This is a genomic window from Flavobacterium maritimum (genome assembly GCF_040049085.1).
GTDB classification, from domain to species: domain Bacteria; phylum Bacteroidota; class Bacteroidia; order Flavobacteriales; family Flavobacteriaceae; genus Flavobacterium; species Flavobacterium maritimum.
Genome location: NZ_JBDLZY010000002.1, coordinates 634,387 through 692,057, shown reverse-complemented (window position 1 = coordinate 692,057; position 57,671 = coordinate 634,387). Strand labels below are relative to the sequence as shown.

46 protein-coding genes (2 of these 46 only partly in view) are annotated in these 57,671 nt (G+C 35.7%); 29 read left to right on the top strand and 17 right to left on the bottom strand.

Annotation, left to right across the window (positions count from 1 at the left end; all coding sequences use genetic code 11):
* The 4 genes from ABEB23_RS06955 to ABEB23_RS06940 form a co-directional block, all read left to right on the top strand.
* A protein-coding gene (locus ABEB23_RS06955; RefSeq protein WP_348811783.1) for a polysaccharide biosynthesis protein crosses the window boundary here: on the top strand, positions 1-946 show its final stretch. 1,055 nt of this gene lie to the left of the window's left edge; the window shows 946 of its 2,001 coding nt (coding positions 1,056-2,001); its start codon lies beyond the left edge, outside the window; the stop codon is at positions 944-946.
* 132 nt (positions 947-1,078) lie between these two features.
* Entirely contained in the window at positions 1,079-1,873 is a 795-nt protein-coding gene (locus ABEB23_RS06950) for a polysaccharide biosynthesis/export family protein (protein ID WP_348811782.1), read from the top strand.
* Between the two features lie 8 nt (positions 1,874-1,881).
* Positions 1,882-4,314, top strand: coding sequence for a GumC family protein (locus tag ABEB23_RS06945; protein WP_348811781.1), 2,433 nt, complete (start codon positions 1,882-1,884; stop codon positions 4,312-4,314).
* A 115-nt stretch (positions 4,315-4,429) separates the two neighbouring features.
* A complete protein-coding gene (locus tag ABEB23_RS06940; protein ID WP_348811780.1) occupies positions 4,430-5,620 on the top strand; it encodes a BamA/TamA family outer membrane protein in 1,191 nt (396 codons plus the stop codon).
* A gap of 18 nt (positions 5,621-5,638) precedes the next feature.
* Here the strand turns inward: ABEB23_RS06940 and ABEB23_RS06935 are convergent, their stop codons facing one another.
* Entirely contained in the window at positions 5,639-6,604 is a 966-nt protein-coding gene (locus ABEB23_RS06935; protein ID WP_348811779.1) for a T9SS C-terminal target domain-containing protein, read from the bottom strand.
* A gap of 89 nt (positions 6,605-6,693) precedes the next feature.
* Between ABEB23_RS06935 and ABEB23_RS06930 the strand changes: the two genes are divergently transcribed.
* The 10 genes from ABEB23_RS06930 (at position 6,694) to ftsY (ending at position 14,488) form a co-directional block, all read left to right on the top strand.
* Positions 6,694-7,869, top strand: coding sequence for a glycosyltransferase family 2 protein (locus ABEB23_RS06930; RefSeq protein WP_348811778.1), 1,176 nt, complete (start codon positions 6,694-6,696; stop codon positions 7,867-7,869).
* Positions 7,870-7,952: 83 nt separating this feature from the next.
* Positions 7,953-9,263: a dihydrolipoamide acetyltransferase family protein gene (locus ABEB23_RS06925; protein ID WP_348811777.1), complete on the top strand. Its 1,311-nt coding sequence runs from the start codon at positions 7,953-7,955 to the stop codon at positions 9,261-9,263.
* Between the two features lie 186 nt (positions 9,264-9,449).
* Positions 9,450-10,220 (top strand): exonuclease domain-containing protein, encoded by a 771-nt coding sequence (locus ABEB23_RS06920; protein ID WP_348811776.1) that lies wholly within the window; start codon positions 9,450-9,452, stop codon positions 10,218-10,220.
* A 90-nt stretch (positions 10,221-10,310) separates the two neighbouring features.
* Positions 10,311-10,922, top strand: a complete 612-nt coding sequence (locus ABEB23_RS06915) for a fumarylacetoacetate hydrolase family protein (RefSeq protein WP_348811775.1) — start codon at positions 10,311-10,313, stop codon at positions 10,920-10,922.
* The gene (locus ABEB23_RS06910; protein WP_348811774.1) at positions 10,922-11,266 is read left to right on the top strand and encodes an Hpt domain-containing protein; all 345 of its coding nucleotides are present in this window, start codon (positions 10,922-10,924) and stop codon (positions 11,264-11,266) included. The genes ABEB23_RS06915 and ABEB23_RS06910 overlap by 1 nt, the downstream gene beginning before the upstream one ends.
* 137 nt (positions 11,267-11,403) lie before the next feature.
* Positions 11,404-12,654, top strand: coding sequence for a CinA family nicotinamide mononucleotide deamidase-related protein (locus tag ABEB23_RS06905; RefSeq protein ID WP_348811773.1), 1,251 nt, complete (start codon positions 11,404-11,406; stop codon positions 12,652-12,654).
* A gap of 75 nt (positions 12,655-12,729) precedes the next feature.
* The gene (gene rpmB / locus ABEB23_RS06900; protein ID WP_024980263.1) at positions 12,730-12,966 is read left to right on the top strand and encodes a 50S ribosomal protein L28; all 237 of its coding nucleotides are present in this window, start codon (positions 12,730-12,732) and stop codon (positions 12,964-12,966) included.
* A 28-nt stretch (positions 12,967-12,994) separates the two neighbouring features.
* Positions 12,995-13,177, top strand: a complete 183-nt coding sequence (rpmG, locus tag ABEB23_RS06895) for a 50S ribosomal protein L33 (protein ID WP_017495179.1) — start codon at positions 12,995-12,997, stop codon at positions 13,175-13,177.
* 76 nt (positions 13,178-13,253) lie between these two features.
* Complete coding sequence (locus tag ABEB23_RS06890; RefSeq protein ID WP_066310049.1) at positions 13,254-13,406, top strand: DUF4295 domain-containing protein; 153 nt, start codon at positions 13,254-13,256, stop codon at positions 13,404-13,406.
* Positions 13,407-13,534: 128 nt separating this feature from the next.
* Positions 13,535-14,488: a signal recognition particle-docking protein FtsY gene (gene ftsY, locus ABEB23_RS06885; protein ID WP_348811771.1), complete on the top strand. Its 954-nt coding sequence runs from the start codon at positions 13,535-13,537 to the stop codon at positions 14,486-14,488.
* Positions 14,489-14,677: 189 nt separating this feature from the next.
* Here ftsY and ABEB23_RS06880 read toward each other — a convergent pair whose 3' ends face one another.
* Positions 14,678-15,754, bottom strand: a complete 1,077-nt coding sequence (locus tag ABEB23_RS06880) for a serine hydrolase domain-containing protein (protein ID WP_348811770.1) — start codon at positions 15,752-15,754, stop codon at positions 14,678-14,680.
* A gap of 250 nt (positions 15,755-16,004) precedes the next feature.
* On the opposite strand from ABEB23_RS06880, the gene ABEB23_RS06875 reads away from it, so the two are divergent.
* Positions 16,005-16,448 carry a hypothetical protein gene (locus tag ABEB23_RS06875; RefSeq protein WP_348811769.1) on the top strand — a complete coding sequence of 148 codons (444 nt, stop codon included), beginning with the start codon at positions 16,005-16,007 and terminating at the stop codon, positions 16,446-16,448.
* Entirely contained in the window at positions 16,429-16,725 is a 297-nt protein-coding gene (locus ABEB23_RS06870; RefSeq protein ID WP_348811768.1) for a DciA family protein, read from the top strand. Before ABEB23_RS06875 ends, ABEB23_RS06870 begins: the two co-directional genes overlap by 20 nt.
* Positions 16,726-16,885: 160 nt before the next feature.
* Here ABEB23_RS06870 and ABEB23_RS06865 read toward each other — a convergent pair whose 3' ends face one another.
* The 6 genes from ABEB23_RS06865 to ABEB23_RS06840 form a co-directional block, all read right to left on the bottom strand.
* On the bottom strand, positions 16,886-17,305 hold the full coding sequence (locus ABEB23_RS06865) for a nucleoside-diphosphate kinase (RefSeq protein ID WP_035640013.1): 420 nt from the start codon (positions 17,303-17,305) through the stop codon (positions 16,886-16,888).
* 111 nt (positions 17,306-17,416) lie between these two features.
* Entirely contained in the window at positions 17,417-18,688 is a 1,272-nt protein-coding gene (locus ABEB23_RS06860; RefSeq protein ID WP_348811767.1) for an acyltransferase family protein, read from the bottom strand.
* Positions 18,689-18,798: 110 nt separating this feature from the next.
* A complete protein-coding gene (gene bshC, locus ABEB23_RS06855) occupies positions 18,799-20,394 on the bottom strand; it encodes a bacillithiol biosynthesis cysteine-adding enzyme BshC (protein WP_348811765.1) in 1,596 nt (531 codons plus the stop codon).
* Positions 20,395-20,609: 215 nt separating this feature from the next.
* The gene (locus ABEB23_RS06850; protein WP_348811764.1) at positions 20,610-21,488 is read right to left on the bottom strand and encodes a hypothetical protein; all 879 of its coding nucleotides are present in this window, start codon (positions 21,486-21,488) and stop codon (positions 20,610-20,612) included.
* Positions 21,488-22,921, bottom strand: coding sequence for an MBOAT family O-acyltransferase (locus ABEB23_RS06845; RefSeq protein ID WP_348811763.1), 1,434 nt, complete (start codon positions 22,919-22,921; stop codon positions 21,488-21,490). The genes ABEB23_RS06850 and ABEB23_RS06845 overlap by 1 nt, the downstream gene beginning before the upstream one ends.
* Before the next feature lie 129 nt (positions 22,922-23,050).
* Positions 23,051-27,109 (bottom strand): DUF7948 domain-containing protein, encoded by a 4,059-nt coding sequence (locus ABEB23_RS06840; RefSeq protein WP_348811762.1) that lies wholly within the window; start codon positions 27,107-27,109, stop codon positions 23,051-23,053.
* 160 nt (positions 27,110-27,269) lie between these two features.
* Here ABEB23_RS06840 and ABEB23_RS06835 point away from each other — a divergent pair, with 160 nt between their 5' ends.
* Positions 27,270-29,486, top strand: a complete 2,217-nt coding sequence (locus tag ABEB23_RS06835) for a B12-binding domain-containing radical SAM protein (RefSeq protein ID WP_348811761.1) — start codon at positions 27,270-27,272, stop codon at positions 29,484-29,486.
* Between the two features lie 107 nt (positions 29,487-29,593).
* Here the strand turns inward: ABEB23_RS06835 and ABEB23_RS06830 are convergent, their stop codons facing one another.
* The gene (locus ABEB23_RS06830) at positions 29,594-29,980 is read right to left on the bottom strand and encodes an ankyrin repeat domain-containing protein (RefSeq protein WP_348811760.1); all 387 of its coding nucleotides are present in this window, start codon (positions 29,978-29,980) and stop codon (positions 29,594-29,596) included.
* A gap of 479 nt (positions 29,981-30,459) precedes the next feature.
* Here ABEB23_RS06830 and ABEB23_RS06825 point away from each other — a divergent pair, with 479 nt between their 5' ends.
* The 4 genes from ABEB23_RS06825 (at position 30,460) to ABEB23_RS06810 (ending at position 34,746) form a co-directional block, all read left to right on the top strand.
* Positions 30,460-30,945, top strand: a complete 486-nt coding sequence (locus tag ABEB23_RS06825; RefSeq protein ID WP_348811759.1) for an acyl-CoA carboxylase biotin carboxyl carrier protein subunit — start codon at positions 30,460-30,462, stop codon at positions 30,943-30,945.
* Positions 30,946-31,038: 93 nt separating this feature from the next.
* The gene (gene accC / locus ABEB23_RS06820; RefSeq protein WP_348811757.1) at positions 31,039-32,481 is read left to right on the top strand and encodes an acetyl-CoA carboxylase biotin carboxylase subunit; all 1,443 of its coding nucleotides are present in this window, start codon (positions 31,039-31,041) and stop codon (positions 32,479-32,481) included.
* A 3-nt stretch (positions 32,482-32,484) separates the two neighbouring features.
* Positions 32,485-34,026: an acyl-CoA carboxylase subunit beta gene (locus ABEB23_RS06815; RefSeq protein ID WP_348811756.1), complete on the top strand. Its 1,542-nt coding sequence runs from the start codon at positions 32,485-32,487 to the stop codon at positions 34,024-34,026.
* A gap of 348 nt (positions 34,027-34,374) precedes the next feature.
* Positions 34,375-34,746 (top strand): c-type cytochrome, encoded by a 372-nt coding sequence (locus ABEB23_RS06810; RefSeq protein WP_348811755.1) that lies wholly within the window; start codon positions 34,375-34,377, stop codon positions 34,744-34,746.
* A 144-nt stretch (positions 34,747-34,890) separates the two neighbouring features.
* Here ABEB23_RS06810 and ABEB23_RS06805 read toward each other — a convergent pair whose 3' ends face one another.
* Entirely contained in the window at positions 34,891-35,577 is a 687-nt protein-coding gene (locus ABEB23_RS06805; protein WP_348811754.1) for a response regulator transcription factor, read from the bottom strand.
* Complete coding sequence (locus ABEB23_RS06800) at positions 35,577-36,836, bottom strand: sensor histidine kinase (protein WP_348811753.1); 1,260 nt, start codon at positions 36,834-36,836, stop codon at positions 35,577-35,579. Before ABEB23_RS06800 ends, ABEB23_RS06805 begins: the two co-directional genes overlap by 1 nt.
* A gap of 170 nt (positions 36,837-37,006) precedes the next feature.
* Here ABEB23_RS06800 and ABEB23_RS06795 point away from each other — a divergent pair, with 170 nt between their 5' ends.
* From ABEB23_RS06795 to ABEB23_RS06775, 5 genes are all read left to right on the top strand, one after another.
* Positions 37,007-37,414: a DUF1573 domain-containing protein gene (locus ABEB23_RS06795; protein ID WP_348811752.1), complete on the top strand. Its 408-nt coding sequence runs from the start codon at positions 37,007-37,009 to the stop codon at positions 37,412-37,414.
* Positions 37,415-37,739: 325 nt separating this feature from the next.
* Positions 37,740-38,843 (top strand): SGNH/GDSL hydrolase family protein, encoded by a 1,104-nt coding sequence (locus tag ABEB23_RS06790; RefSeq protein WP_348811751.1) that lies wholly within the window; start codon positions 37,740-37,742, stop codon positions 38,841-38,843.
* Positions 38,833-40,215 (top strand): sialate O-acetylesterase, encoded by a 1,383-nt coding sequence (locus ABEB23_RS06785; RefSeq protein WP_348811750.1) that lies wholly within the window; start codon positions 38,833-38,835, stop codon positions 40,213-40,215. Before ABEB23_RS06790 ends, ABEB23_RS06785 begins: the two co-directional genes overlap by 11 nt.
* Before the next feature lie 322 nt (positions 40,216-40,537).
* Positions 40,538-42,850 carry a beta-glucosidase BglX gene (bglX, locus tag ABEB23_RS06780; RefSeq protein ID WP_348811749.1) on the top strand — a complete coding sequence of 771 codons (2,313 nt, stop codon included), beginning with the start codon at positions 40,538-40,540 and terminating at the stop codon, positions 42,848-42,850.
* 174 nt (positions 42,851-43,024) lie between these two features.
* Positions 43,025-43,981: an aldo/keto reductase gene (locus ABEB23_RS06775; protein WP_348811747.1), complete on the top strand. Its 957-nt coding sequence runs from the start codon at positions 43,025-43,027 to the stop codon at positions 43,979-43,981.
* Positions 43,982-44,039: 58 nt separating this feature from the next.
* Here ABEB23_RS06775 and ABEB23_RS06770 read toward each other — a convergent pair whose 3' ends face one another.
* From ABEB23_RS06770 to ABEB23_RS06745, 6 genes are all read right to left on the bottom strand, one after another.
* Positions 44,040-45,332: a glycoside hydrolase 5 family protein gene (locus ABEB23_RS06770; RefSeq protein ID WP_348811746.1), complete on the bottom strand. Its 1,293-nt coding sequence runs from the start codon at positions 45,330-45,332 to the stop codon at positions 44,040-44,042.
* A gap of 252 nt (positions 45,333-45,584) precedes the next feature.
* Entirely contained in the window at positions 45,585-46,817 is a 1,233-nt protein-coding gene (locus tag ABEB23_RS06765) for a glycoside hydrolase family 26 protein (protein WP_348811745.1), read from the bottom strand.
* Positions 46,810-48,012, bottom strand: a complete 1,203-nt coding sequence (locus ABEB23_RS06760) for an AGE family epimerase/isomerase (protein WP_348811744.1) — start codon at positions 48,010-48,012, stop codon at positions 46,810-46,812. The genes ABEB23_RS06765 and ABEB23_RS06760 overlap by 8 nt, the downstream gene beginning before the upstream one ends.
* 2 nt (positions 48,013-48,014) lie before the next feature.
* Positions 48,015-49,208 carry a glycoside hydrolase family 130 protein gene (locus ABEB23_RS06755; protein WP_348811742.1) on the bottom strand — a complete coding sequence of 398 codons (1,194 nt, stop codon included), beginning with the start codon at positions 49,206-49,208 and terminating at the stop codon, positions 48,015-48,017.
* Between the two features lie 24 nt (positions 49,209-49,232).
* Positions 49,233-50,624: an MFS transporter gene (locus ABEB23_RS06750; protein WP_348811741.1), complete on the bottom strand. Its 1,392-nt coding sequence runs from the start codon at positions 50,622-50,624 to the stop codon at positions 49,233-49,235.
* A 32-nt stretch (positions 50,625-50,656) separates the two neighbouring features.
* Positions 50,657-51,802: a glycoside hydrolase family 26 protein gene (locus ABEB23_RS06745; RefSeq protein ID WP_348811740.1), complete on the bottom strand. Its 1,146-nt coding sequence runs from the start codon at positions 51,800-51,802 to the stop codon at positions 50,657-50,659.
* Positions 51,803-52,081: 279 nt separating this feature from the next.
* On the opposite strand from ABEB23_RS06745, the gene ABEB23_RS06740 reads away from it, so the two are divergent.
* The 3 genes from ABEB23_RS06740 to ABEB23_RS06730 form a co-directional block, all read left to right on the top strand.
* On the top strand, positions 52,082-52,960 hold the full coding sequence (locus ABEB23_RS06740; protein ID WP_348811739.1) for a helix-turn-helix domain-containing protein: 879 nt from the start codon (positions 52,082-52,084) through the stop codon (positions 52,958-52,960).
* Positions 52,961-53,282: 322 nt separating this feature from the next.
* Positions 53,283-56,474: a SusC/RagA family TonB-linked outer membrane protein gene (locus ABEB23_RS06735; RefSeq protein WP_348811738.1), complete on the top strand. Its 3,192-nt coding sequence runs from the start codon at positions 53,283-53,285 to the stop codon at positions 56,472-56,474.
* Positions 56,475-56,492: 18 nt separating this feature from the next.
* Positions 56,493-57,671: the 5' portion of a RagB/SusD family nutrient uptake outer membrane protein gene (locus tag ABEB23_RS06730; RefSeq protein WP_348811737.1), read on the top strand. 417 nt of this gene lie beyond the right edge of the window; 1,179 of the gene's 1,596 nt are visible here — the first part of the coding sequence; it begins with the start codon at positions 56,493-56,495; the stop codon falls past the right edge of the window.

Below are 57,671 nucleotides of genomic sequence, written 5' to 3'. Positions count from 1 at the left end.
AGAAGTTGAAAAGGCTGTTACAAGAACACAAATTCAAGGCGTTATTGCTGACATCCGAAATCATAAAAGAATGGAAACCGTGTTTCAACTGTATAAACCCGATGTGGTTTATCACGCAGCTGCTTATAACCATGTTCCTCTGATGGAAGAGAACCCTGCTCAGGCGGTACTTACAAATGTGCTGGGAACCAGAAATGTAGCGGATTTAGCATTGCGTCATCAAGTGGAATTGTTTGTGATGATTTCTACTGATAATGCGGTGAATCCGATTAATGTAATGGAGGCCAGTAAACGAATTGCAGAAAAGTACATTCAGTCTTTGTTTTATCAGTCACAAAGTGAAGGAAAAAAAGGATCTAAATTTATAACAACCCGTTTCGGAAAAATGTTGAGTACTAAAGGCTTTATTATTTCTTTGTTTTCCAAACAAATAGCTAATGGAGGTCCTGTAAAAATTACCGATCCTGAAATTATTCGTTATTTAATGAGTATACCTGAAGCATGTCAGTTAATTCTTGAAGCAGGTGCCATGGGTAATGGAGGAGAGATTTTTGTATTTGATATGGGTAAGCCGGTAAAAATTATTGATTTGGCCAGAAAAATGATCAAGTTGGCAGGATTTATTCCGGATGAAGAAATAAAAATCGAGATTGTAGATTCAAAACCAGGAGAGAAATTATATAAAGAATTAATCCATGGTACTTCAAAAACTTTGCCTACACGCCATAATAAAATTATGATGGCTGAGAATATAGAAGAGGGGTTTGAAACCTTACATTTTGATATTGAAGAGCTTATCAGTATCGCTAATTCATTTGATAATGAATTAATTCTTTCAAAGATGGAAGAAATAGTGCCGGAATTCAGAAGAAAGAACTTCAGTTTTGAGACATTGGATAATAACCGGTTGACTCGTCTGCATAAAAAAAGAGTTCGAATTTATTAGTGTTTTTTTTTAGACAATAGCGGAACCGAATTAATTGGATTAATTCGTGATTTCGGATTTGTATTTGAAGCTAATTTATATCATAATTAAAAGTTAAATGCTTATATTTATGCATCTTAAAAATAAAATCATATGAAATATTTTTTATTGACAAAGAAATTAATCCCATTATTGTTTGTGATTCTGTTATTCTCTTGTGCTTCCAGACAGGATATAGTGTACTACCAGAATATCGATGGTTTGAAGTCTAATGAGAATACCAATTCATATGAAGTTAAAATACAGCCTGACGATTTGTTACTGATTATTGTTTCTGCCGAAGATCCTGAAATTGCAGTCCCTTTTAATTTGAGAACGGTTTCAGTCGAAAACACCGCCAGACCCAATATAGTGACTGGACAGGAAACAAATCAAACCTATTTAGTGGATAGCAATGGAATGATTGATTTTCCTGTTTTAGGAAGCATGAAAGTCGGTGGTCTAACAAGAACTGAAGTGCTTAAAATGCTAAAAACCAAAATAGCAGTTTATATCAAAGATCCAATCATCAACATTCGTATAACGAATTTTAAAGTTTCTGTTCAAGGAGAAGTCGTCTTGCCAGGGACTTACAATGTTGTTTCCGAAAGAATTACCTTAATGGAAGCGTTAGCGATGGCGCACGATTTGACTATTTATGGTAAAAGGAATAATATTTTAGTCATAAGGGAAATAGACGGTGTGAAATCGTCTACCAGAGTTGATATTACTCAGGCAAATTTTATTAACTCGCCTTTTTATTATTTGGCACAAAATGATATAATCTATGTTGAACCCAATAAAAGTAAAATAAATGGGGCGGCAGTTGGACCAAATACAAGTGTCTTGATTTCAATTACTTCTTTATTGATCACCTTAGTCACGCTGATTGTTACTTCGGGAAATTAAAATAGTATATGGAAAATAATAAGTTAAACGAAGAATTTAAAAATGATTATCGATTTAAATCATTTTTAGAAAAGTACATAGTGCACTGGAAATGGTTTGCTATTAGTACTTGTATCGGCCTTTTTTTAGCATTCTTGTATTTGAGATATGCAACACCAGTATACAAAGCTGTAACGACAATATTGGTCAAAGATGAGAAGAAAGGAGAGATGCTATCTGAAATGTCTGCTTTTGCTGATTTAGGATTGACTTCTGGTTTAAAAAGAAATGTAGATAATGAAATTGAAATTTTGAAGTCTAAAACCTTAGTTGAAAGGGTCGTTAGAAAACTGGATTTGAATACTTTTTTCATGATTGAAGGTAGAATAATTGATGGAGAAATTTATAAAAAATCTCCAATCGATATTTTTTTTGTAGACAAAACGAATAATTTTCATAAAAATAGTATTAAGTTAAAATTTACAGAGTTAACTCCACAAACATTTTCGTTGGAAGATGATCCCTTTGAAGATGATGATCCAAAAGTTATCTTAAGTGATAAAAATGAGTTCAGGTATATGGAATTGATACCAACGAGATATGGACGTTTGATTATAAGTAAATCTAAATCTCCTGAAAAAATCACACTTGCTAAGGACCAATCCATTCACGTTATTGTCCGTCCTTTGGTTAAGGTCATAGAGAGTTTTAGAAGAAGACTTGAAGTGGAGCCTATCAGTAAAACGAGCAGCGTTGTTAATCTTTCTATATCAGATCCGATGGAAAAAAAATCGGAACTTTTCTTAAATAATTTGATTCAAATTTATAATGAAGATGTTGCTGCAGATAAGACTTTGATTTCTGATAATACTTCTAAATTTATTTCTGACCGATTGAAATTGATTACCCAAGAGCTCGAAGGAGTGGAACAGAACGTACAAAGTTTTAAAAAGTCCAATACACTTACCAATATTGATTCGGAAGCGAAACTTTATGTAGAAGGATCTAATGAATACGATAAAAAAGCCGTGGAGACTGAAATTCAGTTGAATGTGGTTTCCTCGATGTTGGACTTTATAAATAAAAGTAACAATAGTGAGTTGTTACCTAGCAATGTTATCACAGGACAGGGAGATGCTTCAGGATTAATTAGTTCTTATAATCAATTGGTTCTGGATCGAAACAGAATTTTAAAAACGGCGACCACAGCGAACCCATCCGTAGTTAAAATGGATCAGCAAATAGCCTCATTGAAATCTACCGTCAGAGAAAGTCTCTTACAAATGCAATCCAATTTGAGTATCCAAAAAAGAGATTTAAACAGAAATGAAGGGATTTTGAATACTAAAATAGGGAAAATACCAATTCAGGAACGTCAATTTAGGGTGATTGCCAGACAACAAAAAGTGAAAGAAGAACTGTATTTATACTTGTTGCAAAAGAGAGAAGAGACTGCAATTTCTTTATCGGCCGCCGAACCTAATATTAGGGTAATTGATTCGGCAACGACCGCGGAAATACCTGTTTCCCCTAAAAAAAATATAGTTTATTTTGCAGGTTTATTATTTGGGCTGCTGGTTCCTTTTGGGGCTATATACGCCGATAACTTATTGGACACTAAAGTAAAAAGCCTTTTAGATTTAGAGGAAAATTCAAATATTCCTGTTATAGGAGATGTGACTAAGGCACCTTCTTCTTCGGGATTTATTAAAGCAGATAGCAGGACAAGTTCTTCAGAAGCATTACGCATTATCAGAACAAATCTGGAGTTCATGCTTGGGAAAGTTCCTGATGGTACTGCCAAAACAATATTCGTGACCTCTACTTTTCCAAAAGAAGGGAAGACTTTTATTTCCGCAAATCTGGCTGCAATCTTTGCATTATCAGGAAAAAAAGTGTTGTTGATAGGTATGGATATTCGAAATCCGAAATTGGATACATTTATGACCCTGCCAGAGAAAGGTGTGACTAATTATTTGTCATCAAAAAGTATGGCTTTGAAGGATTTAATCGTAAAGTGTGATGGGTATAAAAACTTTTATATATTGCCATCAGGTGTTATACCTCCTAATCCGGCGGAGTTATTATTGAGTGAAAAAGTAGAAACACTTTTCAAAACGTTGAAATCACAGTACGATTATATTATTGTAGATAATTCGCCTGTCAGTATAGTAACCGATACCTTATTGACAGCTCAGTATGCAGATTGTTTTATTTATGTGGTTCGCGCCAATTTTTTAGATAAACGCATGCTAAATATGCCAAATAAATTATACAAAGATCAAAAATTACCTAACATGTGTTTGCTCCTTAATGCTACCAATTCTGAAAAAGGATATGGATATGGTTACGGCTATGGATATGGAAACGAGAAGAAAGTTTGGCATAAAGAGTTAATTAAGAAAGTAAAAGAAAAGGCTGAGGTAATTAATCTGGATAAACTTAAGAAGAAGGTAGTTTGATTTTTTGAGGATTGATTTTTTTTAAGCAGAAAAGTCTTCGGCATATTTATTCATTATCTTTGAATTACGAATGATTTTTCATGTTTAAATAATACACTTTTAGCCATTAAAATTTATGTCTTTCATTAGAGGGTATGAACTTCTGTTATTTGGTTTCTTTAGTACATTTTCTTGTTTCTCACAAGCCGATAGTACAAGACAGGATCAATTGGATATGAAGCACATCCTGAAAGAATTCTTCTTAAAAAAGGATACTCCTAAGGAATATAATGACAATAAAATAGCTTTCTCATTATTACCAGGACCCAATTCAAATAATACAACTGGCGGTCTGGTCGTGTCATTTGTAACTACATTTTATGTCGGCGGGAATCATGAAACCACCAAAATGTCGGAGGTCTATTTTTCTCCCAGTACCAGTTTTAATGGGCAATATACCTTTCCGATACAATCGTATATTTACACAAAAGACAATAAGTATAATTTTATTGGGGATTATCGGTATATGATTTATCCTCAACATACCTATGGTTTGGGAGGAAATACATCCACAGATCCACAGTCTACCGTAGATTATAAACAAATTAGATTTTATCAGTTTGTCAGCCGAAAGATAAAGGGGGATTTTCGATTGGGTTTGGGGGTTCAGTTAGATAATTATCAAGATATTTCAGAAGTTTCAGAAATTTCAGAGCCTACAGATTATAATTTATATATGGAAGGCGATTATTCAAATGAGCTCTCCTCAGGTATCGCTTTGCAGGCTTTATATGATTCCAGAAAGAACACTATAAACCCAGTCCAAGGGTATTATATAGAAGCCGATTATAGAATCAATTCCACAATTTTTGGAAGCGATAAAAATTGGAATTCCTTTTATTTCGATGCCAGAAATTACATTTCCCTTAGCGAAAAGAGCCATAGGGTATTTGCATCAAGATTATTTTATTGGTCCGTTTTTAATGGCAAACCCCATTATTTGGATTTGCCTAGTATTGGTTGGGACCGATATGGTAAAACGGGTAGAGGTTTCACTCGCAATCGGTACAGAAGTAATGCCTTGCTATATTTTGAAACTGAATACCGAACCGATATAACCCAAAACGGGTTTTTAGGAGCAGTGTTTTTTGCTAATGTTGCTTCTGTATCCGATTTTGATACCTATCATTTTAATAATTGGAATCCCGCCATAGGAACAGGCCTTAGGGTAAAATGGAATAAATTCAACGGATGTAACCTAGCCCTAGACTTTGGGGTGAGTAAAGAGGATTTTTCCTTTAGATTGAGTTTGTCGGAGAATTTTTAAACGTATTAGAGCTTGAGACTAATGCTTCAAATATGATTTTAAATAAGTACTTAAATCAAATTGATGTATTTTTTGAGGTGTATTAAGGAATGGTCTTTTTTCCAAAGCTTCATTGGTTATGTAATAATGAAGACCGTCCTGAGTCGAAATACTTTCAATTTGATAAAAAGGTAATGAGATATTTATTTTTCGTTTGTTTCCGGATAAGAAATCGGATTCCTTATAATCGTATAGAAGGTATATAAATGGTTGTACGGTTTTAGAATATCCAGAGAGAACAATCAATTTTTTTGAAGGCAAAAAAGCTGCTCCCGTTATTAACCCGTCTACATCAAGGGTTTGTTTTAATTGTGCAATATGATTACCCGGATTTTTTGGTAGGATATACACACTTGTTTTATTTAGTTTCCATTGTTTGGTAAACAAATAGATGCTGTTTTGCGAAACTATAAAGGCTTCGCAGTCAAAATCAGAGGTATTTTCTGTTTTTGTAATAAAATCTTTTTGGTCAGAATACGAGAATGAAATAGTATCAATTTCAGGTTTTTGCCGTAAGAAAGATTTTTTTTCGATTCTTAAAATTTTTAAATCGGTTCTGTTTCCTCTATAATTATTTCCAAAATCGCCAACATACAAATAATTGTCGTCTTGTGAAATTTCCTCCCAGTCATTATTAACTATCTTTTCGAGGGAAATTTTCTTTTTAATCAATCCCAAATTATTTATGCCATAAATGGTTTTATCGTTATCGTCATTGTGCGTCCACAATAAATTGTCGAATGCGATCAAACCAGAAGTTTCTTTGAGAGAGTCACTTAATGGTTCAGAATATTCCGGTTTTATTTTGGATGATACATACAAGCAGCTGCCGTCGTTCACAGTGGCTTTTGGGTTAAAATTTTTAGAAAGAGGATCTGTGCAACCTCTAATTTGAGCATAGGTTGAGCTGATACATAAGCAGAGAAGTAAAACTGTTTTTTTCATGGAAAGAGTGATGCTAATCTTGTTTTGTCAAAAGTAAGATTTTAAAAGAAAGCATTTAAGAAATTCACTTCTTTAATTATATTTGTTCCATGCAGCTATCCGTCATCATCCTCAATTATAATGTACGCTATTTTCTGGAACAATGTGTTTTAAGTGTTCAAAACGCATTGGAAACGATAGAGGGAGAAATTATTGTAATCGATAATAATTCCCAAGATGACAGTTGTAAAATGATGCAAGAGCGTTTTCCGAATATAAAACTCATTCGTAATTCAGAAAATACCGGATTTCCAAAAGGCAATAACATGGGTGTAGCTGGAGCCAAAGGGGAGTATATCTGTATCCTGAACCCCGATACCGTTGTCGCCGAAGATACTTTTATAAAAGTGTTGGCTTTCGCCAAAAAACAAAAGGATTTGGGAATCATCGGCTGTAAACTGATTGATGGATCCGGAAATTTCCTCCCGGAAAGCAAACGCGGTGTTCCCACACCTTGGGTCGCTTTTACCAAAATCACAGGTTTGTATAAGTTGTTTCGATCCCGAAGCCTCGGGGCAAGAATATTCGGGAATTATTATGCAGGATATTTAGACAAGAACCAAACCGGAAAAGTGGCCATTCTGGTAGGTGCCTTTATGGTTATGAAAAGAGATTTATATCTTGAATTGGGTGGGTTTGACGAAAATTGTTTTATGTATTCAGATGATATCGATTTGTCTTACAGGGTATTGCAAAAAGGGAAGTCTAATTATTATTTTCATGAAACTACTGTCATCCATTACAAGGGGGAAAGTACAATTAAAGACGAGACGTACATGAAGCGTTTTCAGGAAGCCATGAATTTTTTTTACAAAAAACATTTTCGTGTCTCCATGTTATTTTCTCTTTTTATGAAATTGGGAATTGTCTTTTTTTCTTTTGTCAAAATGTTTCAGGGACGTCCCAAAACTAAAATCGCTCCCCAATCATTTCTGCTGTATTCTTCAAATGAAAAACTGGTAAAAAAAATAGCTTTTGTTTTACAAAAAAAAGTCTTTTTTCACGATTTGAAAGCAGAAAAATTGGTAAATTCGTCTTCTTTTAGAAGTGGTCCGGGAACCGAAATTATTTTGGATAACGAATTTGTTTCATTCAAAGAATGTATTGCAATTTTTGAATCTTTAAAAAACAAAGGATTTACCTTTAAAATAGTACCAAAAAACTCTAATTTTTTGATTGGAAGCAATAATAATAGCGAAAGAGGTGAAATTATAAAAATTAAGTAAAAATTACATTAAATGTAATTTATGTTTAAAATATTTAGTAATTTCGCAAACTGAAAATCAAAATCACCTTTTAGGTTAATAATATGGCAAGATTTGAATTAAAACTTCCAAAAATGGGAGAAAGTGTCGCAGAAGCAACCATTACAAATTGGTTGAAACAAGTAGGAGACAAAATTGAAGCTGATGAAGCAGTACTTGAAATTGCTACTGATAAAGTAGATAGTGAAGTTCCGAGTGAAGTTTCGGGTGTTTTAATAGAGCAGTTGTTTGGTAAAGATGATTTGGTTCAGGTAGGACAAACAATCGCTATTATAGAAACAGAAGGTGGAGATACAGTCACAGCTATAAAGGAAACATTTGTTCCGGCTGAGGTGGAAGCGATTGAAAAAACTGTTGAGGCGGCCAAAGAAAGTGTTGCTGTTCCAACTGATTTTTCTGATTCTGAAAAATTCTTATCGCCTTTGGTAAAGAACATTGCTGCTGCAGAAGGAGTGACAGTTGCTGAATTAGCAAGTATTTCCGGAACAGGAAAAGAAGGAAGGGTTACTAAAAATGATATTTTAGAGTACGTTAAAAATAGAGGAAATAAAGCTGTTGTTGCACCTGCAAAAACGGTTGAAGCTCCTAAAGCTGTTGAGGCTTCGGCTCCAGTGGCTCAAAAAGCAGCTCCGGTATCTATAAGTGGTGGAGATGAGATCATAGAAATGGACAGAATGCGTAAGCTGATTTCTGGTTATATGGTAGCTTCAGTGCAAACATCTGCTCACGTACAATCGTTCATTGAAGTAGATGTTACGAATATTGTAAAATGGAGAGAGAAAAATAAAAATGCTTTCGAAAAACGAGAAGGAGAGAAGTTGACTTATACTCCAATCTTTATGGAAGCTGTTGCAAAAGCATTGAAAGATTTTCCGGGAATGAATATTTCTGTTGATGGGGATTTTATCATTAAAAAGAAAAACATCAATCTTGGGATGGCTGCGGCTTTGCCAAACGGAAACTTAATTGTTCCTGTTATTAAAAATGCAGATCAATTGAATTTGGTTGGAATGGCAAAAGCGGTAAATGATTTAGGAAACCGCGCCAAAATGGGTAAACTTAAGCCGGACGACACACAAGGAGGAACTTATACAGTTACTAATGTAGGTACTTTTGGAAGTGTTTTTGGAACGCCAATCATTAATCAACCGCAAGTAGGTATTTTAGCTCTTGGGGCTATTCGTAAAATGCCGGCTGTAATTGAAACTCCGGAAGGTGATTTCATAGGCATTCGTCAAAAAATGTTCTTGTCGCACAGTTACGATCATCGTGTTGTGGATGGTGCATTAGGAGGAAGTTTTGTGAAACGAGTGGCTGATTATTTAGAGGCTTTCGATATTGACAGAGATTTTTAAAATTATATAATTACCGTTAAAACCCGATCATTTTTTAAAAGTGATCGGGTTTTTCTTTTTAGGCTGTTAGTGTCGGATTGGTGTTTTTGAGTCTTGTCTTTTGATGTTTTTGGGAACTTTAAATCTTAAACTGTAAGCCAAATTAAACTCAAATCTCTATATTTGTAATCTTATTAAAATTAAAAAATGGAACTTAAACTTAATAAACCAATTTGCTTTTTCGATTTAGAAACTACTGGAATTGATATAGGGAAAGATAGAATTGTTGAGATATCGATATTTAAAGTTTTTCCTAACGGAAATAAAGAAAGTAAAACATGGTTAGTTAATCCAACTATTCCAATTCCACCTCAATCAACAGCGATTCACGGTATTAGTGATGAAAAAGTAGCCAATGAACCAACGTTCAATGAACTGGCTTCTCATGTTTATAATATGATTAAAGATAGTGATTTGGGTGGTTTTAACTCTGATCGTTTTGATATTCCATTATTAGCGGAGGAATTACTTCGTGCGGGAGTTGATTTTGATATGAAAAACAGAGTTTCAGTTGATGTTCAGACTATTTTTCATAAAATGGAAGAACGTACTTTGAGTGCGGCACTTAAATTTTATTGTGATAAAGGTCTTGAAAACGCTCATTCTGCAGAGGCGGATACGATGGCTACCTATGAAATTCTGAAAGCACAGTTAGAGCGTTATCCTGAATTGGAGAATGATATGAAGATATTGTCTGAATTTACTACAAGGAAAAAAATAGCTGATTTTGCCGGTATGATTGCCTTTGATAAAGATAACGAAGAGATTTTTACTTTTGGGAAGCATAAAGGAATGAAGGTAGAAAAAATCCTGGAAACGGAGCCAGGTTATTTCAGCTGGATACAAAACGCCGATTTTCCATTATATACCAAGAAAGTTTTAACGGCAATCAAATTACGCAAATTAAATACCAAATAAGGTTCTAAGGACTAAGCTTCTAAGGTTCTGAGTTTTTAAACTTGGTTTCTTAGTGTCTTAGAATCTCAGAGTCTTAGAATCTTTAAAAAAATGAAAATAATCTGCATCGGTAGGAATTATACCAATCATATAGAGGAATTGCAAAACGAAAGGCCTACTGAGCCTGTTGTTTTTATGAAACCGGATTCGGCTATTTTATTGAAACAACATCCATTTGTAATTCCGGAATTTTCTGAAGATATTCATCATGAGATCGAAATTATTGTAAAAATTAATAAAGTTGGGAAGTACATAGAACCACAGTTTGCTCATAAATATTATGATGAGATTAGTGTGGGGATTGATTTTACAGCCCGGGATTTACAAGCAAAATTAAAGTCAAAAGGCTTGCCTTGGGAAAAAGCAAAAGCTTTTGACGGTTCGGCTGTTATTGGAGAATTTTTACCAAAAAGTCAGTTTAGTTCGCTAGAAAATCTTACATTTGAATTAACTAACAATAATTTGTCGGTTCAAAAAGGGAATTCAAGTTTTATGTTGTGGAAAATTGACGAGTTGATTTCATACGTTTCGCAATTTTTTACTTTGAAAATAGGGGATATTATTTTTACAGGAACGCCGGAAGGAGTTGCTGCGGTAAAACCGGATGATGTCTTAGAAGGATTTTTAGAAGGACAAAAATTATTTAGAATACAAGTAAAATAATGGCTTTAAAATACAACCTTTCGAAAGTGTACGCTCTCTCGGATAATGATCCGGAATTTGTAAAAGAAATTCTCACTTTGTTTGTAAACGAAGTTCCTGAAGATTTAAAACAAGTTAAAGAGGGGATAAAAAAAAAGGATCATAAATATGCCTATTCTTATGCGCATAAAATAAAACCAAGCTTGGATTTGCTGGGACTGAATGTTGCTTTTGAAGAAATTCTGCAAGTAGAGGCCTGGACAAAAGCGGAAGGTAAAAAGAAAGATATTATAGAAACTTTCAAAAGTATTAGAAGTCAAGTTAAAGATGCTATTAAAGAAATCAAGAAAGATTTCGATTTGTAGTTACTTCTTTTAATCTCTCAGTAATTATTCATTTGTTTTTTAAGACATGGTTACAGTCAATCTCTCTGAATTTGAGGGGTGATTGTTTTTTGTCTTGTATTTAAAAATGAATTGAAAACCAAAATCATATATCAAAAATGAAAGCAACCATAATTACTATAGGTGACGAAATTTTAATAGGGCAAATAGTAGATACAAATTCGGCTTTCATAGCCAAATCATTAGATAGGATCGGTGTTGAAATCAATGAAATGATTTCTATCAGTGATGATAAGCAACACATTCTGGATACTTTTACAAAACTGCAAAACACAGTGGATTTGGTTATTATTACTGGAGGTTTAGGGCCAACAAAGGATGATGTTACTAAAAAAACATTTTGTGAATATTTTGAGGATGAGTTGGTTGTTAATCAAGAGGTTTTGGCTCATGTGACGCAACTTATAGAAGGTTTTTATAAGCGGACTATTACGCAAATCAATAAAGATCAAGCGTTGGTTCCTTCAAGATGTACTGTTCTTCATAATCAGGTGGGTACAGCGCCCGGGATGTGGATGAAAAAAGAAAATACTGTTTTTATTTCGCTTCCTGGTGTTCCGTTCGAAATGAAATATTTAGTGGATAATGAAATTATCCCAAAAGTTGTAAAAGAGTACGAACGTCCTTATATTCTTCACAAGACAATTCTGACCTACGGGCAAGGCGAAAGCATGGTGGCTGAACGCATTGAGGAATGGGAAGATAATCTTCCCGAGTTTATAAAATTAGCCTATTTACCAAGTCCCGGAAGAGTGCGTTTGCGTCTTTCCGGTCGAGGAACAGATAAGGCAAAGCTAGAAGCGGCTCTTGATGAAAAAGTGAAATCATTGGATGCTATTATTCATGATATTATAGTGGGTTTTGAAGAGGATGAAACTCTAGAAGTTGTTGTAGGAAGGATTTTAAAAAAACAAAATAAGACTATAGCTACAGCAGAAAGTTGTACGGGGGGGAAAATTGCTGAAGTTTTGACGTCAGTTTCCGGTTCTTCCAATTATTTTAAAGGAAGCGTGGTGTCTTATGCTACGGAGGTGAAAATTAATGTTTTAGGAATTCCTGAAAGCCTTATTGAAGCACATTCCGTTGTGAGCGCTGAGATAGTTACGGCAATGGCTTTGAAGGTAAAAGAAATGATGAAAACGGATTACGTAATAGCTACCACAGGTAATGCTGGTCCTACAAAAGGAGACTCAAATGCGGAAATTGGAGCTGTTTTTATTGCTTTGGCAACACCGGATGGAATAATTGTTGAGGAATTTAATTTTGGTCAACCACGTGAAAAAGTGATAGATAGAGCTACGATTAAGAGTTTGGAAATGTTGCAGAAAGAAATTTTGAAAAATGTGTAATGTTTTTTTTGCGTAATAGGTTTATTTTTCTTTTCTTTGCACCCTGATTTTGAATAACGATAAAAGATAAGCATAATGTCAAGAGTTTGTGACCTTACAGGTAAAAGAGCGATGGTAGGAAATAACGTTTCTCACGCTATGAATAAGACTAAGAGAAAGTTTTCTGTAAACTTAGTTAAAAAGCGTTTTTATCTTCCAGAAGAAGATAGATGGATTACTCTTAGAGTAGCTGCATCTACGATAAAAACAATTAATAAAAATGGAATTGCTGCTGTATTGAAAAAAGCGCAATCAGAAGGATTTATCAAATAATCTTTTTCCAAAATAAATATATAGCAAGATGGCAAAGAAAGGTAATAGAATCCAGGTAATTTTAGAATGTACTGAGCACAAAACTTCAGGTGTTGCAGGGACTTCAAGATACATAACAACAAAGAACAAAAAAAATACTCCGGACAGATTAGAGATTAAGAAATTTAATCCAATCTTGAAACGTGTAACAGTTCACAAAGAAATTAAGTAATAATTAGAGATTTTGTAAAGTCTCAAGTGGTTTTTCCATTAGAGTTTTTATGAAAATTTCAAATAACATTTGAATCATGGCAAAGAAAACCGTAGCATCGTTACAAACAGCTTCTAAGAGATTATCAAAAGCCATCAAAATGGTGAAATCTCCTAAAACTGGTGCATATACATTCGTAGAATCTATTATGGCTCCTGAAGCAGTTGATGAATTCTTGAAAAAGAAATAATTTACAATAGCATTTATAGAAAAGCTACTTTCATTCGGAAGTAGCTTTTTTATTTTCTATATTTACCGTTAGAAAAGTGTTTTGGACTAGTATGTCTAATTACTTCATTTTTAATACTATTTTATACAATGAGTTTTTTTAAAAGAATATTTTCATCAGAAAAAAAAGAAACATTAGACAAAGGTCTTGAGAAATCAAAAACAACTTTCTTTTCTAAGCTGTCCAAAGCGGTTGCCGGAAAGTCAAAAGTTGATGATGAAGTCTTAGATGATTTAGAGGAAATTCTGGTTTCTTCGGATGTTGGTGTCAATACTACCTTAAAAATAATCACCCGTATAGAGAAACGCGTTGCTTCTGATAAATATTTAGGTACTGACGAACTGAATGAAATACTTCGTGAGGAAATAGCCGGTTTGTTATCTGAAACGAATACTGGTGAAGCCACTGAATTTGTAATTCCGATCCAAACCAAGCCTTACGTGTTAATGGTTGTTGGTGTAAATGGAGTTGGTAAAACAACTACGATTGGAAAGTTAGCGTATCAATTTAAAAAAGCAGGTTATAAGGTGGTTTTGGGTGCAGCGGATACTTTTCGTGCTGCCGCTATTGATCAATTACAAATATGGGCTGACAGAGTTGGCGTTCCTATTGTAAGACAGAATATGGGAAGTGATCCTGCTTCTGTTGCTTTTGATACATTACAATCAGCTGTTGCGCAAGATGCCGATATTGTTATTATTGATACAGCGGGCCGTTTGCATAATAAGATTAATTTGATGAACGAATTATCCAAAGTAAAGCGTGTTATGCAAAAAGTCGTTGCTGATGCGCCACACGATGTATTATTGGTTTTGGATGGCTCAACAGGACAAAATGCTTTTGAACAGGCTAAACAGTTTACTGCCGCTACCGAAGTATCTGCTCTTGCGGTTACCAAACTTGACGGAACTGCGAAAGGTGGTGTAGTAATTGGGATTTCAGATCAATTTCAGATTCCTGTAAAATACATTGGTGTAGGAGAAGGAATCGAGGATCTGCAGGTTTTCAATAAATATGAATTTGTAGATAGTTTTTTTAAATAAAATTGCAAAATGAGTTTTTCGTCTTTAAAAAATAGTAACCCTATCTATTTTTATTTTATTAGTATTGCTTCTTTCGTTTTGGCGAATCTGATGAGAGAAAAAAGCATTGAATTTTATTATGCTTTATTGGTAATTGGATTGGTTTTCTTTTTTTTAGGTTTGATGAAAAGAATGAAAACAAAGTAGATTTTATTGGTACAAAGCACTGATTTTTGTCCATAATTCTGCGTCAAAACCAGATAAAGCAAAAGTTGGATTTTCAGGATTGGCGACTTCTCCCATTCTGATGACGACCATTTTCTTACTGGGTATTACATATATTTTTTGGTCATTTTTTCCCAAAGCCATAAACATATCGTTTGGGGCGGTCGGAATTAAGCTTCCGTTGAATTGTATTTGTGTTTGCGGTAAATGATAACTGGCTTTTCCGTTCAACCACCACAAATAGCCATATCCCAAATTGATGGATTGTGACGTAGTTGCGGCTTCGTTAAAGTAGTCTTCATTGAGGACTACGGAGGTATCCCATTTTCCTTTATTGTACATCAATAAACCAAAACGGGCCATACTGCGAGAAGTACTGGCATAAACCAAATTGTTGTCCTTCTGGGTCCAAGTGCCGTTCATGCCTATTTTGTTCCTTAATTTAGCATTAAAATAGTTGCTCCAGGTTTGTCCTGAAGCTTGCGCGATAACATCCTGTAATTTTACGTACACATTGTGATAGGCCCATCGTGTTCCTGCATCGGCTTTGTATTGAAGACTGGCGGGAGAAACATCATCACCATTAGCGATATCTTCTATTCCGGAAGTCATACTGAGTAAATGTTTATTCGTAATCAGATTTTCCTTGGCTAAAGGCATATTTGTCCATCCAGTTCCGATGTAATCAGAGACTTTGTTATTGATGTTCAAAATACCTTCCTGTTGGGCGATTCCTGTTAGTGTGCTTGTCAAAGTTTTTCCGGCACTGGCCCAATACCAATTGGTTGAGGCCGTATGACCATTGAAATAATTTTCAATAACAATTCGTCCATTGACAAGAATTATAAATGATTTAGAATTTTTGAGTTCCAGATAATCTAAAAGCGGTTGTACAGCGGTTTGGTTCCAGCCCAAACTGGTAATTGATTTGGTTTCCCAAGTTGTACCTGATAATGGAGGGAAGTATAGTTTTTCAGAAGGTGTTGGAGTAGGTTCAGCGGTTTCTGAATTGCAACCGATGCAAAATAAAACAATAAACAGCCTGTATATTTTTTTTGTCATGGTCTCTAAATATTGAATATCAGATGAGACCAAAAATATAGAAAATAGTTTAATGTGTTTGCTGTTTTTTTGTTTTCTTTGAATTGAATAAGTGTAACTTTGCGGTATTGAAAATAGTTTCTTGGAACTGATAAATGCCCTAGCCCTGATGGAAGCGGCATCCTTTTTTTTGTGATTATGACGAAGGAAAAAATTACAAAAAAAAGATATAGCGTACAGCAGGAGATAGCTCCTAAAAAAATGTATAATTATGAAAAACACATTCAGAATTCTTATTTTGTCCTTACTATTTGTTGGATGTCAGCAAAAGATAAAACCTACCGATATTGCCAAAATCAATGGATATTGGGAGATTGAAAAAGTTGTTTTAGAGGATGGGGATGATAAGGAGTATGGGATGAATGAAAATTTTGATTATTTCGAGATTGGCAAAAACAACAAAGGGATTCGCAAGAAAGTAATGCCGCAATTGGACGGGACTTTTCTGGTAAATGATACTTATGAGAATGTATCGGTACGATTTGCAGACGATAAAGCATATTTGGATTATTCGACACCTTACATGAAATGGACGGAGGAAATAGTTGCTTTATCAGCAGATAAATTAGTTATGCTGAATGCCGAAAAAAAAGAATATCATTATAAAAAAACACAACCAATAAATCTTCTGGAAGATGGCAAAAAGACTAAATAATCAAAGTACGGTTGGGGATGTTTTGAAACAGATTATCCAAGTGAACAAACTCCAATCCGGGATGGATCAGATTGACGTGAAAGATGCTTGGAAAAACCTTATGGGTAATGGCGTAAACAGTTATACCCGTAATGTGGTTTTGAAAGGAAGTACTTTGTATGTGGAACTTACTTCTTCTGTTTTGCGTGAGGAATTAAGTCATGGAAAGTCTAAGATTATTACCATGATTAATGAAGAGCTGAGACGTGATGTGGTAAGAGATGTTGTTTTGAGGTAGGAATTTTAGATTATTGGATTTGCGTAGGATAATTATTTAGATTTCCGAGATTTTCATTTTTATAACTAAAAAAACAAACCCCGCTTAAGAATTAAGCGGGGTTCGTTTTTTATCTAAAAATCTAGAAGTCTAAAAAATCCATAAATCTAAGAAGTATAAATTAAAACTGCTCTCTTCCAGCAAAGTGGAAAGCACTTTCGATAGCTGCATTCTCATCACTGTCTGAACCGTGAACTGCATTTTCTCCGATTGAAGTAGCGTATGCTTTACGGATAGTTCCTTCAGCAGCTTCAGCAGGATTTGTAGCACCAATTAAAGTTCTGAAATCTTCTACCGCATTTTCTTTTTCTAAAATTGCAGCAACAATAGGTCCTCTTGACATGAATTCTACTAATTCACCATAAAAAGGTCTTGCAGCGTGAACTGCGTAAAATGCTTGAGCATCAGCAACAGTCAATTGAGTTAATTTCAAAGAAACGATTTTGAAACCTCCATTGGTAATCATTGCCAAAATATTTCCGATGTGTCCGTTAGCAACTGCATCCGGCTTAATCATTGTAAATGTTCTATTGGTAGCCATTTTTCTGTGTTTTTAAATTTTGTGCAAAAATAGATTTTTTTTATTGATTAATTTTAATAAATCAATAATTAAAAGGTGATTATTTGGTATTAATGCGGTTATTTCAAACCCTTATACTTTGAAAATCATCTTGTTTTTGTAAAAATACCACAATAGAATTGTCCAAAATCCCACATAAATTAAGGCAAAAACTAAGGAAGCGGTCATGGGATTATTAAAAAAGGGTTGTATCGCAAAAGAATAGAGATAATCTAAAAGATTGATTTGTTCTGTTGGTATTTTTGGATTTTGGAAAGAAATCATCTGGAATGCCTGCGGAATAATTTCAGAAAGAAAGAATACAATCATTGGATTGACACCCCAAAATAAAAATATTTTGGTCCATTTTTTATAGTTGGAAATATCAATGATATAATAAAAAACGGTTAAACAAAGGATGGCTAATCCTCCTGTGTATAATACAAAAGAGCTGGTCCATAGGGATTTGTTTATTGGGAAAATGATGTTCCATACTAAGGCGATCACCACAAGTATGGCACCGTAAATTCCTAGTTTTTTTGCTATTTCAAGTTTCGGTAAATTATGGTTAAGCAATTGTCCGATGAACATTCCGATGATTCCGGTTGCGATTGCCGGAATAGCACTCAGAATCCCTTCAGGATCCCAAGTATTGGTCACTTCCCACATATGTCCTTTTAACGCAACACTATCGACCCAAGCCGCTAAATTGGTTCCTTTCTCTAAATTGGATAAACCAAATCCAGGAACCGGAACCAGTGTCATTATTCCCCAATAACCCAATAATAGTCCTAAGGCCACCAGTAATTGTGTCTTTTGTGTCGTTTTTAAATACAAAAGAGAGATTATGAAATAGATAATAGCGATTCGTTGTAAAACGCCTGGAAGTCTAACATTTTGATAAGCTTCGATACCGCTGTAAGCCAAGAAAAAGTAAATAACAAGTATTGAAAAGGCCAAATAGGTTTTGATTTTTGAATTGAAATTACCCATTAAAGCATAACCCACAGCAGCCGTTATCACTAATCGTCCAATTAATAAAGGAATTCCTTCCAATCCGAAGAGTTGGATTTTTCCGAAAAAATTAAAGAAGACACCCAAACAAAACATTCGGACCGAGCGAACCAATATCCTGTTAAAAGTGGTACTGTCAAAAGTTTTGGTTGGCATGGCAAATGCAACTGCCACTCCCATGATAAAAATAAAAAACGGAAAAACTAAATCGGTAGGAGTACAGCCGTGCCAATCTGAGTGTAATAAAGGAGGATAAACTGTTGCCCAACTTCCGGGATTATTGACAATTGTCATTAGTAAAATAGTAAATCCTCGAAATACATCCAGTGAAATTAGGCGCTCTTTGGTCATTTTTTTTAAGTTACTGAGATTCTGCGTCTCTGAGTTTTTTAAAGGTTTTTAATTTTTGTTTTTAAATCTTAGCTGCTTAGAATCTTAGTGACTCAGGAACTTAGAATCTGCTAAATTCCTAAAGTTATTATATTAAAATTTTGCTCTAAAGGTTTTAGTTTGCTTATTAACGTTGGAATCAAATTCGCCCCGTTTTCAATATAGAATTCAGAAAAATTGGCTTGACGTTCTTGTAAGCTTTGGTTGGGAAATAATTCGTTTTGCAATTCGGTAATGCGTTCCAAGACATCGCTTAATTTTCTTTTTTGTGCTTTCAGCAAACGTTTCTCTAAATTCTCCAATCCTTTTGTCTGCTTTACTTCCTGAGCTTTTACCGCTCCTGCAAAAGACTGGTCGGTATGATTGGTCAGTTCGAAAAGTGTCTCGAATTGTTTGCTTAATTGCTCTTTCAGATCCGTTAAGTCAACTGGAAACTCAGAAAATTGTTTGGTTTTATGGTTAACCAAATCTGCTTGTTTCGAAAATAAGTCTTTCCAACTCAAATCTAATTTGTCCGCTTTTTTGGCTTGTTTTTCGGTTGCTAGTAGTACAGAATTACGGACTAATAATATTGGGAAAGTTACTTTTACTGCTTCAAAGAATGATTTCAGTTCCAGCCAATAGGCAATTTCACCGCCACCACCGATATAACATAAATTGGGCAAAATAACTTCCTGATATAACGGACGCATAATCACGTTAGGACTGAATTTTTCGGGATGTTTTTCTAACAATTTTATAATCTCCGTTTCTGAAAACTCGATTTTAGTATTGTTTACTTTGTATGTTCCATTTTCCAGGATGATGCGTTCTCGTAAATTATCTTCGATGAAAAATAAATTGATTTCACGAGGATTCACCTGAACGGTATAGTCTTTTAATTTTTCGGCTGTTTCCAGAACCCATTTCTGCGAAGATTGGTGTATTAATTCTTCTTTGACAAAAGGAATAAATGCTTTTTTTAAGTCGGAATTGTCCGCATCCAAAATAACCAAACCTTGAGCACCAAACAACGCATTGGCTAAATGTCTTGTGGCATCGGCTAAATTATCATGGCGAAGGTAGGAATCCTCAAATAGTTTTTTGATTGTATTGGCATTGGTGCTTGAACCAATTTCAAGTGCATAGACTTCAAGAAAATCAGCCAGACCTTCGGTAGATAATCTTCCAACAGGACCTGTGCTTGCCGTGTTCCAACGGAATTTTTTTCCTTTAAAATTGAAATAATTGATTTCTTCAAAATCATGATCTTCCGTTGCCATCCAATAAATGGGAACAAAATTGTAATGGGGATATTTCGTTTTTAGTTCATTGGTCAGATTAATGGTCGAAATAATTTTATACAAGAAATACAAAGGACCACTAAATAAATTCAATTGATGTCCGGTGGTAACCGTAAACGTAAAGGGGCTGGCTAAAGCGGCAATATTTTGTTGGGTTAAAACCGAAGTTTCAGTGCCAGCATATTGTCTTTGTAAAACAGAAACCAAAGATGCTCTTGAAGTATCATCAAAATTGGTCTGTTTCTCCAGTATTTGTGCTTCAAAATTTTCGAGTGTTGGAAACCGATGGTATAAAGACTGCAGATTGGGCTTTTGATCTAAATAATCATTCATTAAAGAAGAAAAATATCCGGAATTCTGATAGCTGATACAGTCGGTTGGCATAGTTTTAAGTTTCTAAATTTGTCGCTAAAATAAGAAAAAGTAAAGTTATGTTTTTTTGGTTTATGAAATGTTTGGGAAACTCCTATTTTTAATTTAGTGTATAAATCAAACTGCTTCCCCCTTAATAAATAAACTAACTTCATTACATTCTGTTTAATCTGCAGAATATGATGAAGTTATTAGTTTTGTTGTCCAATCCGCGTAGTGGAAGTGGATTATTTATTAAAAAAATCTTTCAGTAATTTTTTGGTCAGAATTGTGGCGCCATTTATATTCATATGTCCGCAGGTGGTGAAATAACGGTCGTCTTTAACCACCGTGTCATACCTTTGAATTTCAGGATATACTTTGGTTACTTCATCAAAATATTCGCGATTTTTAGTATTTTCACAAATAGGTGTAGTTACAGCTATTAACCGAATATTGTTTTTTTTGCACAGGGCTTTTATTTTTTCGTAACTCTCATTTCGATTGGCAATCAGTCCTGTTAAATTGTTTTTCATGTTTTTTCCTTCACCTTTTAGAGCATAAAAACCTCCGTCATGCATTAGGTTGCTTGGCTTTTTTCTAAAGGTATCCCAACATTCTCTAAATCCGATAACAGCACCATACTCAATGTATCTGTAAAAAGGCACATAATACCAGGCGTAGTAATCCGGTTGATCGGATAAGTAGTTGGCAATGGTTTTAGAATGATGAATATAAGGCAAAAATTGCGCAGTATGTTTTGGTGATGGTTGTTGGTCGCCGCCAATATTTAAATCAATCTGGATAATTACATTTTTGATTTGATAGTCGCGTTCCAACATCAATTCCAGCATCAAAGCGGTTTCATATAAATGAGAACCACTCACGCCATAATTAAAGGTTTTGAGTCCTGCTTTTTCAAAAACAGAAGTGACAAAATGATTATTAGCACGGGACGATCCCAAGAAAATAACATCAAAATTTTTCTTCTCGGAATTGTAAATAGCATTTGTTTTATTTCGATTGCTATCATGTAAATATACCTGCGTAAAAACCAGGTCGAACAGGCAAAGCAAAAGGAACAAAAGTCCAAGTATTTTGGCTATAAATAGGACAAACTTTTTCATTAAAATTGAAAATATATAAATTCTTTATAATCCGAAAACACGCCCCATAATACAATTCCCAACAAACAAAAAGCGACTTTAGCCCAAGAATATCGTCCGGACAAGGGTTCGATTTGGTTGCGATAACGCCATTCAAAACCTACGAACAATAGAATTAATAACACTAATTCATAGTTGTATCGTTGGTTGGCGAGATACTGGGAATGGAAAACGCCTTGTGTAAACATGCGTTTGATATAGTCCACGGCAGTACTGATACTCGGAGCTCTAAAGAAAATCCATGCCAAACAAGTTAGCATAAAAGTACTCAGGATCTGCCAGAATGTTTTTAAGGATGCAAGGGAAAAACGCATGTCTACAGCATCAACATGGTTTCGGTTTTTATTTAATAGTAACAAGGGTAAAAAATAGAGCGCATTGATTGCTCCCCATGCCAAAAAAGTCCAATTGGCGCCGTGCCAAAATCCACTCAGCAGGAAAATCACAAAAACATTGCGCACTTGTTTTAGTTTACTGCCTTTGCTTCCGCCTAATGGTATATACACATAATCCCGAAACCAAGACGACAGCGAAATGTGCCAACGACGCCAAAATTCGGCTATATCTCTCGAAAAATAGGGGTAATTGAAATTACGTAATAGCTCAATACCGAAGAGTTTGGAGACCCCTAAAGCGATATCGGAGTAGCCTGAAAAATCGCCATAGATTTGGAAGGCAAAATAAACGGCTCCAATCCCCAAGGAAAGGGAATTCATACTTTCGTAATTGTCAAAAATGGCATTGGCGTAAGTAGCACAGGTATCTGCAATGACCACCTTTTTAAACAATCCCCAAAGAATTTGGTATACTCCTGATTTGGCTTGATCATAATCAAATTTTCGGGCTATTTTAACTTGAGGCAATAAATGGGTCGCACGTTCAATAGGTCCCGCTACCAAAAGCGGAAAATAACTCACAAACAGAGAATAGTCTATAAAATTACGTTCGGATTTGATGCGTTTTAAATAAATGTCAATCAAATACGATAGTCCGTGGAAAGTATAAAACGAAATTCCAACGGGCAGAACCAATTTCAATAAAAGTGGATTTGCCTGAAAACCTAGTGAATTCAAGAGGTTTGCCATAGAAACGGCAAAGAAATCATAGTATTTAAAAATTCCCAGAAATCCCAAGTTGATACTTACACTGACCCAAAACCAAATTTTTCTGCTTGATTCTTTTTCACTTTGTTCGACCTTAAGAGCGGTAAAATAGTCCAGAAAAGTTGAGAAAACCAATAAAAACAAAAAACGCCAATCCCAACAAGAATAGAAATAATAACTTGCTAAAATTAAAATGATGTTTTGCATTTTTTTGGAAGAACGTCCAATATACCAATACAGTAGGAATACCAATGGTAGAAAAATTGCAAAATGTAAGGAATTGAAAAACATTATTGAGTTGGTTTAGAGAGCTTTTAGAATTATTTAAAAACTTACTTTAAATAATTCGGCGCAAAGATAACATTTCAAAATTAATGTAGATATTATTAGAGAAAGGTTATTTTTTGTAGTTAGGCGTTTTTATTTTTTTAAACTAAAATGGCCTTTGTATTCTTTTCCATTGTTTCGTGTAACGGCGAACCAATAGTCGGAAGCGGGTAGCTCTTGACCATTGAATGTTCCATCCCAAGAGTTGTTTTGGGTAAGTTCTTTGAGTAATTTCCCATATCGATCAAATATTTTTATAATCATACTTGTTTCCAAATCTGAAAACTTGATTTTCCAAGTATCATTATAACCATCACCATTTGGGGTAAAAAACTTTGGATACATCAGGAGATATATTTCATCCGTAACAGTACCGCATCCATTTTTATCCCTGACATGCACTGTGTATTCGCCACTATGCACATTCAAAAATTGGTTGCTGTCTTGAAAATGAATTCCATCAATAGAATATTCAAAATCACCGGCTCCGGTCACGTGAACGGTAATCATATTTTCAGTATCAGTCCAGTCTTTGGTTTCAATTGTATTTATAGTAGCAATAGTTGAATTTTTTACTGTAAAAGTTTTGGTGCTAGAACACGAAATAGTACTGTAATTATTTGTAACTGTTACTTCAAAATTCCCTGGATTTGTTACAATTATAGAAGCTGTTGTGGCACCTGTGGACCATAAGTAACTGTCGAAACCTGCCCCGGCATCAATAATAACAATATTGTTTTCACAAATTGGAACTACATCAGGAATAGAAATAATAGGTTTTGATACAAGGGTTAGGTTTAACTCAGCAATCGCGTAGCACGGGGTATTTGAATTGATCCTGACGTAGATTTTGTTGTCGCCTAAAACTAAGTTATAATTAGAAAAATTGCTAATTTGATCGGCTGTTAATTCATTTTCTGCTCCTTGAGAAGAAGTATAATAAGTGAAGTTATAAGTTGCATTAGCAATAAGTTTGAAATTATAATCAGATAGATTGACTATCTCTCTACCGTCGTTCAAATCATCACAAAATAATTCGGAATAATCATTGGCAGGTAAAGAGCTGATTAGGGAAACCGTTACTGCTAATCTATTAGTACTTTCACAATTATTTTCAGTTTGTGTGGCATAATAGGTTTTGCCATCGACTAATGGAGTAGTATTAGTCAAAAGATTGCCTAGAGTTAAGTTGTCATACCATTTTATGTTTGTTCCAACTACTGCAAGATTACTCAAAATTGGATTCTGACTGGTACAAAAGCTTTGGGCTGCAACTCCTGTTGGAGCCGGTGTGTTTTGAATGTTGACGAGGACAGTAATTCTCTCGCTTTCGCAGCCATTTATGGTTTGGGAAGCATAATACGTTTTGTTGTCTTCTAGCAAAGTTGTATTTGGTAATAGATTTCCAGCGGTTAATTGGTCATACCATTTTATGTTTTGTCCAGTTGTTATTGTAATATCGTTTAAAGTTGCATTTTGTTGGATGCAGAAAGTTTGAAGGGAAGTAGCTGTTGGCAATGGCTGACTGGTAATTGTAACAGTTTGGTTTTGATGCGATATGTTTCCATTGCCATCATCATAATCCCAAATAACAGTATAAGTTCCAGGCAGACTATAAGAAAGTGGACTTGTTGTATTTGCTGTAATTGCTCCTGAGCAAGCATCTATAGCGGTTGGTATTGATGTAATTTGTGTGTGACAATCTCCTGTGATTGTTGGGAGAGTTGTTATATTAGTCACAGGTGCTTCTATATCACCAATAATTACATCAATTTTTTTGGTATCATCACAACCACCGGTTCCTGTAATTAAGCAACTATATTCTCCACTATTGACAGCTGTTGCATTCGGTATTGTTGGGTTTTGATCTGTTGATGTAAAACCGTTTGGTCCTGTCCATGCGTAATTTGTTCCTCCAGATGCTTTTAGTTCTAATGTTTTGCCGATACAGACTGGAGAGTTACTTTCTATCTTAGGTATGCCAAGCATAACCGATTCTTTAAATTTCATTAGAAAATAATTATGAAATCCAAGAACGTTTGATTGATACGAACTCGCATCCGCAATACCGTTATTTTCACTTGATATACTACTTGCAAATATGTTATTGTTTTGGTCTAATGCTATTTTTGTTGGACTATCCATAGAATCTCCTCCAATATCTGTTCCCCAAATAAAATCTGCGTCTTTGGAAAACTTAGCAATATATCTTTCAAAATGTTTGTTTGATCTATAGGAACATGGAGTTGTTAATTTTGCATAAGAAAACCCAAAATTTGTAGCACCAAGATATATTGAATTGTTTCTAAAAACAATAGAATAAATATGGGCTTGTCCGATATAAGTACCCCAGATTCTTTTTCCATTGGTATTTAATTTGGCCAAAAAACCTTTGTATGAAAAAGGATTACTATTTTCAAAGCTGTCAGGCGTAGTTATATTATTGTTACTCGCAGTTTCACCACCTATATAAATGTTGTCTTCATCATCAATTTCAACTGCATATATATCTTCAATTTGCTCACCTCCGTAATAGGTTGCCCATGTTCTTTCTCCATCTAGTGAAAATTTGTATACAACTCCATCGGGATGAGTAATTGGGTCATGTAATTCCTGAAAAACTCCTGGGGTAGAAATATTGTTGAAACTATATGTTGTGCCGCCAATAACCAAGAAATTATTTTTTACTGCTATATCATTAAGTATATCACGAGTTTCCCCTCCTACATAAGTACTCCAAATTAAATTACCTGTAGATCCAAATTTAGTTAGAAATCCATCGACAGAATTAGAAAAATTTGGGTCTAGATTTAGGTGTGTTTGGAATTTGCTGTTTATTGCAATTCCTGTTGTACTAGCAGTCTGGCCAATCAAGTAAATGTTGTTACTAATGTCTACATCAACTGCAAAACCCAAATCCTGATCTTCGCCACCAAAATAAGTTGACCATAACCTAATGCCAGAACTATTAAATTTTGCCAAAAAAGCGTCTTGATAACCTCCTAAAGTTTGCTTGTATGATCCTACTGTACTTATGTCAGTTGGATCTTGAGTTGTACCCGTTACAATCAAATTATCCTGAAAATCTATTTTTATATCAGATATACCACAATAATTTTGACCGCCATAATAAGTTCCCCATAAACGATTTCCATTTGGACTGAATTTTTCAATAATGCCATTTAAATATGAGGAAGATTGTGTCGTTTGATGCGCCCCTGTTGTGGCATATGATGAATTTTGAGCATTTGTACTTCCAGCCACATATGCATTTCCAAAAGAGTCTGTGCTGATACTTGAAGTACTTAGTACTTGGGCTGAACCAGTGTGATCTCCATAAAAAGTTCCCCAAAGTCTTGTTGGGACTGGATCAATAATCACCGTCTTGTCAGAAACATTTTCTGAGCTTTCAAATCCATAAACATTCTTCTTAATTTTAGTATATCCAACAGCAATCTCTTTTTTAAGTTCCCCATCTTCAGTCCAACTGGCAGGAAGCGTTTCCTCCATTTCTCCAAAACGAACACTCATTCGGATTTTATTGTCAATCAATTCAGTTTGGGCTCCACTAAATTTTAATTGAATATCCGATATTTTTCCTTTTGGATGAATTACAAAATTGTATTCTACAGTTTTTGTAGGATCATTAGGAATAGAAAAAACAACATCAATATTAGGATAAATATTTTTGTATGTAACTTGTTTGTATTTATATACTCCAACAATTCCTTCAGATTTGTTAGGAACATTGTAATAGTTATCAAAATCAGTTGATTTTTGTTCAGTAATCAGTTCAACTTTTGGATTTGAATTAACAAAGTCGATGTCAATTCTATGATATTGATATTCTAAAGTATAATCGGAACGATTTTCATTATCTTTTGATGGAAGGGGCAAAGTTTTTTTTCGTTCGTTGTGAGAATGATTGATAGGATGTTTTTTTGCTTCATAAACATCATACGAAAAGCCGTTTTTTCTTAGCTGAACATTCAAACCCCCTGAGTTTAAAAGATACTTTACGGCATTGTTGGGTTTGCCTTTTTGGTCTATAATCTGACCTTTATTTTCACTAAAACCAATGGTTTTATTTTTATTCTGGGCAATTGAAGAAATTGTGATTAATACTATAAAGAAGAGTAATTTTAAGTTCACTAGATGCGGTTTTAAATAATTTTGTAAATGTAATTGAATCTTTACAAACTATCTAATGCGAGTTCTTATTTTGGGATAAATTGACAAATAGAAAAGTAACAAACCGCTTTTATGGATAGAAACTAAAAATATCCCTTATTTTTGCACAAAACATTTTCTTTTGAAAACCAAACTCTTCCTTATCACGCCGCCTTTCACACAACTGAATACTCCGTATCCGGCAACGGCTTATATAAAAGGCTTTTTGAATACCAAAAATATTGAGTCTGTTCAGGCGGATTTGGGTATTGAAGTGATTTTGAAATTGTTTTCGAAAGAAGGCTTGAAGAATTTGTTTGCTTTTTCAAAACCGAATGCCAAAAACATAACACCTAATAGCCAAAGAATTTTTGCTTTACAAGAGGAATACATTAAAACCATAGATCCCGTAATCGCTTTTCTGCAAGGGAAGAATCCAACTCTGGCGCTTCAGATTTGTCAGGAAGATTTCTTGCCGGAAGCATCACGATTTGCACAATTGGAAGAACTCGATTGGGCTTTTGGAACTATGGGAACACAAGACAAGGCGAAACATTTGGCCACTTTGTATCTTGAAGATATTTCTGATTTTATTGTGGAATGTGTTGATGCCAATTTTGGTTTCAGCAGGTATGCAGAACGTCTGGGCAGAAGTGCCAATTCTTTTGACGAATTATACGAAGCCTTGCAGCAAGAGCCAACCTATATTGATACTGTTTTACTTTCAATTTTAAAAGAGCAAATTGAATCCATTCAGCCCAGCTTATTTTTAATTTCGGTTCCGTTTCCAGGGAATTTATATTCGGCTTTTCGTTCCGCACAGTGGGTGAAGAAGCATCATCCTAACATTAAGATTTCGATGGGCGGTGGTTTCCCCAATACCGAATTGCGTTCGCTTTCCGATGCTCGCGTTTTTGAATTTTTCGATTACATCACTTTGGATGATGGAGAAACGCCAATTGAAGAACTTATAAATGCTGTCACTTCGAGTGTGTCTTCCCGAGCGGAGTCGAGGGACGAGAAGCAATATAAACGAACATTTCTTTTAGAAGAAGGAAAAGTAGTTTATAAAAATAATTCCACTAAACCAGATTACAAACAATCTCAAGTGGGAACCCCTGATTATTCTGATTTGCTTTTGGATAAATACATTTCGGTTATCGAAATTGTGAATCCGATGCACCGCATGTGGAGTGACGGACGTTGGAATAAACTCACCATGGCGCACGGTTGTTATTGGGGAAAATGCACTTTTTGTGATATCTCCTTAGATTATATAAAAGTGTACGAGCCTGTGGCTGCCAGTTTGTTGTGTGACCGAATGGAAGAGATGATTGCGCAGACGGGGCAAAACGGATTTCATTTTGTTGATGAAGCCGCGCCGCCAGCTTTGATGCGTGCTTTGGCTCTCGAAATCCTCCGTAGAAAATTAGCGGTGACCTGGTGGACAAACATTCGATTCGAAAAAAGTTTTACCAGAGACTTGTGTCTGTTACTCAAAGCTTCCGGTTGCATTGCTGTTTCCGGTGGTCTCGAAGTCGCTTCTGATAGATTACTGAAGCTGATAGACAAAGGTGTAACAGTAGAACAAGTTGCCAAAGTAACCCGTAATTTTACTGAAGCAGGCATTATGGTTCATGCTTATTTAATGTATGGTTATCCGACACAAACGGTTCAGGAAACGATTGATAGTCTTGAAATGGTGCGCCAGTTGTTTGAAGCAGGCATTTTGCAATCTGGTTTTTGGCATCAATTCGCGATGACAGCTCATAGTCCTGTGGGCATGTATCCGGAGAAATTTGGAGCGGTAAAAGAAACTGAAATTCTTGGGACTTTTGCTAATAACGATATTAATTATACCGATTCAACAGGAATCGACCACGATAAATTTAGTTTTGGATTAAAAAAATCCTTGTTCAATTTCATGCACGGAATCTGTTTTGACTATGAATTACAGGATTGGTTCGAGTTCAAAATTCCGAAGACGAAAATAAGTCCCGATTTTATTTTTGATGCTTTGCAGGAAGATGATGCGTTCAATATTAAACCTACCGCCAAAATCCTTTGGCTTGGAGGAAATCCTTCTGTAGAACATTTTACTAAATCCAAAAAAGGAAATTCCTGGGAAATGGTGACGCTTACTTTTCATGATAAAAAGGAAAGTTTCAACATACAAACCAATAAAAACGAAGGAGAATGGCTGGTAGATATTCTTCAAAAAATCTCCGTTGCGAATGCTAAAACCTATTCTTTTCAAGAAGTAAAAAGTGATTTTGAAACCCATTTAGAAGATTTTGAATTATTTTGGTATTCAAAGCCTGTGAATACCTTACGGGAATTTGGATTACTGGTTTTGTAATATGCCTTCAAAAAAAAATCGTTCCCAATAATTTTCAAAAATTTGAATTTTTTGGGAACGATTAGTTTTTAATGGTAAACAAAGCTTATTTGCCTTGTTATAATTGTTTATTTATGGTTTTTTAAAATTTCAATTGATTCAGTAGCATTTGAAAGTTCAGCATATTTCAAGGCAGTAAATCCATTAGAATCTTTTTCGTTGATTTTCACATTGCAGTTTTCTACAAGATACTTAACAATAGTCGCTTTATTGCTTCGAGCAGCAATCATCAATGGGGTTAATCCGTTTGATTTTTGATTTACATCTACACCGTATTCTATGAATTTTTTGACTATTTCAAGATCTCCTTTAATGATTGCAACACACAATGGTGTTACGTCATCAAGACTGATGGTTGTTTTTTCTTTATTAACAACCGAAATGGTGTTTGAGGCTGTTGAAATATTAATGAAAGCAAATAAGGCAATTCCTAAAAAAAAGATTGAATTTTTCATGATATTATGTTTTAAAAATTATTTGTTTTTTAGTTATAAATCGTTGTTCTAATTCGTACTCTAATTTACGAAAAAATATATCAATTAAATAAAAAATTCACAATTGAAAAGTTATTTTTATATTTTTGATATTGTTTTATGTGTTTTTATTGAATTATTGTTAATATATTAAGAGTTGGCAATATGTTAAAATTAATAAAAAAATGGTTTTTAAATAGTATTCGTAATGGCTTTTTTTTGCTGTAAATAGTTCGGTAAGTAATTTGATTGTAATTGAAGCTAAAGGAGTTCAAAAACGTAATAAATTAATCTAATAGGGATAACCTTTGGGCTGTTTTTTTACGGGAATTTGGATTACTGGTTTTGTAAAAGAAATTTATTTTTAAATAACTATATCAATTTAGCATAAAACTTCCTTTTTTCATTTACGAAAACGTTTTCTTTGTGTAATTTTACGGCCAATTAAAAAAAATACACCCATGAGTATTGGCTATAAAGTAAATGTAAATGATACTTTTCATTTTGATTTAAAAAAGAAAAGTATCTCAGAATTGGATGCAGTTAGTGTGGAAATCAATAAGTTCCATATACTTCACCAAAACACCCCTTTTAAGGCAGAGATTGTCTCTTCTGATTTTAATCAAAAAAGCTATACTGTAAAGGTGAATAGTAATACCTATACTGTTGCCATTTCAAATCCTTTGGATATTCTGATTAAAGAAATGGGTTTTGAAACAGGACTCAGTAAACAAGTAAATGCTATCAAGGCGCCTATGCCCGGATTAATTCTCGAAATTAGTGTGGTAGTGGGACAATCCGTAAAAGAAAACGACAACTTAATCATTTTGGGAGCGATGAAAATGGAAAACAGTTTCCTTTCGCCACGTGACGGGATCATCAAATCGATTTCGGTCGCTATGGGAGATGCTGTAGATAAAGGGCAGTTATTAATTGAGTTCGAATAGAGAAAAATCAGATAACAGATAAAAGAAACTAGAATTTTCATCTCTTTACTCTATAGTGAAACGGTTTTTATTCTTTTAATCTTATTATAAAATATGAAAAAAATATTAGTTGCCAATAGAGGGGAAATTGCCATCAGGGTAATGAAAACCGCGCAAAAAATGGGGATTAAAACCGTTGCAGTTTATTCTACCGTTGATAGAAATGCCCCACACGTAAAATTTGCCGATGAAGCGGTTTGTATAGGTGAAGCACCTTCGAGCCAATCGTATTTGTTAGGCAGTAAAATTATAGAAGTAGCCAAAGCCTTGAACGTGGATGCGATTCATCCCGGTTATGGATTCTTGAGCGAGAACGCTGATTTTGCTGAAGAAGCTGAAAAAAACAATATTATCTTTATTGGTCCAAAGTCTAAAGCGATTAAAATCATGGGAAGTAAACTGGCGGCCAAAGATGCTGTTAAGGAGTACAATATCCCGATGGTTCCTGGTTATGACGAAGCGATTACAGATGTTGAAAAAGCAAAAGTGGTAGCGAAGGAAATTGGTTTTCCAATTCTGATTAAAGCCTCTGCCGGAGGTGGTGGGAAAGGAATGCGTGTGGTCGAAACGGAAGCCGATTTTGAATCCCAAATGGATAGAGCAATCAGCGAAGCGATTTCTGCTTTTGGAGATGGTTCGGTTTTTATCGAAAAATATGTAGGTTCACCAAGACATATCGAAATTCAGGTAATGGCCGACAGTCATGGTAATGTTTTGTATTTATTCGAAAGGGAATGTAGTATTCAACGTCGTCACCAAAAAGTTATAGAAGAAGCCCCTTCTTCGGTTTTAACTCCGGAATTGCGTAAAAAAATGGGTGAAGCAGCTGTTTTAGTAGCTAAATCCTGTGATTATTTGGGAGCTGGAACCGTTGAGTTTTTATTAGACGAAAACAATAATTTTTACTTCCTTGAAATGAATACCCGTTTGCAGGTAGAGCATCCGGTTACGGAACTGATTACAGGTACCGACTTGGTTGAACTGCAAATTAGAGTGGCCAGGGGAGAAGCATTAGGAATTAAACAAGAGGATTTGCAGCTAAAAGGGCATGCTTTAGAATTGCGGGTGTATGCAGAAGATCCTTTAAATGATTTCTTGCCGAGTGTTGGTCATTTGGATGTGTATCAATTGCCTGTTGGCGAAGGTATTCGTGTAGATAATGGTTTTGAACAAGGCATGGATATTCCTATTTATTATGATCCGATGCTGGCCAAACTAATTACTTATGGGCAAACCCGTGAAGAAGCGATTCAATTGATGATCAAAGCTATTGAAGGCTATCAGGTAGAGGGTGTGCAGACAACTTTGCCTTTCGGGAAATTTGTTTTTGAACATGAGGCATTTCGTTCGGGAAAATTTGATACTCATTTCGTTAAGAAATATTACAATGCCGAGATGTTGAAACAACAAATGGCGCAAGAAGCCGAAATCGCTGCTTTGGTAGCGTTGAAACAGTATTTTGAAGACCAAAAAATCGTACGCTTACCAATTCAGTAAATTATGGAATCTAAAATAAAAACACTAAACGATAAAATTGCCGAAGCCCATTTAGGAGGAGGTAAAAAGCGTATTGAAAAACAACACGCGAATAAAAAACTGACAGCGAGAGAGCGTATCAATTATTTGATGGATGAAGGTTCTTTTGAAGAGATTGGGATGTTGGTGACGCACCGAACAACTGATTTCGGAATGGAAACCGAAATGTATTACGGGGATGGTGTAGTTACAGGGTACGGAACTATCAATGGAAGATTGGTTTACATTTTTGCTCAGGATTTTACGGTTTTTGGAGGTTCGCTATCCGAAACGCATGCCGAAAAAATTTGTAAAATCATGGATATGGCGGTCAAAATGGGTGCACCTATGATTGGATTAAATGATTCAGGTGGCGCACGTATTCAGGAAGGCGTTCGTTCTTTGGGCGGTTATGCCGATATTTTCTTTAGAAATGTACAAGCCAGCGGTGTGATTCCGCAAATCTCTGCGATTATGGGGCCTTGTGCTGGTGGAGCGGTTTATTCTCCTGCCATGACTGATTTTACGATGATGGTTGAAGACACCAGTTATATGTTTGTAACGGGTCCGAATGTGGTGAAAACGGTGACCAATGAAACCGTAACTTCAGAAGAATTGGGAGGAGCGAGCACGCATTCCAGTAAATCAGGTGTGGCGCATTGTACTTCAGCCAATGATGTGGTTTGTTTGGAAGATCTCAAACGTTTGTTGAGTTATTTGCCTCAAAACAATAAAGAAACCCCGCGTAATTTACCGTACGAACTCAACGATGAGATACGCGATCAATTATCGGATATTATTCCGGATAATCCGAATAAACCATATGATATGCATAGTGTGATCGGTGGGATTATTGACGAAGATTCGTTTTTTGAAATTCATAAAAATTATGCCGAAAATATCCTTGTGGGTTTTGCCCGTTTGGGAGGGCGAAGCATTGGAATTGTGGCCAATCAACCAATGTTTTTAGCAGGTTGTCTGGATGTCAACAGTTCGATAAAAGCAGCTCGATTTACCCGTTTTTGTGATGCCTTTAATATTCCATTACTGGTACTGGTAGATGTACCTGGCTTTTTACCGGGAACGGATCAAGAGTGGAACGGAATTATCGTTCACGGAGCGAAATTACTTTATGCCTTGAGCGAGGCAACTGTGCCCAGAGTAACCTTGATTACACGTAAAGCGTATGGTGGTGCTTATGATGTAATGAACTCCAAACACATTGGTGCCGACATGAATTTTGCCTGGCCAACTGCCGAAATTGCCGTTATGGGTGCCAAAGGTGCTTCTGAAATTATCTTTAAAAAAGAAATCAGTGATGCCGAAGACCATGAGGCTAAACTCTTGGAAAAAGAAGCAGAATATGCCGAATTGTTTGCGAATCCTTATACCGCAGCCCAGAGAGGTTTTGTGGATGAAGTTATCCTGCCAAAAGACAGCCGACGCAAATTAATCAAAGCCTTTAGTATGCTCGAAAACAAAGTAAGTGTTACTCCTAATAGAAAACACGGGAATATTCCTTTGTAATCTTTGGATAGAAATTGAAAAACCACCTGATAAGGGTGGTTTTTTGTTTTAATTTTGTTACCGAAGTATCTAATCTTTACAGGGATTGACAAATAAATAAACCTTTGTTTTTTTAATTGGTTGGTAAAATTTTTTCAGGTTTAGTGTTGTGCAAAAAGATACTATTTATCGCAATCCCAACACACCATGATTTGATTAAAAATCGTTGATAGTATTTTGTACGTTATTTTTACATATATTTATAGTTGTCTTTGTGTTAGCTCGGAAATACATCATGCAGGGAGTAGACGTAGTTATAGGATTTTAAGTTGGAGAATCTATTTTATTAACCTAATAAATGAATTGACAATGAAAAAAGTAAAAGCAATCTGTTCTGTACTAGTTGTAGCTTTAGCAGTAATGTCTTGTAGTGGAGGCGATGACTCATCGTCTACAGAAACACCACCGCCAGGAGGAGGAGGGACAGTAACCAATCCTACTTATACGGCTAATATTAAAGCCATAATTGATGCTAATTGTATCAGTTGTCATGGCCCAGGGGGAGAAAATAGTAGCGTTCCTCTTCAAACGTATGCACAAGTTAGTGCCAAAGCTGCGGATATTAAAATTAGAATTGAAAAACCTGTTGGGGATCCGCTCGTGATGCCTAAAGGAGGGAAATTGTCACAGTCTAAGATTGATTTGATCAATAAATGGATTGCTAATGGAATGCCTAATTAAATTATTGCCGAAATATTTAAAAACCAAAATAGTTAAACCAAACCTATAAAAAAGCTCTAAACCGATTATGATTTAGAGCTTTTTATATTTATACCTGAGCTTTAAAAATATTAAATTAAATGCGTTTGACTTGATTTTTAATCATTAGCCCACCAAAAAACGAAACCCAATCCCATGTAAATTTTCAATTGCAATGTCTTTCTCGTTGGCGAGGATTTTTCGCAGGCGGGAAATAAAAACATCCAGACTACGGCCCATAAAATAGTCGTCATTGCCCCAAAGGGAAGTGAGAATTTGTTCCCTTTTCAGGACAACATTTTTATTGTCAAGGAATAATTTAAGGAGTTCAGCCTCGCGTTGTGTGAGGCTTATTTTTTCGTTTTCGTGTAGTAAAATAAAATTTTTGGTATCGAATTGGTATTTCCCAATTGCATACATTGATTTTTCGGGGGCGTTATTTTTATGGGAACGCTTCAGGAAAATTTCAATTTTTAACAGCAGTTCCTCTATGCTAAAAGGCTTTACGAGATAATCATCGGCACCCAAACGCAGTCCTTTGATGCGGTCTTCTTTCAAGGTTTTTGCCGAAAGGAAAATAATCGGAATATCGGTATTGCTTTTTCGTATTTCTGTGGCCAATTCAAATCCATCCATTTTTGGCATCATAATATCCAGAATACAAATATCAAAACGGCCAGTTTTGAAGGTTTCCAAAGCTGTTTTTCCATCTTCACAATGTGAAACGTCATAGTGATTTTGTTCCAGATTGTCTTTGGTCAGGAACGCCAGTGTGGCATCGTCTTCGGCATAAAGAATTCGGGAAGTACTCATTAATTATTCGGAATTAAAATAGTTATGGTAATGCCTTTTTCGGGATTATTGGCTGCGCTAATTTTCCAATGATGCAAGTTGCAAATCTTTTTTACATAATACAAACCTAATCCAAAGCCATTTACTTCATTGCTTTTTTGTGTTGGTATTCTATAAAATTTATCAAAGATAAAGGAAAGGTTTTTATTCGAAATCCCGATGCCGTTATCTATAAATTCCAATTTTAATACTTGGTTTTCTTTCGATAATCGAATGATAATTTGTGGTTTGTCGTCACAATATTTCACCGCATTGTCCAGCAGATTGTAAACCAAATTAGTAAAATGAAAGGAATCGGCGAGTATTGATGTGTCTTGTGTAAGAGTTTCGATTGTTATGGTGGTATCCGGATATTTTAATCGGATGTTTTCGATGGCAATTTCAAGTACCGGAATAATGGTAATAGATTCTTTTTTTAATTCCAAAGGAGTATAATCCGATTTAGCGATGGTCAGGATTTTCTCGATATGTTGGTTGAGTTTATTGCTTTGGTTGATGATGATATCTGTATAGTTATGCAGTTTTTGATCTTCCAAAATAGGCTTTTGCTTTACTAAAAAATTAGAAGCAATTAATATTGACGACAAGGGTGTTTTGAATTCATGCGTCATATTATTGATGAAGTCCCGCTGTAAATCGGAGTATTTTTTTTGCTGTAAAAGCGTAAAAATCGAATAGACATAAATCAATAAAACAAAGATTAACACCAGCGATAACACAAACCAAAAACGTAGAGAACTGAACAGATAACTGGTTTCATTGGGGAATCGAATGGCAAAATAATACACCAGATTTTTATGTTTGGGAAAATAAACGGAGTGTTTTCCTTTTGATTGATCCGATAAAGAAACATAATTGCCATAAACCATTTCATCACTTTGGCAGTTGTACATGGCATACTCAAAATCGGTGGTGATGTTTATTTTTTTGAATTCGGTTTTCAAATAAAACTCCAAGATTTCAGGTTCAAAATCATTATCGACATTGACGATATAATAATCGTTGGCAATTTTTTTGACCGGATTTTCTATCGGCAATTCATGGCTGGTGCTCTGATATAGATTTTTGACCACTTCCAATAAAGCGATATGAGCTTTCTGGCTGAACTTTTTTTCCTCAAGATTAAAGGCTTCCTTAGTCCAGAGCAGTTGCGCGACCAAAATCCCAATAATGGCGATGAGTCCCAGAACAATGATGCTATTGAGTTTGTTTAGTTTCAAGTGAAAATAGTTTTTTGAAAGTGTAATATTAATCAAAAATACCTTTAAATATATCCATTAACAAGTCGTTAACAAACATTTGAAACTGCTTAACACCAGCCAGTGGTTTTCTGGTCTACTTTTGAATTGTTCAAAAAAAATTAAGACTATTAACTATAAAACTTTATATTATGAAAATCATCAAAATTTCAATGTTGGCCCTTGCTTTAGGATTAATGTCCTTTTCTGTTATCGCTCCAGCGAAAGCAATAATCGCTGAAACAAAGACAGTTGCTAGTACTATTTTATGGAAAGCAGAAAGTATTGATGTGGGTGAAATTCCACAAAACAAACCGAAAGCAATTGATTTCGAGTTTACAAATACCGGGAAAACTACTGTGATTATTACTAATGTTCACGGATCTTGTGGTTGTACTGCAACAGATTATACCAAAACACCAATTCTTCCTGGAAAAACAGCAAAAGTTACTGCAACTTATAATGCAGCCAATAAAGGAGCATTTACCAAAACAGTTACTGTTACGACTAATGCCGAAACAACTCCAAAAGTATTGACACTTAAAGGAATTGTTATTTAATAAAATAGGGTTAATTTGTAGTAAAGCACCAGATGAGTAATTGTCTGGTGCTTTTTTTTGTAAAAGCATATTTTTTATTACCATTTGATATTTTAGTATCTTTTTGAAATGATATAATAGAGTAGGTTTGCTATCAGTGTTTTTTATAAGTGCTTTTTAGAAGAGCTTTTATAAGTTTTTTATTTTGGGGTCGTAATTATAAAATTTTCCTTCCTACTTTTAATTCATTTAAATGAATAAGGAGTTTTGTTTCACCATAGCAATAGAATGAAACGGGATTTTTATAATTACCCCCAAATAATTTTGTTTACGTTAACCTTGTACAATGATGATTTTAAAAAAGAAATACCTTTTATTTTTACTGTTACTTCTTGCGCTTAATGTTAAGGCAAAAGAAAAAGAAAATTCCAATCCTCATTTTAATTATTCGGGTAGAATAGAAAAACTGGCTGATGACAAAGTAATTTTAATAGGTTCAGCAGCATCCGTTTCATTTAATTTCAAAGGCAGTTCGTGCAGCATTGCTTTGCAAAGTGTTGATTCCTGGGAACATCACAATTATGTTTCACTGGAACTCGATGGTGAATATATCGGTCGTCTACAAATAAAGAAAGGGGCGTTACAATCCTATCCGATTACCGTTTCCACAAAGAAGAAAATGCACCGTCTTACGATTTATAAAGCCACAGAAGCTTCTAATGGTGGTATTTTGTTTGGTGGAACCACTGCCAAACTAACAAAAATCACTCCTGAAAATAAAAAGAAAATTGAATTGATTGGGGATTCGATTACCTGTGGTATGGGGAATGATTTAACAACAATTCCTTGTGGTGCCGGAGAATGGTTTGATCAACATAATGCGTATTTGGCGTATGGACCGGTGCTTTCGAGAGCTGTTAATGCTGGTTTTGTTTTGAGCTCCGTTTCCGGAATCGGGATGTACCGAAACTGGAACGACGAGCATAAAGACGAAGCGATTATGCCTGATGTGTATGAAAATCTGTATTTGAACAGAACCAATACTAAGAGCTATGATTTTGCTTTTCAACCGGATATAGTAAGTATTTGTTTGGGAACAAATGATCTTTCGGACGGTGATGGTAAAAAAGAAAGATTGCCTTTTAATGAAGAAAAATACGTTTCGAATTACATTGATTTTATCAAAGTGGTTTATAAGCACGCTCCCAATACCAGAATTCTTTTGTTGAACAGTCCGATGGTTTCAGGGGACAATAATGTAACTTTAGTACGTTGTTTGAAAAAAGTCATTCAGGCTTTTGAAAATGACCAAGAACACAAAATGATTACTTTATTCGAATTTCAACCGATGACTCCTAAAGGTTGCGGATATCATCCTGATGTTGCCGATGATGAAGTGATGGCAGATCAATTAATTCCTTTCTTTAAAAAATTACTAGATGAAAAATAATACTATAATTACGTTTATTTTCTTTTTGATACTTTCTAATACCGCTATTGCAAATGTTACGCTGCCAAATATCTTTTCGGATAATATGGTTTTGCAGCGCAATAGTGAAGTTATGGTTTGGGGCTGGGCAAATCCGCAGGAAGAAGTAGTGATTAGTCCGAGTTGGAATAACGAAACGTATAAAATTAAAGCCAGCAATCAGGCTAAATGGGAAATTAATGTACCTACTCCAAAAGAAGGAGGACCTTATACCATTTCGATAAAAGGATACAATGAAATTGTATTGAAAAACATTTTGATTGGGGAAGTTTGGATTTGCTCCGGACAATCCAATATGGAAATGCCAGCGAGTTGGGGTATTGAAAATGGAGATGAGGAAGTAAAAAATGCCACGAATCCAAACATTCGTTTTTTTTCTGTTCCGAAATTAACCGCCACTACACCCCAAAATAATTTGTCGGGAAACTGGACTGAATGCACACCGGAGACGATGAAATATTTTAGTGCAGTTGGTTATTTCTTTGCCAAACGTTTGCAAGCCGATTTGAAAAATGTGCCTATAGGTTTGATTGGCTCAAATTGGGGAGGAACACCTGCAGAGATTTGGATGCCGGAAGAAGTCATTCAGAAGGATGCCGTTTTGTTAGCAGCAGCCAAAACAAGAAAAGAAGAATCGTATGGACCCAATCAACCGGGACGTGCTTTTAATGCTATGATTGCTCCATTGGCAGGATTCAAAATTGCCGGTGTGATTTGGTATCAAGGGGAAAGTAATGTGGGCTCAACGGTTTATGATAAAACCCTTTCGGCTTTAATTACTTCCTGGAGAAAATTATGGAAGTATGAGTTTCCATTTTATTATGTTCAGATTGCACCATATAAATATGGGGAAGATCATTTTGGAGGAGCCATTATTCGTGATGCACAGCGCAAAGTCTTACAGGAAGTTCCGAACACCGGAATGGTTATCACTAGCGATATTTCGCCTGTGGATGACATCCACCCAAAAGATAAAAAATCGGTTGGAACGCGTTTGGCTAATTTGGCGTTGGTGAATACCTATAAAACCAATACAGCATTGGTAAACGGCCCTCTTTATAAAGGTATTATCACTAAGAAAAATAAAATAACAGTCAGTTTTGATTATGCCGAAGGCTTGTATTTTGAAGCCAAAAAAGCTGACTTATTTGAAATTGCGGGAGCTGATAATGTGTTTTATAAAGCGACTGCTGTTATCAAAAATAATGCGGTCATACTGCAATCAAATCAGGTGAAAGAGCCTGTGAAAGTGCGTTACGCTTGGAAAAATACAGATCAGACGACACTTTTTAATAAAGCCAATTTGCCAGCCTCGTCTTTTATAAGTGAATAAAAAAGCGCAGTTTTTAGTCTCGGTTTCAGTTTTCTCCGGAGAGTTACTGGAACAGTTTTCAGATTAAAAAGGATGTGTTTTTTAAATTGACTCGCTTTTTATAAATATTATTTATAAAGCGAATAGAAATATGTACAGGCAATTATGAAAACTGCGACTGCGACTGAAAACTATTTAAAAATTGAAGTTGTTGTAAGGTCGCGTGAGGGATAGCAGGTGATATCCTCGTAGTCCCGATCCCGAAACCTCGGGACGGGACGGAGAGATAAAGCCGTATAGCCCGACCCTTGTGGTCACGCCCAAAAAAACAAAAAACCAAATTATGAAGAACAATACATTAATTATTGCGGGGATTTTTTCCCTGATTACCATTGGAACTATGAATGCACAGAAAAAACCACATTTAGATAAAACGAAACCTATTGAAGAACGCATTGATTTGTTGATGAAACAAATGACGCTAGAGGAAAAAGTGGGGCAGATGAACCAATATAACGGATTTTGGGAAGTAACCGGACCGGCACCAACAGGGGGAAATGCGGAACTGAAATACAAACATTTACGTGATGGATGGGTAGGTTCGATGCTATCAGTGCGTGGTGTGAAAGAAGTAAAAGCGGTTCAGAAAATTGCCGTTGAGGAAACTCGTTTGGGAATTCCGTTAATCATTGGTTTTGACGTGATTCACGGGTATAAAACCTTGAGTCCGATTCCGTTGGCCGAAGCGGCGAGTTGGGATATGGAAGCAATAAAGAAATCGGCTCAAGTGGCGGCAGATGAAGCTTCAGCAGTGGGAATTAACTGGACTTTTGGGCCCAATGTAGATATTTCGAATGATGCCCGTTGGGGTCGTGTGATGGAAGGTGCGGGAGAAGACCCGTATTTAGGGAGCAAGGTGGCAATTGCCAGAGTAAAAGGGTTTCAAGGAGATACCAAAGCTGATTTGGCTAAAGTAAACACAATTGCGGCTTGCGCTAAACATTTTGCGGCATATGGTTTTGCTGAATCCGGCAGAGATTATAATACTGTAGACATTAGCAATTCGAAATTGTACAACACCGTTTTACCTCCTTTTGAAGCGGCTGCAAATGCTGGAGTTCGTACGTTTATGAACTCGTTCAATATTCTGAATGGCATTCCGGCAACGGGAAACAGTTTTCTGCAAAGAGACATTTTGAAAGGGAAATGGAAGTTTGATGGATTTGTAGTCTCTGACTGGGCTTCGGTTCGTGAAATGATTGCACATGGTTATGCGAAAGATGGAGCAGAAGCAACACAAAAAGCTGTAACGGCAGGTTCAGATATGGACATGGAGTCGTATTTGTATGTGAACGAGTTGGCAAAATTGGTTAAGGAAGGAAAAGTAAGTGAAGCTTTGGTTGATGATGCGGTTCGCAGGGTTTTGAGAGTGAAATTTGAGTTGGGTTTATTTGATGATCCGTATCGATATTGTGACGAAAAGCGTGAAAAAGCAACGATTGGAAACAAAGCCAATAATGATGCAGTTTTGGATATGGCCAAAAAATCGATCGTGTTGTTGAAAAACGCTCCTTCTCCTTTAGGGAGAGATGGGATACTACCGCTAAAAAAATCAGGACAAAAAATTGCTTTGATTGGTGCCTTGGCGAATGATAAAAACAGTCCGTTGGGAAGTTGGAGGATTGCTTCAGATGATGATACAGCGGTTTCAGTTTTGGAAGGCATGCAGCAGTACAAAGGCAATCAATTGATGTTTGAAAAAGGAGCCGATCTGACGATTGGGAAAACGGCTTTTGTGGATGAATTGGTTTTCAATACCACTGATAAAAGCGGATTTGACGCTGCCAAGAAAGTGGCCGCTACTGCCGATGTTGTGGTGATAGTTTTGGGAGAACATGGCTTCCAGTCGGGAGAAGGACGCAGCAGAACGAATCTTGATTTACCAGGTGTTCAACAGGAATTATTGGAAGAAATATATAAGGTGAATCCAAATATTGTTTTGGTTTTAAATAACGGGAGACCATTGGCTTTGCCTTGGGCAGCCGAACATATTCCAGCCATTGTTGAGGCGTGGCATTTGGGGACTCAAACCGGAAACGCGGTAGCCCAGGTTTTATATGGCGATTATAATCCAAGTGGAAAATTACCAATGTCATTCCCAAGAAATGTGGGTCAAGTGCCTATTTATTATAATAATTACAGTACGGGAAGACCCGTAAATGCAGATAAAAACGTATTCTGGTCACATTTTACAGATGTGGAGAAAACGCCTTTGTATCCTTTTGGTTTTGGATTGAGTTATACGACTTTCGATTATAAAAATCTAAAACTCAATAAAACCGCTTTTGCAAAAGGGGAGCCAGTTGTGGTTTCTGTTGATGTGACCAATTCTGGGAATTATGATGGTAAAGAAGTCGTTCAGTTGTACATTCATGATGATGCAGCGAGTTTGGCCAGACCGGTAAAAGAGCTGAAAGGTTTTGAATTAGTTCATTTGAAAAAGGGAGAAACAAAAACGGTTACCTTGACTTTGACTGAAAAAGAACTTGGTTTTTATGACAATAACGGAAACTATTTGGTTGAAGCCGGAACTTTCAAAATCATGGTTGGCGGTAGTTCTGATAAAGGATTGGAAAGTGGGTTTGAATTGCAGTAAACTATGATCTTTAGTCGCTGAAAATTAAAAAAGCATCTCGACCCCGCTAGATGTGACTGAGGTGATTTTAAACCCGATTTGGAATTAAAAACAAGTCGGGTTTATTTGCATTATAAATCTACGAGTACGAACTTTACACATTATAAAAATAAAAATCAATCTTAAATTGAAGCAATGAAGTACAACAGATGTGGGAAAAGTGGTTTGTTACTGCCACAAATATCATTAGGATTATGGCATAACTTCGGTTCTGTAGATAGTTTCGAAAATGCCGAAAGCATTGCTAAAGCTGCTTTTGATAAAGGAATTACCCATTTTGATTTGGCCAACAATTACGGTCCTGTTCCCGGTTCAGCGGAGACAAATTTTGGTAAAATCCTGAAGAATAATTTTCAGGGAAACCTACGTGACGAAATTGTAATTACGACCAAAGCAGGTTATACCATGTGGGATGGTCCTTATGGTGACTGGGGTTCCCGCAAGTATTTATTGTCCAGTTTAGATCAGAGTTTAAAGCGAATGAATCTGGAGTATGTGGATATTTTCTATTCGCATCGTTTTGATCCTGAAACACCTTTGGAAGAAACGATGATGGCTTTGGATTATGCTGTTCGAAGCGGAAAAGCGTTGTATGCGGGGATATCCAATTACAATCCGGAACAGACCAGAGAAGCTACCGATATCCTGAAACGATTGGGAACACCTTGTTTGATTCATCAAGTCAAATATTCAATGTTTGTTCGAACGCCTGAAGAAGGATTACTCGATGTCCTCGAAGAAAAAGGGGTGGGCTGTATTGCTTTTTCACCTTTGGCACAAGGACTTTTAACCGACAAATACCTCAAAGGAATTCCTGAAAACTCCCGTGCTCATAATCCAAATGGACATTTAAAAGAAGATGAGGTTTCAGAGGAAAGAATTCAGAAAATCATTAAATTAAATGATATTGCTAAACAAAGAAATCAGTCCTTGGCCCAAATGGCTTTGGCTTGGTTGTTAAAAGATAATAGAGTCACTTCAGTCTTGATTGGTGCCAGTTCGGTGGGACAATTGAACAATAATATTGACAGTTTACAAAATCTAGAATTTTCATCAGATGAATTACATGCAATCGAAACTATTTTGAAATAGATTATTATTCTGTATCGTATGGTAGAGACGCACTGCAGTGCGTCTCTACTACATATAATTATTTCAATTTCAAATTATACTTTTTTACCAATTCCAAAGTTGATTTATCAGTAGAAAAAACACTGTTCAAACCCTGTGGTTCTTGTGGAGGATCAGTTGTCAAAGGATCTCCGGGATTCCATTTTCCGTCTTTGGTGATTGCTTTTCCTTCACCACCAAAACCCCAAAAATTAGCAGCTTGCAACGGACCATTATTTTTATGACTCTCGGCAACTCTTTGAAATATATAATTGTAAAAAATATCCCTGTTGGCTACAGATGCGGTTGAAACTAAACCTTCATTTTCTCTTGGCAAACCAAACTCTTCAATGATGATCGGTCTTTTTAGATTGTTGGCAACTGTGATGTGGTCGTCAATATATTTTCCGGCATTTTCAATGGTTGTTGGCAACGTTCGAGCGGCATCATCGGCTTTGAACCAATTCCAGTTTTTTGGCCAAATGTGCATTGTCAGATAATCAATTTTCGGGTTTTTATGCGTTCGCTCAAAAGTCTCCATACTATCATTAGAGCTGTTTTTTCCCTCAGAACCAGTAGAAATTAAATGATTTTTATCTAAGCTATCAATTAAATCAACAATAGAATTTAACCAAACAGTAAATTTCGCCTCATTTTCAGGCGTGAAAGTGCGCGGTTCATTCCCCACTTGCCACGCCATAATCGTATTGTCTTCGGTGTATTTTCTTTTGGTATAGGCATTTGTCCTTCCTAAGATAAACTTCACATGATTGTTTAATCCCTCCATGCAAGGTTCGCAGTCATGAAATTTTTCGGTATAACTCATAAACTGTGGCCAAGTGTTTGGAGCGATATTCGGAACCGGAATCGCACCATGACCATTCCATTCCAAATATTGTGACATACCGCCAGACCATTCCCAGTTATTGGTCAAATACAAGACCGCATACATCTTGCGTTTACCCATTTCATAAATCAAAAAATCCAAACCATCCAGCAAGTCTTCATCGTATTTTCCTTGCTCATATTGCAAGGCCGGACGAACCGTATAATCATATTTTCCGCCATCGGCACCAACTAAAATTCGCAAGTTATCAATACCGTTTTTTTGCATGAGATCCAATTCTCGAAGAAGTCTTTTTCGGTCGCCTACTTTTTTGGACGCCAGTAAACTTCCGTACCAATAATTGGTGCCGATATACGAATACGGTTTATCGCCTTTGTAAAATTGCGTTCCTTTTACAGTGATTCTGGCTTGTTCTTTTTGAGCCTGACAAGAGATATTGGCAAAACAAAAAAGGGCAAAAACTATTTTTAGTACTGATTTATTCATGTTTGATTTTATTTATTTCAGGAGCTATGTCCTGCTATTCGTTTCAAGTCCTCACAGGAAAAGTAAAGTTTCTAATGTTACAAAAAGAGCTTCCTTTGGTCGCTTTTTTGTAACAAGAAACTTGTACTTTTCTTGCTCCGGGCTTTTCACTGCTATCAGGGCTAGGGCATTTCGATTACAATTCTATTTTCGTCTATTTTCGAATCCTTTGCCTGACTTATATTTGCTTAATTGTCTTGTATGGTAAAAAAATTAATTCGGTAAAACATACATATTAGGCAAGGTATTCGTCAATGCCGATTTTGATTTCGCAGCAAAAGTTTTAAAATCTGCCACATTCGAAGCCGATGGAGTAGGCACATAATACCCATCATTATTATTGTTCCAAAACATTACATAACTCACTCCAATACTGTTTGCTGTTAGTGCACTGTATAAGTAGGAAGAGAACCAATTAGGTACAGGTGGAACTGTTGCCGTAACTCGATAACCTGTTTCGGTCATTGCTGCGATTTTTACTTTGGTTTTAGCCAAATCAGAAACCATTTTAAGTTTTGCATTGGCTTTGTCAGCACCCGTTTGTCCTTGGTTATTGAAATCTCCATAATTGTCCATTCCCAAAACATCCACATAGGCATCCCCAGGATAACGACTCAAATAATTGGTCGCCGTCGAATAGGAATTATCCGGAGAAAAGGCATATAAAATGTTATGAACCCCTTTAGTGTTTTTTAGATAATCAACTGTAAATTGGTATGCTGTTTTGTATTCTGCATCGGTGCAAAAATTAGCGCCCCACCAAAACCAACTGCCGTCAAACTCATGAAAAGGTCTAAAAATAATTGGAATTAATTCGCCTTTAGAACCTTTTAAATTCGATACAACTCGGGCTATTTTATCCAGTTTTGTTTTGTACCACTGATGATTTGTTCCTCCGGGTAAAATACTCTTGAAAGCAGTGGCTTTTTCGTCTGCCGTCATGTCATCTGCATAAAAACTGTTTTCTTTATAGGGTTCACGTAAATGCCATGAAAAAGTGTTGATCATTCCTTTTGCGTAAGCTTCTTTAACATCATCAGTAATTATTTTTTCTTGTTGGAAATACCAATTGTCCGCTTGTTCATTATTGTTTTTGTCCGTGATAAACATAAAATCAGAACCGAGAAGTGCAGGATCGTAAGCCGTTGTTTTCTTAATATCTGAGTCTCCTCCTGCATCCTGGTAAAAGCCATTAAAAGCATCTTGTTGTCCAATTGCAATTTTTGTCTTTGCCAGTTTTTTAAGGTTGTAGAATAAAGCAACTGTTTCGGCAGTAGCATTACCATCTACCATATAGGTTTTTACGTTTTGGGTTGTTAAGACGTCCGTGCCTACAGGAGGTAAAACCGGAGGCGTTACAGGATCCGGATCGTCAGAACTGGAAGAACAACTGGAGTTAAAAAAAGCAAATCCAAGAATAAACAGGTAAAGAATACTTTTATTCATTTTCAGTTTTTTTAATTCGGTTAATGATTTCAATGCAGGCACGTCCATTGTGATAGGGACATTTCCAAAAACCCGCTTTGTCTTTTGGTATCAAAGAATAATCAGCCTTTACGCCCCAATACCATTCACCATTTTTAGTATCAAGAATGTATTTCTTTATGAATTCCCAATTTTTTAAAACGGTATCAAGGTAGTTTTGATCAGCGGTGAGTTCATAAGCATTAAAAAAACCAATCATCAATTCTGCCTGAGGCCACCAATGCTTTTCGGCAATCAGTTCATTGGTTTTCGGTTCTAGTTCATACCACAAACCACCGTCTGTGTCAATGCCTTCTTTGGTCGCATCTGTAAGTTGAACAGCATGTTTTTTATAGCGGCTGATTAAAGCTTCATCTCCTGAAATTTCAGCGCATTGCATAAGGAGCCAAGCCGCTTCGATGTCATGGCCATACGAAATAACATCTGGTTTTTCGATCCAGTTTTCGTCAAAAAACAGTTTTAAATGTCCTGTAGCCTCATTGATAAAATGAGTATCAATAACTTCTAATAATTCAATGATGTCTTTTCGTAAGTTTTCATCTTTCCAGACTTTATACAAATTCGTATAACCTTCCACAATATGCAAATGGGTATTCATTGTCTTCTTCTCGTTGGCATCTTTATCGCTTAAACGCAAATCGTCAATGTTTTTCCATTCGCGGGTAAAAGCTTCCAAATAGCCTTTGTTGATGTGGTCGTAACTGTGTTCCTGAATCTTTTGATATAAATTAATGGCTATTTCCAATGCTTTTTTCTCTTTCGAAATCGCATAATATTCGGTCATGCCATAAATCACAAAGGCGATCGCATAGATTTGGTTTTTAGTATCTTTTGGAGTCCCGTCAAAATTCAGACTCCAAAAAATACCACCAAATTCCGTATCATAAAAATGGGTTACAATGTAATCAAAAGCCCTTTCTGCAATCTTTTTATGTTCTTCTTCTTTGGTTACTTGATAAGCCGAAGAAAAAGTCCACAGGATTCTGGCATTTAAAACAGAACCTTTTTCAGACTGATAATGGGTTTGATCGTTCTGGTCTATTTGGCCAATAAAACCGCCGTTTTGGGTATCAATAGTAAACTTAGACCAATAGCCAAGAATCGCATCGAGTTCCGCAGTCAGTTCGGATTTTAGTTTTTTTAATTGTGTAGACACGTTTATGAAATTGCTTTGTTTTTGTTTACCTGCTCAATAATCGTATTGACTGAACCTGCCGATGTGAAGGTGTCTTCCGGAGAATTCATAACATAATCAATCAGTTTTTCCACAGAGGAAACAGCCACGTGCATTCTGGTATCAGATGAGGCATAATAGATGAAAACAGTTCCGTCTTCGTCTTCAATCCAGCCGTTAGAAAACAACACATTCGATACATCACCAACTCTTTCAATTCCTTCCGGAGCCATAAAATGTCCTGCCGGCATGTGAGTTACTTTCGAAATATCATTCAGATCGGCCATGAACATGTACAAAGTATAACGCAATCCGGCTGCAGTATTCCTAACGCCGTGAGCCAAATGCAACCATCCTTTTTCTGTTTTAATTGGAGCTGGCCCCAAACCATTTTTTAATTCGTAAATGGTGTGGTATTGTTTTCCACAAATAATTCTCTCGTCTTTTACAACAGGATTGGTCATGTCGTCAACAAAACCAAGGCCAATTCCGCCACCGTTTCCAACATCAATGAATCCGTCTTGCGGACGTGTGTAAAGCGCATATTTTCCGTCAATAAATTCAGGATGCATGACCACATTGCGTTGTTGTCCGGTATTTGAAATTAAGTCCGGTAAACGTTCCCAGTTCACTAGATCTTTGGTACGCACGATTCCCGCATTGGCTATAGCCGAACTTGTATCTCCTGCCGGTGCTTTTGGATCTTTTCTTTCGGTACAAAAAATACCATAAATCCAACCGTCTTCATGGTTTATCAAACGCATATCGTACACATTGGTATCCGGCTCAGCAGTTTGTGGTAAAACACAAGGTTTCTCCCAGAATTTGAAATTATCCACCCCGTTTGGACTTTCGGCAATTGCGATAAAAGATTTTCTGTCTACACCTTCCACACGTACGGCAAGGATGTATTTATTATTCCACTTTATGGCTCCTGAATTGAAAGCGGCATTGATACCAATTCGTTCCATTCCGTAAGGATTGGTTGTTTCGTTCAAATCATAACGCCATTCCAGAGGAGTATGGTTTGCAGTTATAATTGGATTTTTATAGCGTTCATATATACCATTCCCAACATTTGATTGTGGTTCGTTTTTTTTCTCTATAAGCTCTTGAAATTCTTTTTCAATTTCATTTTTTCTTTTTTGAAAATCTGTCTTCATTGTTTTTGTATTCATGATAGAAAGTTCTAAAATCCAGTTTTAATTAGTTAAATTTCTTTTTTCGTTAAGATCTTGTTCGATTGTTTGTAATTTTTTTTCCGTTAAAGGATAGAATAGGATAAACAGCACAGAAATTACTGCTGCTGCGGCAGGAAGAATACTTAGCATCAATTGGATTCCATTTTGAGTTACTGCAGTTTGCTCAATATTTGCCTGAAAGCCATAGTATCCCAGAAGCCATCCTGTTCCGGCACCACCGATTGTCCATCCGAATTTTTGAGACATAGAGGAAGCCGAAAACACTAATCCAGTAGCGCGTCTTCCTTGTTTCCATTCAGAATAATCAGCGCTATCTGCATACATCGACCAGATTAATGGGAAGATACAGCCAGCGCAAATGCTTATCAATACTTGGAAAACCATAATCAGCAAAACATCTTCTTTTCCGAAAAAGTAGAAAATGACGCTTAGAATGGCTGCCAATGACATCGCTCCGAAAAAGGTGTTTTTTTTACCAATTTTGTTGGCGATAGGTGTCGCTGCAATTACTCCGATGATATTTGCGGCTTGTCCTAAAACCAAGTATAGTGAAGTGTGTGTCATGTTAAAGTTTTCTCCAAAGAGATTAAAACTATAGCTCACAGTATCGCTTACATAATATTTGAAGTAATAAACTGCCGCTCCGTCACGAATCGAATTGAATATCAAAGCCCCAATTCCTGCTCCAAGAAGAATCCACCAAGGTCTGTTTTTCCAAAGATCTTTCAGGTCTTCTTTCAAATTGGTTTTCTCATTTGAAATAGGTTGCACTCTTTCTTTGGTAAGGAAAAAACAACCCCAGAAAAAGATAGTAGTGATGATTCCAAAAACGATTATGGTAGATAACCAACCTGTTTTGGAATTCAGATTACCTCCAAAATAATTCACCAAAGGCTCAATTAACCAAAGTGCCAATAAACTGCCGGCAAAGGCAAAAACCATTCGGTAAGAAGAAAGTGTCGTTCTTTCTTTTCGGTCCGAAGACATGACACCAAGTAAGGAAGCGTAAGGCACATTAATCACAGAATAGACCATCATCATTAATGAATATGTAATATAGGCGTAGATGATTTTTCCTTTTTCGTCAAAATCAGGTGTATAAAAGGTTAAAACACCAATTACTGCAAAAGGGATGGCTGTCCATAAAAGATAGGGTCTGAACTTACCCCAACGTGTTTTGGTGCGGTCTGCAATAATTCCTACCAAAGGATCAAAACAGGAATCCCAGATTCTTGTAATCAGGAACATGGTTCCTACAACGGCAGGTGCCAAACCGAAAACATCGGTGTAAAAAAACATGAGATACATACTGAAAATCTTCCAGAACATGGAGGATGCAGCGTCTCCCAAGCCGTAACCAACTTTTTCTTTTATACTAATTTTATCTTGCATTTTCTTGGTTTTATAGTCTTTAGGTTAATGGATTATTTTTTATATAGTTTTTCTTTGGCTGCATCTTTTTCGAATAAGATTTTGTCAAGATTATAAAAATCAACAAAGTCCTTCTCGCTTATTTGTCCTTTGAAAGGGGCGTAGTAATGCATTTTTTTCTCTTTTTCCTGCCATCCGTGGTTTCTCCAAACCAAAACATAGGAAATGTTATAATCCCCAATCGCTTTCATCAGTGTGTCTGTCCACCATTTGTCATACGGAATTGCTTCGTAACCGGTTTCGGCAAAAGCCATGATTTTATGTTGCTCTTGAGCCACTTCATTCATTATTTTGAATTGTTTCTGGCAATCTTCAATAAAAGAATTGTCTTTTGTAGGGTCGGAATATTGGTATTTGTCAAAACTTAAAACATCAGCATAATCGGAGCCCGGATAATATTCCAGAAATTCTTCCTTAGTTTTAAAATCGGCAGTATTGTACACATAAATCAGGTTGTGAACTCCTTTTTTCTGGAAATAATCAATAGTGAATTTCCATAAAGTCTTAAATTCTTCCGGGCTTCCGTTGTTTTTGCACCACCAAAACCAGGTTCCGGTAAGTTCGTGATACGGACGATACAGCAGGGGTATAGGTTCTCCGTTTTTATCTTTTAAAGTCAAAATGAATTTCGCCCCTTCGTCTAGCCAAGCTTTGTATTTTTCATGACTTTCACCGCCCGGTAATGCGGAAGCCAAGGATTTCGGAGTGGTATCCCAGGCATCTTTTTCGGTCAGAGGATTGTCGATGTGCCAGCTTAGTGTTACAATTCCTCCTCTTGTGTGCGCATCCAGGATGTATTGTCTCATTTTGTCAAATGGAATGCCGTCAATGTTGTTCGCTGATTTATTTTCAAGCCCTCCCAAATCCCAGCCATAAACTCCTGGATAATCTCCTGTAACGTCTTTTACATCACTTCTTCGGGCTTCATATTTCCAGTTTACGCCATAGGCCAAATCGTCCTGATGACCAAATAGTATTCCTTTCTTGGTTAATTGTACCAAGTTTTTGTGTAGAATATGTGTTTTTTTTGTTGCTTTTGTATCACAAAGAGAGAATTTAGTATCAATGGATTGTGCCTTAGAAGAACAAGATGTTCCAGTCAAACAGATGGTTAATAATACGAAAAATAGCTTATTCATTTTGGTTATGGTTAATGTGGCTTGCTGTAAAAGAGCCTTTTATATTATTAATTTGGTTTTCAAAAATGGGTAATCTGTTTATCACTAAAAAAGAACAGTTTTGGTAATGTAATTATTAAAATTATAAAAATAATAAGTGATAAAAACGATTCCTGTTTATTATTTATGCTCTTTTTAAAAGAATGATAAATGTATTTTTCAAAGGTAATTGGAAGGTGTGCTCTTAATTAATATTATTTTATCAATTTTATATCATATTATTGCAAATAAAAAAACGATATGAGCAATTTAAAAAATTTTTACAGAGAAATACCTCCGCTTTCTTCTGGAGACAGCTTTTTGGTTTTTGACAGAGTGAAAGATAATTTTGATTTTCCGGTGCACTATCATCCTGAATTTGAGATCAATTTTATTTTGAATGGTAAAGGAGTGAAGCGGGTTGTAGGGGATAATATTGAAGAAATTGATGAAGTGGAATTGGTTTTGGTAGGGCCTAATTTATATCACGGTTGGGAACTGCATAAATGCAAGAACAAACAAATTCGGGAGATAACAATTCAGTTTCATAATGATTTATTTCATGAGTCGCTCCTGTCCAGAAGAATTATGAGTCCAATAAAAGACATGTTTAATCGCTCGATACATGGTATTTTATTTTCAAAAAAAACCGCGGAAGAGCTTTCCTCTCGGTTAATTAAAATTTCGAAATTGGATGGGATGGATTATTTTTTGGAAATAGTCTCTATATTATATGATCTGGCTAATTCAAGAAATCAAAGGCTTTTGTCCACTTTTACTGTGGATCATGATACGTTTGAAGATTATGATAAAATGAAATTGGTTTATGAATATGTGCAAAAAAACTTTGCCGAAAAAATAACTTTAGAAGATGTGTCCGGTGTGGCAAGCATGACCAGCATTTCCTTTAACCGGTTCATAAAAAAGAGAACCGGCAAAACTTTTGTCAATTATATCAATGATATCAGAATTGGGTACGCTGCCAGATGGCTGGTTGAAAAAGATTTAAGTATTTCTGAGATTGCATTCAAATCCGGTTTTAATAATATCGCCAATTTCAACAGGAGTTTCAAGGCTATAAAGAAATGTACACCAAGTCAATACAGGGAAGATTTCTCTGGTTTGAAACGAATATTATAGTGATACTTTTTTAGCATTTTGCTGTTTAAAAATATTCGAAAACGTTTGAAATGCTTGTGCTTGTTGGGTTTGCAATTGTTTTTATCGTAATTTAAGACGTATTTAAATATATATAATATAAATATAAGTCTTTTATATTATGTATTTCGAACATCTGTGATGATAAAGTAAAAATATTATCATTAATTGATATAATACTATTAATTTGATGTCTAGTTCTGTTATAGATTTGTTAATTATTATCCAGAATAATTAATATCTATTTAATCCCTGATTTTTTTCATGTCAGGAATTAGTAATCTTAACTAACTAAACATTTATTATGAAAAAACTATTGTCAAATTTAATTCATTGGAATGCCAATCACAGAGCAATTCCTTTGGTGTTATTTTTATTGCTAACCACTAATTTTATTGTCGCCCAAAACAAAGTGGAGGGAATTGTGTCGGATGAAAATGGGTTGACTGTTCCCGGGGCAAACATCGCCGTTTCAGGGGCAAAAAAATCAGTTTCTACAGATTTTGATGGAAAATTTTCTATAGAAGCGCCTTCCAATGCTACTTTGGTAGTTTCATTTATTGGTTTTGAAACCCAAAAAGTATCAGTAAGCGGAAGAAGTAAAATCAATATTACCTTAAAATCTTCTTCTGAAAACTTAAAAGAGGTCGTAGTAATTGGTTACGGAACCCAAAAAAGAGGTAATATAAACTCAGCCATATCATCTGTTAAGTCAAAAGATTTAGAAAACTTAAAGCAAGTTTCTGTAGATCAAATGCTTCAAGGTAAGGTTTCAGGGGTTACGGTTACGAATAACTCTGGTGCTCCCGGAAGTGCAGCTTCTGTAAGAGTTCGTGGTACCACCTCTATTTCAGGTACGAATGAGCCTTTATATGTAATTGATGGGGTTCCTGTTTCTGGAGATGCTACAGGAAAATCAACAAGTGGACGCCCTTTAGCGGGTAGAGACGGATTTTCTTCATCTGGAGGAAGTGGAAACAACGCTGTTAGTCCATTATCAATGATAAATCCTAGTGATATTGAATCTATGGACATCTTAAAGGATGCTTCTGCTACTGCAATTTATGGTTCAAGAGGAGCTAATGGGGTTATTATTATTACCACTAAATCAGGTAAAAAAGGAACAGGTAGAATTTCCTATGAAAACTTTACTTCATTTAGTGATGTTATGAATAAACTGGATGTTTTAACGTTGCCGGAATATGCTACTTTAAAAACAAATTTGGCTAAATTATGGGGATTCCAGACACGTCAGGAATTTTCGCATCCTGAATTATTGGGACCTGGTACAGATTGGCAAGATGAAGTATACAGAACTGCGATCACACAAAGTCATCAATTATCGTTTTCAGGAGCTAAAGAGGGAACCAGTTATTTTTTATCTGGAAGTTATTTAGACAATGAAGGAACTATTATTAATTCTGGATTAAAACGATATACAATAAGATTAAATCTTGATTCTAAAATTAAAAGTTGGCTTAGAGTTGGAGGTAACCTTTCAGGAGGTATCACTAACGAGGACATAACGGTAAATCAGAGTTTTTCCGGATTAATCTCCAATACTTTATTGCAGGCTCCTGATATACCGGTTAGAAATTCAGACGGATCATTTGCAGGACCTCCTTCATCTGAACAAAGTGTTACCTATTATAATCCGGTTGCAGAAGCTTTGACCAGAGAAAATAAATTGATTCGTAAAAATTTCTTAGGAAATGTTTATGCCGAAGCTGATCTTTTTAAAGGGTTGAAATACCGTCTTGAGATTGCTGCCAATACTGAGTTTTCTGAAAATGATGATTTTAGACCATCTTATAAATGGGGTAGTCAGGAAAATCTACTGGCTGATTTAGATGTTAGAAGACAAAATTGGTATTCTACGAATATTAAAAATTTATTGACGTATGATAAGACTTTCGGAAAACATAAAATCACCGTTTTAGCAGGTCAGGAAGCAAATGATTCGCATTGGGAAGGTTTAATTGCATCTGCACAAGGATTTAAAACAAATTCTGTTCATACTTTAAATTTAGCTGATGTTGATAATAATACAATTACCCAGTACAAAGGTAGTTCTTCATTGTCATCTCTTTTTGCCCGTGTGATTTATGATTTTAATGAAAAGTATAGTATCACGGCTTCTACAAGACAAGACGTTTCGTCTAAATTTGACCCTACAACTGACAATCAGAAAGGTGTTTTTAACTCAATTTCAGGTTCTTGGAAACTGTCTAATGAGTCTTTTATGGAAGGGACACGTAAATATGTAGATAACATTAAATTTAGAATTGGTTATGGAGAAACTGGTAACCAACAAATTCCAAACAATAGTTATTCTGCTATGTTAGGGGTACAAAACTCAGGTTTGGGAAGCGGATTTTTACCGGCAAATTACCCAAATCCTGATTTAGTTTGGGAATCATTGAATCAAACGAATTTAGGTATCGATTTTACAATGTTAGATTCTAAATTGTTTGCCAGCTTTGATATGTATAACAAAGAATCGAAAGACTTTTTATTTCAAGTACCATTGCCATTATATCTTACCGGAGGTGGAAATCAATATGGAGGAGTTTCGGCGCCATACTCTAATTTAGGTACAATGACTAATAAAGGATACGATATTACTTTGGGTTATAATACTAAATCGTCCGGTAACTTTAATTGGGACACCTCTTTAGTAGTATCGCATTACAAAAATAATTTAGATGAAATCGCTAACGGAATTGTTTTAACGCAAGAAGTTAATACTAACGGATACCAACCGGTAGTAGTTACGAATACAACTATTGGTAATCCTATCGGAATGTTTTACGGTTACGTTGCTGAAGGAATCTTTAAAGATCAGGCAACTTTAGACAATGCTCCAATTCAGTTTGGTCAGGCTGTTGGTAATGGTGCTGGAGAAACTTCTTTAGGAGATGTAAAATACAAAGATGTTAACGGAGACGGCAAAGTGGATGCAAACGATAAAACATTTATTGGGAATCCACATCCAGATTTCACTTTTGGATTTACAAATAATTTCAAGTATAAAAACTTAGATTGTTCTATTTTCATACAAGGATCTTCAGGAAATGATGTTATGAACTTAACGAGAAGAGCAGGAACAACAAATACTTCTCTTTATGATAATCAGTTTGTTGAGGCTATGGATTATTATTCAGATACTAATACAACAAGTAATAACCCAAGACCTATTGCTGATGCATCAAATAATAACTTGCTTATTTCTACTCGTTATGTTGAGGATGGTTCTTATTTAAGAATTCAGAACGTTACCCTTGGATATTCTTTACCTCAGGATGTTATTTCTAAATATAGTTTATCAAGATTAAGATTATACGGTTCAGCTCAAAACTTATTTACGTTTACTGATTATACAGGTTATGATCCAGAGATTGGTTCATTTAATCAAAATGTACTTCTGTCAGGTATTGATAACGGAAGATATCCAGTATCCAGAACATTTTCAATTGGACTTAACGTAGAATTTTAAAATTAAAAGAAAAATAAAATGAAAAAGAAATTATTTTTAAACAGATATAGTTTGCTACTTGTAGCAGCGGCATTTCTTGTGTTTGGGTCGTGTGCAGAAGATTTTACAGACAGACCTTCAGAAGACGGAATAAGTTTGGACGCTTATTATAGCACAAATGATCAGGTGGCTTCAGCAACCAATGGTATGTATAGCAGAACTTGGTTTCAGATGTATAATAAATTTTGGTGGGCTCTTGAAGTAGGTTCAGGAAATATGTACTCAGGATCATCTGATGTTAGCGGATTAAGAACATTTTCTTTGAATGGAAGTGATCCGGAATTGGTAAACGGCTGGTCAGCATTATGGGCCAATGTGCAACAATCAAATATGATTATCAACTTTTTGGCTGGCAGAGTTGGTCCGGATGTCGATAAAAATGTGCTAGACAACACTACAGGTGAAGCTTATTTTATGAGAGCTACAGCTTATTTTGATTTGGTAAGACTTTGGGGACCGGTGCCAATCATTGAAAATCCTTTAGATTATGCCAGTGATCCTTATGTAAATACAAATACAGTGGATGATATTTATAAATTGATAACAATGGACTATTTAAAAGCTATTGATTTATTGGTTGAAAAAAACAGAGGTGCCAATTACGCTAGTAACGGACACGTATCTAAAGGTTCTGCAAAAGCAATGTTAGCTAAAGTATATCTGTATCAAAAAGATTATGCTAATGCAAAAGCTATGGCAGAGGAAGTTATTAATAGCGGAGAATTTAAGTTGCTCGGTGGTGATCAATTACCTGCAAAAAGTTTTGGTGACTTGTTTACTTATGGAAATAACAATAACGAAGAATCTATTTTTGCGATCCAATGGAAAGGTGATGGTGCCTATGGTTCTGCCAATAACTGTAATACACAATTTGGATTTAAAGACGGAGATATTTCCACTTCAAATGCATCGTATGCTGGAGTTTTTGGACCAGGTCAGGAAATCTTTACCTTGTATAGTGCCGCTGATGTAAGAAAACACGAAACTATTATGGTTGCCGGTGATTCGTATCCAAACATAAAAACTACTGAAGCAATTGGTTTCACAGTTCCTGCGGATAAAGATCTTGCACAAGGATCAGGTGGCGCAATTAAAAAATATTGCATAGGTGTTGTAAACGGATCTGTTACTGGTCCGGCTGATGGTTGGGCAATGATG

Coding starts and splice junctions, on each gene's coding strand:
- ABEB23_RS06950 (WP_348811782.1), top strand. CDS start 1,079: ATGAAATATTTTTTATTGACAAAGAAATTAATCCCATTATTGTTTGTG.
- ABEB23_RS06945 (WP_348811781.1), top strand. CDS start 1,882: ATGGAAAATAATAAGTTAAACGAAGAATTTAAAAATGATTATCGATTT.
- ABEB23_RS06940 (WP_348811780.1), top strand. CDS start 4,430: ATGTCTTTCATTAGAGGGTATGAACTTCTGTTATTTGGTTTCTTTAGT.
- ABEB23_RS06935 (WP_348811779.1), bottom strand. CDS start 6,604: ATGAAAAAAACAGTTTTACTTCTCTGCTTATGTATCAGCTCAACCTAT.
- ABEB23_RS06930 (WP_348811778.1), top strand. CDS start 6,694: ATGCAGCTATCCGTCATCATCCTCAATTATAATGTACGCTATTTTCTG.
- ABEB23_RS06925 (WP_348811777.1), top strand. CDS start 7,953: ATGGCAAGATTTGAATTAAAACTTCCAAAAATGGGAGAAAGTGTCGCA.
- ABEB23_RS06920 (WP_348811776.1), top strand. CDS start 9,450: ATGGAACTTAAACTTAATAAACCAATTTGCTTTTTCGATTTAGAAACT.
- ABEB23_RS06915 (WP_348811775.1), top strand. CDS start 10,311: ATGAAAATAATCTGCATCGGTAGGAATTATACCAATCATATAGAGGAA.
- ABEB23_RS06910 (WP_348811774.1), top strand. CDS start 10,922: ATGGCTTTAAAATACAACCTTTCGAAAGTGTACGCTCTCTCGGATAAT.
- ABEB23_RS06905 (WP_348811773.1), top strand. CDS start 11,404: ATGAAAGCAACCATAATTACTATAGGTGACGAAATTTTAATAGGGCAA.
- rpmB (WP_024980263.1), top strand. CDS start 12,730: ATGTCAAGAGTTTGTGACCTTACAGGTAAAAGAGCGATGGTAGGAAAT.
- rpmG (WP_017495179.1), top strand. CDS start 12,995: ATGGCAAAGAAAGGTAATAGAATCCAGGTAATTTTAGAATGTACTGAG.
- ABEB23_RS06890 (WP_066310049.1), top strand. CDS start 13,254: ATGGCAAAGAAAACCGTAGCATCGTTACAAACAGCTTCTAAGAGATTA.
- ftsY (WP_348811771.1), top strand. CDS start 13,535: ATGAGTTTTTTTAAAAGAATATTTTCATCAGAAAAAAAAGAAACATTA.
- ABEB23_RS06880 (WP_348811770.1), bottom strand. CDS start 15,754: ATGACAAAAAAAATATACAGGCTGTTTATTGTTTTATTTTGCATCGGT.
- ABEB23_RS06875 (WP_348811769.1), top strand. CDS start 16,005: ATGAAAAACACATTCAGAATTCTTATTTTGTCCTTACTATTTGTTGGA.
- ABEB23_RS06870 (WP_348811768.1), top strand. CDS start 16,429: ATGGCAAAAAGACTAAATAATCAAAGTACGGTTGGGGATGTTTTGAAA.
- ABEB23_RS06865 (WP_035640013.1), bottom strand. CDS start 17,305: ATGGCTACCAATAGAACATTTACAATGATTAAGCCGGATGCAGTTGCT.
- ABEB23_RS06860 (WP_348811767.1), bottom strand. CDS start 18,688: ATGACCAAAGAGCGCCTAATTTCACTGGATGTATTTCGAGGATTTACT.
- bshC (WP_348811765.1), bottom strand. CDS start 20,394: ATGCCAACCGACTGTATCAGCTATCAGAATTCCGGATATTTTTCTTCT.
- ABEB23_RS06850 (WP_348811764.1), bottom strand. CDS start 21,488: ATGAAAAAGTTTGTCCTATTTATAGCCAAAATACTTGGACTTTTGTTC.
- ABEB23_RS06845 (WP_348811763.1), bottom strand. CDS start 22,921: ATGTTTTTCAATTCCTTACATTTTGCAATTTTTCTACCATTGGTATTC.
- ABEB23_RS06830 (WP_348811760.1), bottom strand. CDS start 29,980: ATGAAAAATTCAATCTTTTTTTTAGGAATTGCCTTATTTGCTTTCATT.
- ABEB23_RS06825 (WP_348811759.1), top strand. CDS start 30,460: ATGAGTATTGGCTATAAAGTAAATGTAAATGATACTTTTCATTTTGAT.
- accC (WP_348811757.1), top strand. CDS start 31,039: ATGAAAAAAATATTAGTTGCCAATAGAGGGGAAATTGCCATCAGGGTA.
- ABEB23_RS06815 (WP_348811756.1), top strand. CDS start 32,485: ATGGAATCTAAAATAAAAACACTAAACGATAAAATTGCCGAAGCCCAT.
- ABEB23_RS06810 (WP_348811755.1), top strand. CDS start 34,375: ATGAAAAAAGTAAAAGCAATCTGTTCTGTACTAGTTGTAGCTTTAGCA.
- ABEB23_RS06805 (WP_348811754.1), bottom strand. CDS start 35,577: ATGAGTACTTCCCGAATTCTTTATGCCGAAGACGATGCCACACTGGCG.
- ABEB23_RS06795 (WP_348811752.1), top strand. CDS start 37,007: ATGAAAATCATCAAAATTTCAATGTTGGCCCTTGCTTTAGGATTAATG.
- ABEB23_RS06790 (WP_348811751.1), top strand. CDS start 37,740: ATGATGATTTTAAAAAAGAAATACCTTTTATTTTTACTGTTACTTCTT.
- ABEB23_RS06785 (WP_348811750.1), top strand. CDS start 38,833: ATGAAAAATAATACTATAATTACGTTTATTTTCTTTTTGATACTTTCT.
- bglX (WP_348811749.1), top strand. CDS start 40,538: ATGAAGAACAATACATTAATTATTGCGGGGATTTTTTCCCTGATTACC.
- ABEB23_RS06775 (WP_348811747.1), top strand. CDS start 43,025: ATGAAGTACAACAGATGTGGGAAAAGTGGTTTGTTACTGCCACAAATA.
- ABEB23_RS06770 (WP_348811746.1), bottom strand. CDS start 45,332: ATGAATAAATCAGTACTAAAAATAGTTTTTGCCCTTTTTTGTTTTGCC.
- ABEB23_RS06765 (WP_348811745.1), bottom strand. CDS start 46,817: ATGAATAAAAGTATTCTTTACCTGTTTATTCTTGGATTTGCTTTTTTT.
- ABEB23_RS06755 (WP_348811742.1), bottom strand. CDS start 49,208: ATGAATACAAAAACAATGAAGACAGATTTTCAAAAAAGAAAAAATGAA.
- ABEB23_RS06750 (WP_348811741.1), bottom strand. CDS start 50,624: ATGCAAGATAAAATTAGTATAAAAGAAAAAGTTGGTTACGGCTTGGGA.
- ABEB23_RS06745 (WP_348811740.1), bottom strand. CDS start 51,802: ATGAATAAGCTATTTTTCGTATTATTAACCATCTGTTTGACTGGAACA.
- ABEB23_RS06740 (WP_348811739.1), top strand. CDS start 52,082: ATGAGCAATTTAAAAAATTTTTACAGAGAAATACCTCCGCTTTCTTCT.
- ABEB23_RS06735 (WP_348811738.1), top strand. CDS start 53,283: ATGAAAAAACTATTGTCAAATTTAATTCATTGGAATGCCAATCACAGA.